This window comes from Streptacidiphilus sp. MAP12-20, assembly GCF_041262525.1.
Classification (GTDB): domain Bacteria; phylum Actinomycetota; class Actinomycetes; order Streptomycetales; family Streptomycetaceae; genus Streptacidiphilus.
This window is the reverse complement of record NZ_JBGCCK010000035.1, coordinates 1-56,288: the sequence shown is the minus strand read 5'-3', so window position 1 is coordinate 56,288 and position 56,288 is coordinate 1. Positions and strand designations below refer to the sequence as shown.

The 56,288-nt window shown below is 69.9% G+C and carries 51 protein-coding genes and 1 other RNA gene; 27 read left to right on the top strand and 25 right to left on the bottom strand.

The genetic code is table 11. The features are described from left to right. Nucleotides 1-512: 512 nt before the first annotated feature. Both tyrS and ABIA32_RS31720 read right to left on the bottom strand, forming a co-directional pair. Complete coding sequence (tyrS, locus tag ABIA32_RS31725; protein ID WP_370103005.1) at nucleotides 513-1,775, bottom strand: tyrosine--tRNA ligase; 1,263 nt, start codon at nucleotides 1,773-1,775, stop codon at nucleotides 513-515. Nucleotides 1,776-1,890: 115 nt separating this feature from the next. Further along, the gene (locus ABIA32_RS31720; RefSeq protein ID WP_370102999.1) at nucleotides 1,891-2,577 is read right to left on the bottom strand and encodes a hypothetical protein; all 687 of its coding nucleotides are present in this window, start codon (nucleotides 2,575-2,577) and stop codon (nucleotides 1,891-1,893) included. A gap of 343 nt (nucleotides 2,578-2,920) precedes the next feature. On the opposite strand from ABIA32_RS31720, the gene ABIA32_RS31715 reads away from it, so the two are divergent. After that, a complete protein-coding gene (locus ABIA32_RS31715) occupies nucleotides 2,921-3,523 on the top strand; it encodes an SHOCT domain-containing protein (protein WP_370102997.1) in 603 nt (200 codons plus the stop codon). Here ABIA32_RS31715 and ABIA32_RS31710 read toward each other — a convergent pair. Then, complete coding sequence (locus tag ABIA32_RS31710; protein WP_370103003.1) at nucleotides 3,518-4,150, bottom strand: DNA-3-methyladenine glycosylase; 633 nt, start codon at nucleotides 4,148-4,150, stop codon at nucleotides 3,518-3,520. The genes ABIA32_RS31715 and ABIA32_RS31710 overlap by 6 nt on opposite strands. Nucleotides 4,151-4,243: 93 nt before the next feature. Between ABIA32_RS31710 and ABIA32_RS31705 the strand changes: the two genes are divergently transcribed. Both ABIA32_RS31705 and ABIA32_RS31700 read left to right on the top strand, forming a co-directional pair. Beyond that, the gene (locus ABIA32_RS31705; RefSeq protein ID WP_370102995.1) at nucleotides 4,244-4,774 is read left to right on the top strand and encodes a YbhB/YbcL family Raf kinase inhibitor-like protein; all 531 of its coding nucleotides are present in this window, start codon (nucleotides 4,244-4,246) and stop codon (nucleotides 4,772-4,774) included. Nucleotides 4,775-4,938: 164 nt separating this feature from the next. Beyond that, nucleotides 4,939-5,463 carry an HNH endonuclease gene (locus ABIA32_RS31700; protein WP_370102993.1) on the top strand — a complete coding sequence of 175 codons (525 nt, stop codon included), beginning with the start codon at nucleotides 4,939-4,941 and terminating at the stop codon, nucleotides 5,461-5,463. Here ABIA32_RS31700 and ABIA32_RS31695 read toward each other — a convergent pair. From ABIA32_RS31695 to ABIA32_RS31675, 5 genes are all read right to left on the bottom strand, one after another. After that, the gene (locus tag ABIA32_RS31695) at nucleotides 5,438-7,453 is read right to left on the bottom strand and encodes a PQQ-binding-like beta-propeller repeat protein (RefSeq protein WP_370102991.1); all 2,016 of its coding nucleotides are present in this window, start codon (nucleotides 7,451-7,453) and stop codon (nucleotides 5,438-5,440) included. The two genes, ABIA32_RS31700 and ABIA32_RS31695, sit on opposite strands and share 26 nt — an antisense overlap. Nucleotides 7,454-7,497: 44 nt before the next feature. Next, nucleotides 7,498-7,797, bottom strand: coding sequence for a 4a-hydroxytetrahydrobiopterin dehydratase (locus ABIA32_RS31690; RefSeq protein ID WP_370102989.1), 300 nt, complete (start codon nucleotides 7,795-7,797; stop codon nucleotides 7,498-7,500). 84 nt (nucleotides 7,798-7,881) lie between these two features. After that, nucleotides 7,882-8,838: an SPFH domain-containing protein gene (locus ABIA32_RS31685; RefSeq protein ID WP_370102987.1), complete on the bottom strand. Its 957-nt coding sequence runs from the start codon at nucleotides 8,836-8,838 to the stop codon at nucleotides 7,882-7,884. Between the two features lie 70 nt (nucleotides 8,839-8,908). After that, the gene (locus ABIA32_RS31680; RefSeq protein ID WP_370102985.1) at nucleotides 8,909-9,340 is read right to left on the bottom strand and encodes an NfeD family protein; all 432 of its coding nucleotides are present in this window, start codon (nucleotides 9,338-9,340) and stop codon (nucleotides 8,909-8,911) included. 92 nt (nucleotides 9,341-9,432) lie between these two features. Next, on the bottom strand, nucleotides 9,433-10,224 hold the full coding sequence (locus ABIA32_RS31675) for an ABC transporter ATP-binding protein (protein ID WP_370102983.1): 792 nt from the start codon (nucleotides 10,222-10,224) through the stop codon (nucleotides 9,433-9,435). 114 nt (nucleotides 10,225-10,338) lie between these two features. Here ABIA32_RS31675 and ABIA32_RS31670 point away from each other — a divergent pair, with 114 nt between their 5' ends. After that, on the top strand, nucleotides 10,339-11,154 hold the full coding sequence (locus ABIA32_RS31670) for a hypothetical protein (protein ID WP_370102982.1): 816 nt from the start codon (nucleotides 10,339-10,341) through the stop codon (nucleotides 11,152-11,154). A 224-nt stretch (nucleotides 11,155-11,378) separates the two neighbouring features. On the opposite strand, the gene ABIA32_RS31665 is transcribed toward ABIA32_RS31670, so the two are convergent. Together ABIA32_RS31665 and ABIA32_RS31660 are read right to left on the bottom strand one after the other, a co-directional pair. Then, a complete protein-coding gene (locus ABIA32_RS31665) occupies nucleotides 11,379-12,026 on the bottom strand; it encodes a response regulator (protein ID WP_370102981.1) in 648 nt (215 codons plus the stop codon). Further along, a complete protein-coding gene (locus tag ABIA32_RS31660; RefSeq protein WP_370102979.1) occupies nucleotides 12,019-13,212 on the bottom strand; it encodes a GAF domain-containing sensor histidine kinase in 1,194 nt (397 codons plus the stop codon). The genes ABIA32_RS31665 and ABIA32_RS31660 overlap by 8 nt, the downstream gene beginning before the upstream one ends. Before the next feature lie 218 nt (nucleotides 13,213-13,430). On the opposite strand from ABIA32_RS31660, the gene ABIA32_RS31655 reads away from it, so the two are divergent. Together ABIA32_RS31655 and ABIA32_RS31650 are read left to right on the top strand one after the other, a co-directional pair. Next, nucleotides 13,431-14,183 (top strand): SDR family NAD(P)-dependent oxidoreductase, encoded by a 753-nt coding sequence (locus ABIA32_RS31655; RefSeq protein ID WP_370102977.1) that lies wholly within the window; start codon nucleotides 13,431-13,433, stop codon nucleotides 14,181-14,183. A 35-nt stretch (nucleotides 14,184-14,218) separates the two neighbouring features. Then, the gene (locus tag ABIA32_RS31650) at nucleotides 14,219-15,388 is read left to right on the top strand and encodes an S-adenosylmethionine:tRNA ribosyltransferase-isomerase (RefSeq protein WP_370102975.1); all 1,170 of its coding nucleotides are present in this window, start codon (nucleotides 14,219-14,221) and stop codon (nucleotides 15,386-15,388) included. A gap of 19 nt (nucleotides 15,389-15,407) precedes the next feature. Here ABIA32_RS31650 and ABIA32_RS31645 read toward each other — a convergent pair whose 3' ends face one another. Next, a complete protein-coding gene (locus tag ABIA32_RS31645; protein ID WP_370102974.1) occupies nucleotides 15,408-16,211 on the bottom strand; it encodes an MHYT domain-containing protein in 804 nt (267 codons plus the stop codon). Nucleotides 16,212-16,353: 142 nt separating this feature from the next. Next, the gene (locus tag ABIA32_RS31640; RefSeq protein WP_370103001.1) at nucleotides 16,354-18,942 is read right to left on the bottom strand and encodes an FHA domain-containing protein; all 2,589 of its coding nucleotides are present in this window, start codon (nucleotides 18,940-18,942) and stop codon (nucleotides 16,354-16,356) included. A gap of 213 nt (nucleotides 18,943-19,155) precedes the next feature. Here ABIA32_RS31640 and ABIA32_RS31635 point away from each other — a divergent pair, with 213 nt between their 5' ends. Then, the gene (locus tag ABIA32_RS31635; RefSeq protein ID WP_370102972.1) at nucleotides 19,156-20,745 is read left to right on the top strand and encodes a streptophobe family protein; all 1,590 of its coding nucleotides are present in this window, start codon (nucleotides 19,156-19,158) and stop codon (nucleotides 20,743-20,745) included. Nucleotides 20,746-20,774: 29 nt separating this feature from the next. Next, nucleotides 20,775-22,217 carry an RNB domain-containing ribonuclease gene (locus ABIA32_RS31630; RefSeq protein ID WP_370102970.1) on the top strand — a complete coding sequence of 481 codons (1,443 nt, stop codon included), beginning with the start codon at nucleotides 20,775-20,777 and terminating at the stop codon, nucleotides 22,215-22,217. Between the two features lie 9 nt (nucleotides 22,218-22,226). Here the strand turns inward: ABIA32_RS31630 and ABIA32_RS31625 are convergent, their stop codons facing one another. Further along, a complete protein-coding gene (locus ABIA32_RS31625) occupies nucleotides 22,227-22,793 on the bottom strand; it encodes a Uma2 family endonuclease (protein ID WP_370102968.1) in 567 nt (188 codons plus the stop codon). Nucleotides 22,794-22,905: 112 nt separating this feature from the next. On the opposite strand from ABIA32_RS31625, the gene rnpB reads away from it, so the two are divergent. Beyond that, nucleotides 22,906-23,307, top strand: an RNA gene (gene rnpB / locus ABIA32_RS31620) — RNase P RNA component class A. A gap of 190 nt (nucleotides 23,308-23,497) precedes the next feature. On the opposite strand, the gene ABIA32_RS31615 is transcribed toward rnpB, so the two are convergent. The 6 genes from ABIA32_RS31615 to ABIA32_RS31590 all read right to left on the bottom strand — a co-directional run bounded on the left by ABIA32_RS31615 (nucleotide 23,498) and on the right by ABIA32_RS31590 (nucleotide 30,497). Then, complete coding sequence (locus ABIA32_RS31615; protein WP_370102966.1) at nucleotides 23,498-24,808, bottom strand: tyrosine-type recombinase/integrase; 1,311 nt, start codon at nucleotides 24,806-24,808, stop codon at nucleotides 23,498-23,500. 938 nt (nucleotides 24,809-25,746) lie between these two features. Next, entirely contained in the window at nucleotides 25,747-26,226 is a 480-nt protein-coding gene (locus ABIA32_RS31610) for a hypothetical protein (RefSeq protein WP_370102964.1), read from the bottom strand. Nucleotides 26,227-26,503: 277 nt separating this feature from the next. Further along, nucleotides 26,504-27,712: a cytochrome P450 gene (locus ABIA32_RS31605; protein WP_370102962.1), complete on the bottom strand. Its 1,209-nt coding sequence runs from the start codon at nucleotides 27,710-27,712 to the stop codon at nucleotides 26,504-26,506. After that, nucleotides 27,709-29,055: an MAB_1171c family putative transporter gene (locus ABIA32_RS31600; RefSeq protein ID WP_370102960.1), complete on the bottom strand. Its 1,347-nt coding sequence runs from the start codon at nucleotides 29,053-29,055 to the stop codon at nucleotides 27,709-27,711. The genes ABIA32_RS31605 and ABIA32_RS31600 overlap by 4 nt, the downstream gene beginning before the upstream one ends. 3 nt (nucleotides 29,056-29,058) lie before the next feature. Continuing rightward, nucleotides 29,059-29,601, bottom strand: a complete 543-nt coding sequence (locus ABIA32_RS31595; protein ID WP_370102958.1) for a hypothetical protein — start codon at nucleotides 29,599-29,601, stop codon at nucleotides 29,059-29,061. Nucleotides 29,602-29,774: 173 nt separating this feature from the next. Next, on the bottom strand, nucleotides 29,775-30,497 hold the full coding sequence (locus ABIA32_RS31590) for a hypothetical protein (protein WP_370102956.1): 723 nt from the start codon (nucleotides 30,495-30,497) through the stop codon (nucleotides 29,775-29,777). A gap of 502 nt (nucleotides 30,498-30,999) precedes the next feature. On the opposite strand from ABIA32_RS31590, the gene ABIA32_RS31585 reads away from it, so the two are divergent. Continuing rightward, nucleotides 31,000-31,203 (top strand): hypothetical protein, encoded by a 204-nt coding sequence (locus ABIA32_RS31585; protein ID WP_370102954.1) that lies wholly within the window; start codon nucleotides 31,000-31,002, stop codon nucleotides 31,201-31,203. A 730-nt stretch (nucleotides 31,204-31,933) separates the two neighbouring features. Here ABIA32_RS31585 and ABIA32_RS31580 read toward each other — a convergent pair. Beyond that, a complete protein-coding gene (locus ABIA32_RS31580) occupies nucleotides 31,934-32,692 on the bottom strand; it encodes a hypothetical protein (protein WP_370102952.1) in 759 nt (252 codons plus the stop codon). Nucleotides 32,693-33,588: 896 nt separating this feature from the next. Here ABIA32_RS31580 and ABIA32_RS31575 point away from each other — a divergent pair. From ABIA32_RS31575 to ABIA32_RS31545, 7 genes are all read left to right on the top strand, one after another. Beyond that, on the top strand, nucleotides 33,589-34,848 hold the full coding sequence (locus ABIA32_RS31575; protein WP_370102950.1) for a hypothetical protein: 1,260 nt from the start codon (nucleotides 33,589-33,591) through the stop codon (nucleotides 34,846-34,848). A gap of 13 nt (nucleotides 34,849-34,861) precedes the next feature. Beyond that, a complete protein-coding gene (locus ABIA32_RS31570) occupies nucleotides 34,862-36,070 on the top strand; it encodes an MFS transporter (RefSeq protein WP_370102948.1) in 1,209 nt (402 codons plus the stop codon). Between the two features lie 9 nt (nucleotides 36,071-36,079). After that, nucleotides 36,080-37,357 carry a hypothetical protein gene (locus tag ABIA32_RS31565; protein ID WP_370102946.1) on the top strand — a complete coding sequence of 426 codons (1,278 nt, stop codon included), beginning with the start codon at nucleotides 36,080-36,082 and terminating at the stop codon, nucleotides 37,355-37,357. Between the two features lie 112 nt (nucleotides 37,358-37,469). Continuing rightward, nucleotides 37,470-37,622: a hypothetical protein gene (locus ABIA32_RS31560; protein ID WP_370102944.1), complete on the top strand. Its 153-nt coding sequence runs from the start codon at nucleotides 37,470-37,472 to the stop codon at nucleotides 37,620-37,622. 253 nt (nucleotides 37,623-37,875) lie between these two features. Then, nucleotides 37,876-38,307, top strand: coding sequence for a hypothetical protein (locus tag ABIA32_RS31555; RefSeq protein ID WP_370102942.1), 432 nt, complete (start codon nucleotides 37,876-37,878; stop codon nucleotides 38,305-38,307). A gap of 247 nt (nucleotides 38,308-38,554) precedes the next feature. Continuing rightward, a complete protein-coding gene (locus ABIA32_RS31550; protein WP_370102940.1) occupies nucleotides 38,555-38,686 on the top strand; it encodes a hypothetical protein in 132 nt (43 codons plus the stop codon). A 39-nt stretch (nucleotides 38,687-38,725) separates the two neighbouring features. Beyond that, on the top strand, nucleotides 38,726-39,631 hold the full coding sequence (locus ABIA32_RS31545) for a hypothetical protein (RefSeq protein WP_370102938.1): 906 nt from the start codon (nucleotides 38,726-38,728) through the stop codon (nucleotides 39,629-39,631). Nucleotides 39,632-39,657: 26 nt separating this feature from the next. Here ABIA32_RS31545 and ABIA32_RS31540 read toward each other — a convergent pair whose 3' ends face one another. Then, entirely contained in the window at nucleotides 39,658-39,900 is a 243-nt protein-coding gene (locus tag ABIA32_RS31540; RefSeq protein ID WP_370102936.1) for a hypothetical protein, read from the bottom strand. A 232-nt stretch (nucleotides 39,901-40,132) separates the two neighbouring features. Here ABIA32_RS31540 and ABIA32_RS31535 point away from each other — a divergent pair, with 232 nt between their 5' ends. Together ABIA32_RS31535 and ABIA32_RS31530 are read left to right on the top strand one after the other, a co-directional pair. Continuing rightward, entirely contained in the window at nucleotides 40,133-40,498 is a 366-nt protein-coding gene (locus ABIA32_RS31535) for a hypothetical protein (protein ID WP_370102935.1), read from the top strand. 77 nt (nucleotides 40,499-40,575) lie between these two features. Beyond that, nucleotides 40,576-41,169, top strand: a complete 594-nt coding sequence (locus ABIA32_RS31530) for an N-acetyltransferase family protein (protein WP_370102933.1) — start codon at nucleotides 40,576-40,578, stop codon at nucleotides 41,167-41,169. A 48-nt stretch (nucleotides 41,170-41,217) separates the two neighbouring features. On the opposite strand, the gene ABIA32_RS31525 is transcribed toward ABIA32_RS31530, so the two are convergent. The 4 genes from ABIA32_RS31525 to ABIA32_RS31510 form a co-directional block, all read right to left on the bottom strand. Beyond that, nucleotides 41,218-42,075 (bottom strand): phosphotransferase family protein, encoded by an 858-nt coding sequence (locus ABIA32_RS31525; RefSeq protein WP_370102932.1) that lies wholly within the window; start codon nucleotides 42,073-42,075, stop codon nucleotides 41,218-41,220. A gap of 78 nt (nucleotides 42,076-42,153) precedes the next feature. Then, on the bottom strand, nucleotides 42,154-43,554 hold the full coding sequence (locus ABIA32_RS31520; RefSeq protein ID WP_370102930.1) for a hypothetical protein: 1,401 nt from the start codon (nucleotides 43,552-43,554) through the stop codon (nucleotides 42,154-42,156). Nucleotides 43,555-43,919: 365 nt separating this feature from the next. Beyond that, nucleotides 43,920-45,065 carry a helix-turn-helix domain-containing protein gene (locus tag ABIA32_RS31515; RefSeq protein WP_370102928.1) on the bottom strand — a complete coding sequence of 382 codons (1,146 nt, stop codon included), beginning with the start codon at nucleotides 45,063-45,065 and terminating at the stop codon, nucleotides 43,920-43,922. A gap of 6 nt (nucleotides 45,066-45,071) precedes the next feature. Beyond that, nucleotides 45,072-45,497 carry an NUDIX domain-containing protein gene (locus tag ABIA32_RS31510; RefSeq protein ID WP_370102926.1) on the bottom strand — a complete coding sequence of 142 codons (426 nt, stop codon included), beginning with the start codon at nucleotides 45,495-45,497 and terminating at the stop codon, nucleotides 45,072-45,074. Between the two features lie 174 nt (nucleotides 45,498-45,671). Here ABIA32_RS31510 and ABIA32_RS31505 point away from each other — a divergent pair, with 174 nt between their 5' ends. The 8 genes from ABIA32_RS31505 (at nucleotide 45,672) to ABIA32_RS31470 (ending at nucleotide 55,837) form a co-directional block, all read left to right on the top strand. Beyond that, complete coding sequence (locus ABIA32_RS31505; protein WP_370102924.1) at nucleotides 45,672-46,454, top strand: TauD/TfdA family dioxygenase; 783 nt, start codon at nucleotides 45,672-45,674, stop codon at nucleotides 46,452-46,454. A gap of 47 nt (nucleotides 46,455-46,501) precedes the next feature. Further along, nucleotides 46,502-47,140, top strand: coding sequence for an HAD family hydrolase (locus tag ABIA32_RS31500; RefSeq protein ID WP_370102922.1), 639 nt, complete (start codon nucleotides 46,502-46,504; stop codon nucleotides 47,138-47,140). Further along, nucleotides 47,137-47,586 carry an ATP-binding protein gene (locus tag ABIA32_RS31495; RefSeq protein WP_370102921.1) on the top strand — a complete coding sequence of 150 codons (450 nt, stop codon included), beginning with the start codon at nucleotides 47,137-47,139 and terminating at the stop codon, nucleotides 47,584-47,586. The genes ABIA32_RS31500 and ABIA32_RS31495 overlap by 4 nt, the downstream gene beginning before the upstream one ends. A gap of 492 nt (nucleotides 47,587-48,078) precedes the next feature. Next, nucleotides 48,079-48,234 (top strand): FxLD family lanthipeptide, encoded by a 156-nt coding sequence (locus ABIA32_RS31490; RefSeq protein WP_370102919.1) that lies wholly within the window; start codon nucleotides 48,079-48,081, stop codon nucleotides 48,232-48,234. Between the two features lie 85 nt (nucleotides 48,235-48,319). After that, entirely contained in the window at nucleotides 48,320-51,397 is a 3,078-nt protein-coding gene (locus tag ABIA32_RS31485; protein WP_370102917.1) for a lantibiotic dehydratase, read from the top strand. After that, nucleotides 51,394-52,632 carry a lanthionine synthetase C family protein gene (locus ABIA32_RS31480; RefSeq protein WP_370102915.1) on the top strand — a complete coding sequence of 413 codons (1,239 nt, stop codon included), beginning with the start codon at nucleotides 51,394-51,396 and terminating at the stop codon, nucleotides 52,630-52,632. Before ABIA32_RS31485 ends, ABIA32_RS31480 begins: the two co-directional genes overlap by 4 nt. 8 nt (nucleotides 52,633-52,640) lie before the next feature. Continuing rightward, nucleotides 52,641-54,647 carry a methyltransferase, FxLD system gene (gene fxlM / locus ABIA32_RS31475; protein WP_370102913.1) on the top strand — a complete coding sequence of 669 codons (2,007 nt, stop codon included), beginning with the start codon at nucleotides 52,641-52,643 and terminating at the stop codon, nucleotides 54,645-54,647. Between the two features lie 80 nt (nucleotides 54,648-54,727). Beyond that, a complete protein-coding gene (locus ABIA32_RS31470) occupies nucleotides 54,728-55,837 on the top strand; it encodes a hypothetical protein (RefSeq protein WP_370102912.1) in 1,110 nt (369 codons plus the stop codon). The last annotated feature ends 451 nt before the right edge of the window (nucleotides 55,838-56,288 follow it).

The window sequence follows — 56,288 nt, the reverse complement described above, 5'->3', positions numbered from 1 at the left end:
AGCGTCCTCGCTGATAAATCTGTTCTCAAAAGTAACTGGCGTTGACTTTTGGCACGCTGTTGAGTTCTCAAGGAACGGACGCTTCCTTCAGCCCCGTTTCACCGGGCCCTCCGGGCGCTTCCTTCGGTTTCCAGCTTAGCAGATCCGCCACTCGGCTTTTTCCGCTTCCCCGCTAGAAAGTGGGGGCCGCTCGATTGCGACGTCCGCTACGTTAGCGCATTTCCCGGAGACCGTGAAATCCGCTTCCAAACGCTAATTCGCACGCCAAAAAGAGCTCGTTCCGGCACGGCAGACACCGATGCCACGAGATCGATCAAGAGAGTGAATCAGCTACGGGTGGTCACTTTGGACTGGTGCGGCGGAGCGACGCTCCGTACGACGTACCTGTCCGAATCAGGCGACTCGACCTACATTAGCCCCTGGTTCCGCCAACGTCAAACACGAAGGGCGGAGATCCTTAAGATTCTCCGCCCTTCGGGTGAACTTGCTGGTCAGTGGGGCGGGCAGCCCGGTCAGCCCACCAATTCGACGGCGGCGAGGTTCCGCTTGCCACGGCGCAGCACGAGCCAGCGACCGTGAAGCAGGTCCGCCGGCGCGGCGAGTGCCGCCTCGTCCTCGATCTTCGCGTTGTTGACGTACGCGCCGCCCTCGCCCACCGTTCGGCGGGCGGCCGAACGGCTGGCCGAGAGGCCCGTCGCGACGAACAGGTCGATGATTTCCCCGAGTTCGGTCACCTTCGCGCTCGGGAGCTCCGCCACGGCCGCGGCGAGCGTGCGCTCGTCGAGGTCGGCGAGTTCGCCCTGGCCGAAGAGGGCCTTCGAGGCGGCGATCGCGCGGTCGAGCTGGTCCTGCCCGTGGACCAGGACGGTCAGCTCCTCAGCGAGCGCACGCTGAGCGGCGCGCTTGAAGGGTGCCTCCTCCGTCTCCCGCTCCAGCGCCTCGATCTCCTCGTGCGACTTGAAGCTGAAGATGCGCAGGAACTTGGAGACGTCGCGGTCGTCCGCGTTCAGCCAGAACTGGTAGAAGGCGTACGGCGAGGTGAGGTCCGGGGCCAGCCAGATCGTGCCGGACTCGGTCTTGCCGAACTTCGTGCCGTCCGCCTTGGTGATCAGCGGCGTGGCCAGGGCGTGCGCGCTGGTGCCCTCCGCCTTGCGGATCAGATCCGTGCCGGCGGTGAGGTTGCCCCACTGGTCGCTGCCGCCGGTCTGCAGGGTGCAGCCGTAGCGGCGGTGCAGCTCCAGGAAGTCCATGCCCTGGAGGACCTGGTAGCTGAACTCGGTGTAACTGATGCCGGCGTCCGAGTTGAGGCGTCGGGCGACGGCCTCCTTGGCGATCATGTTGTTGACGCGGAAGTACTTGCCCACGTCACGCAGCAGGTTGATCGCCGACATCCCCGAGGTCCAGTCGAGGTTGTTGACCATGCGGGCGGCGTTCGGGCCCTCGAAGTCGAGGAAGCGCTCGATCTGGCCGCGCAGCCGGTTGACCCAGTCTGCGACGACCTCCGGGTCGTTCAGCACGCGCTCGGCGGTCGGCTTCGGGTCGCCGATGAGACCGGTGGCCCCGCCGACCAGGCCGAGCGGCTTGTTGCCGGCCAGCTGGATGCGCTTCATGGTCAGGATCTGCACGAGGTTTCCCAGGTGCAGGCTGATCGCCGTCGGGTCGAAGCCGCAATAGAAGGTGACCGGGCCGTCCGCGAAGGCCTTGCGCAAGGCGTCCTCGTCGGTGGACAGGGCGAGGAGCCCCCGCCACTTCAGCTCGTCGACGATGTCGATCACGGTCACTCGTCTCTTCCTTGGGGTCGGTTCGACTCACGGTCGTGCGCCTACAGCCTCCCCGAAAGCCCCTCGTCTTGGCCAATCCATTGGCGAGGGGCCTGGAGGTGGTGAGAGGTCAGAGTCCGCTCGGCCAGGTGTAGCTGCTGGGGACCTGGATGGAGGCGTCCTCGCTCGCGGTGCCGTAGACGATCGCGATCTCGTCGTGTGCGTGCAGGACCAGCTTCGACGGGTCGCCGGTCGTCTGCTTTCCGTTGACGTACACCTTGAGCGTGTGGGTGGCGTCCGTCTTGAGCGCGCCGATCTGGTCGGCGCTCAGGGGGACGTTCCACTCAGTGGTGAACTGGCCGAGGGTGAAGTCCTGGACCTTGGGCGACTCGATGTGGATCACGCCGCTGGTGTCGTGGGTGTGCAGCGGGCTGATCGTCTGCGCCGTCTCGTTGATCCCGACCAGGCCGGGGACGGTGATCTTCTGGCCGTCGGCCCAGACGTCGAGGTGCGCGTGGATGTGCATCGTCGTGCCCTCGGCGGTGAGCATCGAGAGGCCGGCTGCCTTGACCGCAGCGTCGGTGTTGCTGGGGACAGCCCAGTGCGCGTTACCGGTGGCGGACGGGTTGGCCGAGGCCGTCTTGTCGTTGCTCGACACTGCTACGACCACGCCGCCGATGACTCCGGCGGCGACCACTGCGGCGCCCACGCCCATGAGGATCTTGTTGCGGCGCTCCCTGGCGCGCTCGGCCGCCTGCTGCTCGGCTATGCGGGCGCGGCGGTCGGCTGCCGCGGGCTTCTTGGACTGACCGGCCATGGTGGGTGGGCTCCCGGTATTCGAAGGTCGTGGGGATCGAGGGGTCGTAAGGGTCGTTTGTCGTCGACCTTAAGCGAGCCTGCTGTTCACATGCGAACTACTGTGACGGACGCCTCGCGCCCGCTCTGACCTGGTCCGCACCGAAGTTGTCACAATGCCCAACTTCCCTCTGGTGCAGGCCCATGGGCTCCGGTAGACCGTACTCGGTTTCGGCCCGCGAGAAAGGCGAGCTCAGGTGACTCTGGGGAAATTGACACTGTTCTGCTGGGTCTGGTTCACATTGATGAGCGTCGGCTTCGTACCGCTGTGCCTGCTCGCCAGTCAGGTACCGGCACCTTCAGCCGTGCACATCGCTCTGTATGTCTTCATCATCGGCGTGCTGTGGTGGGGCTCCTTCGGCTACGGCATGTATCTGATTCAGGCCGGGATGGGCGGCGGCGACCGCCGGCTGCTCAAGCGCGGCCGACGCGGGACCGCCGTGGTGCTGAAGGCGACCGCGACCGGGACGACCATCGGCGGCCAGCCGGACTTCGGCTACTTCGGCCGTCGCGTCTACCGGTATCAGCTCCGCGTCTGCCCGCCCGAAGGCCGCCCGTACGAGACGTACTGCAGCGTGGCCGCCGGCGGGCTCAGCGAGGGCCAGAGCGTCAAGGTCGCCATCGCCCGGCACAACCGGAAGCGGGTCATGATCGATCTCGGTCAGGACAAGAAGACGCCCAAGGGGAAGAAGGTCCAGCCCGAGGTACCCCGCCAGGCCATGTACGCCCACTCGAAGCCAACGGTGCAGGACGCTGTCCCGCCCCGGCATCTGAACCCGAACGCGTCGAGCGAGGCGCACGACCGGCTGCGCCAGCTGAAGGAGCTGGGCCAGCTACACCAGGAGGGTGTACTCACCGACGAGGAGTTCTCGGCCGAGAAGGCGCGGATCCTCAAGCGCGAGTCATGACGCGGGCCGGCGCCGGGGCACGTGGCGGCGGTACGGACTGACGGTCGGCTCGCCGTCGATCCAGAAACGGAGCGGGGTGTCCGCGCCCTGGGCGACGCCGGTTCGCGGGCCCTGCCGGATCAGCTCGGGATCGGGCGGGGTGCCGGGCAGCAGTCGGAAGACCGTGCCGTCGAGCGGTTCGCCGTTCTGCTCGCGACCGACGCCGAGGGCCTGGGTGAGCCTTGCGGGGCCCTGCGCGAGCTCGGCGTCCTTGCGGGCAGCGGGGCGGCGGCGCCGGGCGAGGTCGAGTCCGTCGACAACCTCGCCGGCCCGCAGCAGCACCGCGCCCGCGGTGACGCCCGGACCGGCGACGAGGTTCATGCAGTAGTGCATCCCGTAGGTGAAGTAGACGTAGACGAATCCCGGCGGGCCGAACATCACCGCGTTGCGGGCCGTCCGGCCCCGGTAGGCGTGCGAGGCCGGGTCGTCCGGGCCGGTGTACGCCTCGACCTCGGTCAGCCGGACCGAGACGACGCCTTCGGGGCGCGCGCAGACGAGGACGCGCCCCAGCAGTGCGGGCGCCAACTGGGGAGCCGATCGATCGAAGAACACCGGTTCGAGTGGTTCCTGCGGCACGGCATCGGGAATCGGCACAGGCCGAGACTAGGCTGATCGCCGGTCCTCTGCAGACCCGATCCTGAGATCTTCCGCAGACCGCGCACCCCAAAGGAGGCTGACGACATGTCGGAGCCCAAGCGGCGCCCGCTCCCCCACGATTTCCACCCTCCCGTCACCGAGTTCAGCGTCACCAGTGACGACTTCACGCCCGGCGGCACGCTGCCCGACGCGCACGTGTACTCCCACGGGAACACCTCGCCGCAGCTCCGTTGGTCCGGCTTCCCGGCCGGGACGAAGAGCTTTGCGGTGACCTGCTTCGATCCGGACGCGCCGACGGGCAGCGGCTTCTGGCACTGGACCGTCTTCGACATCCCGGCCGACGTCACCGAGCTGCCCACGGGTGCGGGCTCGGGCGAGTTCAAGGGGCTGCCGGCCGGCGCCGTGCACGCCAGGAACGACTACGGCAGCCGCGACTTCGGCGGTGCCGCGCCGCCGCCCGGGGACGGGCCGCACCGCTACGTGTTCACCGTCTACGCGGTCGACCAGGAGAAGCTCGGCCCGGACGCGGACACCTCGCCGGCCGCCGTCGGCTTCAACCTCCGTTTCCACGCGCTGGGCAGGGCGCAGGTCATCGCCGAGTACGAACACCCGTGATTCCCGCCCGGTAACCCCGGCCGTAACCCCCGGCCGTAACCCCCAGCCGTAACCCCCAGCCGTAATCCCCAGGCCACCGAAATTACGTTGTCCCGGCATCCGCCCCGCCCGCACAGTGGACCCACCGTCCGCCTGGGCGGGCCGGGAGCCGGGAGGTGGCTGTGGTGCGCAAGACTCTGGTGCTGAATGCGACGTATGAGCCGCTGGCGGCGGTAACGCTGCAGCGAGCCGTGGTGCTGGTGCTGCAGGACAAGGCCGTCGTCGAGCATGCCCACCCGGAGCGCAGGGTGCGCGGCCGCACGGTGGAGATCCCGATGCCACGGGTCGTCCGGCTGAAACGGTACGTCAGGGTGCCGTTCCGACAACAGGCGGCCTGGTCCCGGCGCGGTGTGCTCGCCAGGGACAATTTCCGCTGTGCCTACTGCGGCCGACGCGCGACGACGGTCGACCACGTACTGCCCCGGTCCCGGGGCGGGGCGGACAGCTGGCTGAACACGGTCGCCGCCTGCGCGGCGGACAACCACCGCAAGGCCGACCGGACTCCGGAGCAGGCCGGCATGAAGCTGCTCCGCCGTCCGTTCGAGCCGACGCCCGACGCCGCGCTCGTGGCGGCGCTGGGTCTGGCGACCGCCGCAGAGGGCGAGGACGCCGACGGGGCGAGCGTCAGCTGGCTGCCTTCCATGCGGTGACCGAGGTGTTGTAGCTGCCGGTGTACTCCGGCAGCGCCACCACCAGGCTCGTACGGAAGAGCACCCGGCCGGAGCCCAGCAGCGAGCCGGTCCCCTGGGGGAAGGTCCCGCCGACGGTCTCCGTGCCCGAAGTCAGGTCGAAGTGGCTGAGCCGGGCCGGCTGGCCCACGCGCTCGTCGGTGGCGACGATCACCGCCGAGCCGTCGATGCCGACCGGCACGGCGACGCCCTTCTCCTGCGCCGTCGTCCGCCACAGCTCCTTGCCGTCGACGAGGCTGTAGGCGGCGATGACGGTCGGGCCGGCTGCGGCGGCGGCGGACTGGGCCGGCGGTTCGACGGCGGCGACGAGCGTCGTCCCGGAGAAGAAGAGTTCCGGGTCCGGGTCGAAGCTTCCGTGGGTCGAGTCCAGCGAGCCGCCGGTCTGGGCGACGGGGATGGTGGCCTGTTTGTCGCCCTTTTCGGTGAAGGACATCAGCGTGTCCTGGGTCGCGTCGTTCATGTGCACGCTGACGACGGCCGGGCTGGCGGAGAGAACGGTGTAGGAGGAGGCGTTCTGCGGCAGGCCGCGGTACCAGCGCAGCTTGCCGCTGCTCGGGTCGAGCGAGATCGCCTGCTGCTTGGGAGTGGTGTCGGCGCAGGTGCTCTGCAGCAGCAGCGCGGTGCCGTCGCCGTTGCCGGCCAGGGCGCAGTACTTGCCGGGGCCCGCGTAGCTCCACGCCTGCTTGCCGTTCAGGTCGTAGCCGACGGCGGCCGCGTCGCCGACGGCGATGACGCGGGTGTCGTTGACCATGGCGGAGGCGCCGAAGCTGGTGCCGCCGCTGGAGGACGGGAGCGTGGCGTTCCACTTGGCTTTGCCGGTGGCCGTGTCGACGGCGACGAGTGTGTCGCAGGCCTGGCCGCTGCCCGCCTTGGCCTGAAAGAGCACGGCGCCGAGGCCCGTGCTGTTGACGCCGGGAGACATCGCGCACGGCACGGCGCCGGAGGCGGGCGGCGCGACGCTCCAGAGCTTGTGCCCGTCCGCAGCCGCGTAGGCGGTGACGCCCACGCCGTCGCCACGGACGACGGAGTCGGCGAGCAGCCAGGAGCCGATCAGGCCGTCGTTGCTCGCGCTGCTCCCTGCGCTGCCGCCGCCGCTTCCGGTAGACGCGCCGACGGCGGCGGGGGCGGACCAGGCCTTGGTGTGGTTGACACCGATGTCGGCCTGATTCGGCTTGGCGGCGCCGCCACCGGACTGGTCGCTGCTGCCGCTGCTGCCGTTGCCGGCGACGAAGAAGGCCGCGCCCGCCAGGACAACCAGCGCGCCGCCGCCGATCGCGAGGCGCGTGACGTAACTCTTCCGGTCCACCCCTGGGCCCCGGCCCAACGCGGCGTCGGTCACGCGGGAGCGCAGCCCACCGGGCTGGTCGTCGGTCCCGTCGCGACCCGAACCGCCGTCCTTGTCGCCGCGGCCGACCGCGGTGGCGCCGACCGGGATCGACTCCATCTCCGGCGCGGGGGCCTGAGCCGGTATGGCCGCCTCGCCCGTCCAGTACGGCTGCCCGGCGCCGCCCTCCGGCTGCTGCTCCGACGGCGTCGGCTGCTGCTCGGGGTAGGCGTACTGCTGCGGGTCGTAGTACTGCTGCTGGTACTGCTGCGGGTCGTAGTACTGCTGCTCGTACCCCTGGCCCTGCTGCGCATAGCCCTGCGGCTGCTCGGCATAGGACGGGTAGGACGCGGCGTACTGCTGTTCGTACCCCTGGTACTGCTGCTGCTCGTACGCCTGCTGCTGGTAGGCCGCGGGGTCGTAAGCAGTGGAGTCGTAAACGGAGGAGTCGTAAGCGCCCTGCTCGGGCTGCTGCGGCCAGTACTGCTGCTGAGGCTCCGGCTGGGCATGCTGCTCCGTGCCGTAGCCGGAGTAGTCGTACTGCTGCTGTCCGTAGGTGTCGTACGGCTGCTGCCAGTACTGCGGTTGCTGCTCCTGCTGGCTACCGGTGTTCTCTTCTCGTTCCATGGCTGCCGTACCACTCCCGCCTGCCCGATGCGCGAGCCAGCATCTCATGCCTCCGCTTCGACCGAGGCATCGATGAGGGAGGCGAGCTTCAGATCGAGGGCGGTGATTCCGCCGGACGAGTGCGTGGAGAGCGTGAAGTGGAGGGTCCGCCAGCGGATGTCGATGTCGGGGTGGTGGTCCATCCCCTCGGCCTCTTCCGCGACGGCGACGACGATGCGGATCGCCGCCGGGAAGTTCTTGGCCTGCACGGTCCGGGTGAGCGAGCCGCCTTCTCGTCGCCACTCGGGCAGGGCGAGAAGGCCGGCCGTGATCTGTTCGTCGTTGAGGAGGTCGCGGATGCTCATACTGAGCACGCTAGTGGCTCGGCCCGCTGCCCGCCCCGGCTGTTCCGGCTGTTCCGACTGTTCCGGCTGTTCCGGCTGTTCCGCCTATTCCGGATCGAGTTCCGGGCGCTCCGTGCGCTTGTCCAGCTTGGGGGTGCCGTTGGCCACCGGCACGGGCGCGGCGTCCCTCGGGTTCATCCCCGCGAAGGCGCCGCCGACGCCCTTGAGCGCCTCGCCGACCTCGCTGGGGATGATCCACAGCTTGTTGGCGTCACCCTGGGCGATCTGCGGGAGCGTCTCCAGGTACTTGTAGGCGAGCAGCTTCTGGTCCGCGTCGCCGGAGTGGATCGCCTCGAAGACGGTACGGATCGCCGCCGCTTCACCGTCGGCGCGCAGCACGGCGGCCTGCGCCTCGCCCTCGGCCTCCAGCACCGCGGCGGCCTTCTGGCCCTCCGCCTTGAGGATCGCGGACTGCCGCTCACCCTCGGCCTGGAGGATCGCCGCGCGCTTGTCGCGGTCCGCGCGCATCTGCTTCTCCATCGAGTCCTGGATGGAGGTCGGCGGCTCGATCGCCTTCAGCTCGACGCGGTTGACGCGGATGCCCCACTTGCCGGTCGCCTCGTCCAGCACGCCGCGCAGGCCCGCGTTGATGGTCTCGCGGGAGGTGAGGGTGGACTCCAGGTCCATGGAGCCGATGATGTTGCGGAGCGTGGTGATGGTCAGCTGCTCGATCGCCTGGAGGTAGCTCTGCACCTCGTAGGTGGCCGCGCGCGGGTCGGTGACCTGGAAGTAGATGACGGTGTCGATGTGGACCACCAGGTTGTCCTGGGTGATCACGGGCTGCGGCGGGAAGGGCTGCACCTGCTCGCGCAGGTCGAGCCGGTTGCGCACGGTGTCGATGAACGGCACCACGATGTTGAGCCCCGCGTTGAGGGTGCGCGTGTAGCGGCCGAAGCGCTCGACGATCGCCGCCTGGGCCTGCGGGATCACCTGGATCGTCCGCAGCAGGACGAAGAACACGAACACCGCCACCAGGACCAGGACGATGATCACGGTTTCCACAGGGACTCCCTCGACGGACCCTCGATATGACGCTCTGTGAACTTCATTACCCCGGAAGGGTTCCGACGACTCAGAGGACCACGGCGGTGGCGCCGTCGATCTCGGCGACGCTGACCCGCTCCCCCGGCTCGAAGACCTGTCCGACCGCGAGTGCACGGGCCGACCAGACCTCCCCCTTGAGCTTGATCCGACCGTCGTGCTCGTCCACCCGCTCCAGGACCACGGCCTCAGCCCCCTTGAGCGCGTCGATACCGTGCCGAACCCCCGACCCGGCGCGCCCTTGGCGCTTGGCGATCGGACGGACGAACAGCAGCAGCGCGACGGTCGTGGCGAGGAACACGACGAACTGCAGCACGACTCCGCCGCCCAGTCCAGCGGCCAGCGCTGCTGCGCCGGCGCCGATCCTGAACATGACGAACTCGATCAGCGCGGTGTGCACCACGGGGGCGCACAGCAGCACTGCAGCCGCCAGCCACCATGCCCAACTCTCCACACCCGACATGGTAGTTCCGCGGCTGCCTCCCCGTCAGGAAACGGGGACAAAGATCATTACAACCCCATCACTCCGACCTGCACAGCAAGGAGACGGACGGCTCAGCGCAGCTCGAGGCCGCGGGCGGCCCACCGGCCGTCCTGGTGGTCGAGGGTGAGTGGGAGGCCGAAGCAGAGCGAGAGGTTCCGGGCGGTCAGCGTCTCCATCATCGGACCGGCGGCGAGCACCTTGCCCTGACGAATCATCAGCACGTGGGTGAAGCCGGGCGCGATCTCCTCGACGTGGTGCGTCACCATGATCATCGCGGGCGCGATCGGGTCCTGGGCGAGCGCGCCGAGGCGGCGGACCAGGTCCTCGCGGCCGCCGAGGTCGAGACCGGCGGCGGGCTCGTCGAGGAGCAGCAGCTCCGGGTCGGTCATCAGCGCGCGGGCGATCAGGGTGCGCTTGCGCTCGCCCTCGGAGAGAGTGCCGAACTTGCGGTCGGTGTACTCGGCCATGCCGAGCAGGTCCAGCAGGAGGCGGGCGCGGGCCTCGTCGGTCTGCTCGTAGGTCTCACGCCAGTGCGCGGTCATGCCGTAGGCGGCGGTGAGCACCGTCTCCAGCACGGTCTGCCGCTTGGGCAGCTTGTCGGCCATCGCCGCGCCGGCCAGGCCGATGCGCGGGCGCAGCTCGAACACGTCGACGGAGCCGAGCTTCTCACCCAGGATCGCGGCTGTGCCGGTACTGGGGAAGAGGTAGCTCGCGGCGACCTGGAGCAGCGTGGTCTTCCCGGCCCCGTTCGGACCGAGGACGACCCAGCGCTCACCCTCGGCGACGGCCCAGGACACCTGCTCCACCAGCGGGCGGCCGTCCCGGATCACGGAAACGTCCACCAGCTCCAGCACGTCGCTCATGCGTACGCCTTCCCCAATGAAATGAGAGTTCTTCCCGCTCAGGGCGGGCGGGCGGCCCGGGGCCGGTCCAAACCTACGCCACCGAGGCGACCGGCCGCTCCGTAGGCTTGGCCCATGCCGCAGACGGAAGCGCACGAAGCGTACGAAGAGCCCCGGTCCGCCCGACTTGTCGCCTGGGGAAACGCCTGGTTCGCCGGGCTCGCCTCCCCCGACGACGCCGCGACAGCGGTGCGCGGCGACGACGACGCGCACGTCGTGAGGGGTCTGCCGGGCGCGGACGGTGCCGGTCTGACGCTGGCCCTCGGGCGACTGCGCGCGCTGGGCGCGACGGGACTGCGGCTGGCGCTGCCGGCGCCGGGTCACCCGCTGGGTCTTACCGGCCCGGCGGAGTTCAACGCGCGGGCGCTGGAGACGGGCGAGGCGGTGCTGGCTGTCGGCGCGCCCTGGGGCCTGGTGCCGGAAGCCCTCTGGCACGGCGCGGACCACGCGGACGACGGCGTCCTCGCGGTGAGCTGGCACGCGTTGCCGGTGAATGTCGGCTTCCCCGCGGACGTCCCCGCGCTGCGGGACGCGGAGCGGGAACTCGTGGAGGGCATGCGGGAGGCGACGGAGTCGCTGGTCCGCCTCGACGTGGCGGGCTCCGGCCCCGCGGTCCAGCGCGCGCTGGGGCGCTTGCGCGCCCGGGAGGAGTCGGGAGCGGAGGAACTGCTCGCACCCGGCTACCCACCGCGCGCGGTGCGGGTCCTGCAGAGCGCGAGGCGCGTGGCCGCGCTGATCGCGGTGGCGGCGCTGAGCGAGGGCGCGGCGGTCAGCGCCGCCGAGATGTCCGCGCGCGCGGACGCGCTGCGCCCGCTTGAGCGCGCGGCGCGGCGTGCGCGGGTGGCGGCGTACAACTCGGCAGTCGACGAACCCGCCACTGAAGGCAGATGACCTGCGGTTGCGCTGCCGCAGGTAGTTGCACTCTTAGGTGCGCGAGGCCCTGCTTATGAACTGCGCGCGCGACAAGCCACCCACCCTCGTAGCGCGCCGAACCAGCAGGGCCATCCGCACGCCGGTGGTTTCTCGCGCAGTTCCCCGCGCCCCTGTGGGTGGTTGCTCGTTTGCCTCAGCCCCCGCGCCCTGATGGTGCAACTGAGTCGTCTGCTCCACGGCCCCTACCGGGTCATCCCGTTGCGGACCGCCCAGAGCGCAGCCTGCGTGCGGTCCTGGAGGTCCAGCTTCATCAGGATGTTGGAGACGTGCGTTTTGACCGTCTTCTCCGAGAGGGTCAACGCTCGGGCGATCTCGCGGTTGGAGCGCCCGTCAGCGATGTGGCCCAGGACCTCCTGCTCGCGTTCGGTCAGCGTGCCGCCGCGGCCCTGGGGGGAGCGACCCGCCGACTCCTCGGCCAACAGCGCTTCCGCCAGCTCCGGCTGGAGCAGCACGTGCCCCGCGTGCACCGAGCGGATCGCGCCGGCCAGGGCCTCGGGGTCCACGTCCTTGTAGACGTAGCCCGCCGCGCCCGCGCGCAGCGCCGGGACGACCGTGCGGTGCTCGGTGAAGCTCGTGACCACCAGGACCTTCGCCTCGCTGCCGCGCTCCTTCAGCAGGCGCAGGGCCTCGATCCCGTCGGTGCCGGGCATCTTGACGTCCATCAGCACCACGTCCGGGCGGAGCTCCTCCGCGCGGGCGACGCCCTCCGCGCCGTCCGACGCCTCGCCGACGACCTCGATGTCCGGCTGGATCTCCAGGAAGGTCCGCAGCCCGCGCCGGACGACCTGGTGGTCGTCGACGAGCAGGACCTTGATCGTCGCGTCACCCACCGGGGACCTCCAGTTCCACCACGGTCCCCGCACCCGGGGACGATTCGATACGCAGCGCGCCGCCGACGCCGGCGGCGCGGTCCCGCATGGAGACCAGCCCGAGGTGGCGGCCCGCGCGGCGGGTCTGCTCGGGGTCGAAGCCCTTGCCGTCGTCGCTGACCCGCAGCCGGGCGCCGCGTCCCGCGCCGGACGTGCCCGGTGCGGCGAGGAGTTCGACCGCCACGCTCGTCGCGCCCGAGTGCCGCAGCGCGTTGTGCAGGGCCTCCTGCGCGACGCGCAGCACGGCCTCCTCCTGGGCGGCCGGCAGCGCGGGGACGCGGTCGTGGGTGAAGCGGACGTCGGCGACGTGGGCCCGGTCCAGCACCTCGACCTGGGAGACGAGGGTCGGCAGCAGGCCGTCCTCGTCGAGCGCGGCCGGGCGCAGTTCGACGACGACGCTGCGCAGTTCGTCCGCCGCCTCCGCCGCGAGCCGGGAGACCTCCGCCAGCTCGGCCCGCGCCCGCGCCGGGTCGCGCTCGACCAGCGCCGAGGCGGCCTGCGCGGTCAGCCGCAGCGAGAAGAGCTTCTGCGAGACGGCGTCATGCAGCTCGTGCGCGATCCTGGCCCGCTCCCCGACCAGCGTGAGCTCACGGCTGCGCTCGTAGAGGCGGGCGTTGACCAGGGCCAGCGCCGCGTGCGCGGCAAGGATGCGGAGCAGCTCCTCGTCGTGCGGGGAGAAGCGGTCGCGCCCGTTCGGGTTGGCCAGGAAGAGCGCGCCGAGGATCTCGTCGCCGTCCTGGATCGGGACGCCGAGGAAGGCGTGCATGTCCGGGTGGGCCTTCGGCCAGCCGCCGAAGCGCGGGTCGTGGCGGACGTCGTCCAGGCGGGTCGGATCGGGCTCGTGGAGCATCGCGGCGAGGATGCCGTGCTGGCGCGGCAGCGGGCCGATGGCCCGCCACTGGGCCTCGGAGACGCCGTCCACGACGAACTGGGCGAAGCCGCCGTGGTCGTCGGGCACACCGAGCGCGGCGTACTCCGCGCCGACGAGCGTGCGCGCGGAGGTGACGATGCGCTGCAGCACCTCGCGCACCTCCAGGTGCCGGCTCATGGCCAGCACCGCGGAGCTGATCGCCTCGATGCCGCCGAGGCAGGGGTCGCCAGGCCCGGCTCCGGGCGAGGAACCGGGCGAGCACGCGTCAGTCGACATGCCGTCACCGTACCGCCGCGTGATCTCCCGGGCATCGGACGCCCGGCGGGTGGTTGCAGGTCTGCGGTCCTAGGTCCAAGGGACCCGGCGGGCGACGTCCCGCGGCCGAGGTGGAGGGGGCCTGTGCGGGCCTAGCTTCGGCGGTATCGGAACGGAACGCCGAACCAGGGCGCCGTGACAGGCAATCGCAGCAGCTAGCCGCAACAGGAGGAATCGCCATGGCAGTCGCCATTGTGACGGGGGCGTCGCGAGGACTGGGCCGGGCGCTGGCGCTCGCGCTGGCCGAGCGCGGCTGGGACGTGGTCGTGGGCGGACGCAGCGGGGGCGCGCTCGCCGAGCTGGCGGCCGGGCAGCCGCGGATCCGCGTCGTCGTCGGGGACGTGACGGACGCCTGGCACCGCACCGCGCTGCTCACCACCGCCTGGGACCTGGGCGGGCTGGACCTGGTGGTCAACAACGCCGGGGTGCTGGGCGGCGAGGGGCTGGCCACGACGGCGGAGCTGTCGCTGGACGAGCTGCGGCGCGCGTTCGAGGTCAACGTCATCGCGCCGTTGGGGCTCGCGCAGGAGGCGCTGCCGATGCTGCGGGCAGCGGGCGGCGCGCTGATCAACATCAGCTCGGACGCGGCGGTCGAGGCCTACCCGACCTGGGGCGGCTACGGCTCGACGAAGGCGGCGCTGGACCTGTGGTCGGCGGTGCTGGCGCACGAGGAGGAGTCGGTCCGGGTGTGGTGGGTCGACCCGGGCGAGATGAGGACGGCGATGTACGCGGCGGCGGACGCGGCCGCGGCGGCCGAGGCCCCTTTGCCGGAGCAGGAGGCGGTGCCGGGCCTGCTGGCGCTGCTCGACGCGCGGCCGCCGAGTGGCCGCTACCTCGCTGCCGCGCTGGCGGTGCGGGGGGACGACACGGCGGCGGGCACGGTGACGGACACGGTGGGAGCGGACGCGGCAGAGCGGGGGGTGGCGCGGTGATCGGGACACGGGGGCAGGGGCGGCCAAGTGAGGGCGTGCGCGTCAGCGAGGGCGAGGTGGACGACGCCGGGTTCGTGGACCGGCTGGGCGACTGGGAGCTGCCGTCCGAGCTGGAGGCCACGGCGCCGCCCGAGGAGCGCGGCGGCCGCGGCCGCGACGACGTGCGGCTGCTGGTCGCCCGACAGGAGGGACTGACGGTCACTCACCACGCCTTCCGCGAGCTGCCGGGCCTGCTGGAGCCGGGCGACGTGCTCGTCGTCAACACCTCCGCGACGCTGCCGGCGGCCGTGGACGGCCGGGTCACCGAGACCGGCGAGCCGGTGGTCGTGCACTTCTCGACCCGGCGCAGCGAGAGCGAATGGGTCGTCGAGCTCCGCTCTCCCGACGGCCGAGGCAGCACCCGGCAGCGGGTGCACGGCGGGGAGCTGGTGACCGTCAGGCTGACCGGCGGGGCGCGGTTGAGCCTGCTGGCGCCGCTCGGCCGGAGCTGTGACGCTGTCATGGCCGGGGACGGGGACGTGGCCGTGGACGGGGCCTCAGCATCGGCATCGGCATCAGCCTCGGTTCGGCTGTGGCGGGGCTGCTTCGGCGCGGCGGATCCGCTCGCCTACCTGGCCCGCTACGGGCGGCCGATCCGCTACGCCTACACGGACGCGGACCGCGCGCTCGCGGCGTACCAGACCGTCTTCGCCGCTCCCCCGACCACCGCCGGCTCGGCGGAAATGCCCAGCGCCGCCCGTCCGTTCACGGCGGAGCTGGTGACGCGGCTGGTCAGCAGCGGCGTGCAGATCGCCCCGTTGACCCTGCACGCCGGAGTGGCGTCGGTGGAGTCCCACGAGCCCCCGTACGCCGAGTGGTTCGAGGTGCCCGAGGCGACCGCGCGGCTGGTCAACACCGCGCGGGCGGCGGGCTCACGGGTGGTCGCGGTCGGGACGACGGCGGTGCGGGCGCTGGAGTCATCGGCCGGTCCGGACGGGGTGGTCCGTGCCCGCTCGGGCTGGACCGAGCTGGTGATCACGCCGGAGCGTGGCGTGCGTGCCGTGGACGGGCTGCTGACCGGCTTCCACGAGCCGCGCGCCTCTCACCTGCTGATGCTCGAGGCCGTGGCCGGACGCCGGTTGCTCGACCGCAGCTACGCGGAGGCGCTGCGGGAGGGCTACCTCTGGCACGAGTTCGGCGACCTGCACCTCATTCTGACGCGCTGACCACTCATGCTGCCCGGCGTCAGCGGCCGTCGAAGAGGTCGATGTGGATCCGGTCCGGGGTACGGGCCTCGGCGCGGGCGCGCGAGCGGGCGGACTCCGTCGGGGACATGGCCACCACGATCCCGCTCACGGTCAGGAAGACGATGATCCCCACCGCCACCGGCAGGATGAACTGCGCGGCGGGGACGCCGGGTCCGGGCGTCCGGCCGTCGAGCCGGACGGAGACCGCCAGCATCGCGGTGTAGTGCATGGCGACCACCGCGACCCCGGCGATCAGGGCGGCGGCGAGGGCGGCGGGCAGGCCCTTCACGTTGAGCGTCATCCACAGCGCCGCCGTCGCCGCGAAGACGGCGATGCCGACCGAGGCGGCCACCAGCAGCGGGCTGTAGGTCACGGCGCCATCGACCTGCATGGCGGCCATGCCGAGGTAATGCATGACCGCGACGCCGCAGCCCGTCAGAATTCCTCCGACAAGCAGCGATCCGGCGCCCTTGGGACGATATCCGACATAGAAGACACCGACACCGACGACGAAGATCGCGAGCAGAAGACTGAATACCGTGATCGGTATGTTGTAGACGAGGGTCGAGTCCGACACTGTGAATCCCAGCATGGCGATGAAATGCATGGTCCAGATTCCGCTACCGATCGCGGCGGCGGCCAGCAGCAGCCAGCCCCGGCGCTGCCCGGTCGGCAGAGCCAGTGCCCGCACCGTGCAGCGGAGCCCGAGAGCCGCGCCGATGCAGGCGATCGCGAAGGCCACGAGGGGATTCACCACGCCATACGTGAAACCGTCGATATGTGCCATGGTGCTGGGATTCATGATTCATCCGACCATAAAAGAAGCGGGGGTCGGCCGAGAGATTACCTCCCGGACGACCCCCGCTCCCGATAAAACTGGAAAAGCGGCCCAACAGTTATTCAGCTGCGCACCGTCAAAGTTGTTTTCACCGATGCCACGCAGGTCACCGGCTGCGCATGACCTCGGGCTCGTGCCGGCGCAGCAGGCGCGTCACCAGGACGCCGCAGACGACGGCCAGCAGCACCAGCACGCCGAAGTCGATCCCCCACTGCGAGACCGTGTGCGCCCAGAGCGGGTCGGTCTTGCCGCCGTCCTGGGTCGGGCCCTGGATCACCGGCAGGTTGATCGTCGCGGCCTGCGCCGCGACCGCCCAGCGGGACGGGACCAGCCAGGCCAGCTGCTCCAGGCCGGGCTTGCCGAAGACGGGGACGAGCGAGCCGCAGAAGACGACCTGGATGATCGCGATCAGGACCAGCAGCGGCATCGTCTTCTCGGCCGTCTTGACCAGCGCGGAGACGACCAGACCGAGTGTCATCGAGGTGATGCCCAGCATCATGACGACGAGGACCAGTTCGAGCAGCGGGGAGCCGGAGAGCAGCAGGCCGGAGCTGGGGAGCTTGCGCGGCAGCAGGCCGATCATCGCGACCAGGACGGACTGCAGCGCCGTGATGGCGCCCAGCACGATGACCTTCGACGCCACGTACGCGGACCGGGAGAGGCCGACGGCGCGTTCGCGCTCGTAGATCACCCGCTCCTTGATCAGCTCACGGACGGCGTTGGCCGCGCCGGTGAGCGAGGCGCTCACCGCGAGTAGCAACAGCACCGTAGCCGCGTCGTGGTTGCCCGCCTCCGGTGGCGTGGACGGGCCGAGACCGAACTTCGCCGGGATCACGGCGCTCATCGCGCCCATGATCAGCGGTAGCACGATCAGCAGCACGACGTAGCCGCGGTCCGCCGCGATGACCGAGACGTAGCGGCGGATCAGCGTGGACAGCTGCGAGCCCCAGCTCTGCTGCTTGGGCGGCTGCGTCTGGTGCTGCTGTATCTGCGCGGACTGGGCCTGCACCGCGTCCACGTCGGCGGAGTACATCTGGTAGTGGACCGAGCCGCGGAAGCGGCCGCCCCAGTCGTGCTCGGCGTGGTTCTCGAAGGCCTGGAAGACGTCGGCCCAGGTCTCGCACTGGAAGAAGTGCAGCGCCTCCTTGGGCGGGCCGAAGTAGGCGACGGAACCGCCGGGGGCCATCACCAGCAGCCGGTCGCAGAGGGCGAGTTCGGCCACCGAGTGGGTGACGACCAGGACCGTGCGGCCCTCGTCGGCGAGGTCGCGCAGCATCTTCATGACGTCGCGGTCCATGCCCGGGTCGAGGCCGGAGGTCGGCTCGTCCAGGAAGATCAGCGACGGCTTGGTGAGGAGCTCCAGGGCGACGGAGACGCGCTTGCGCTGGCCGCCGGAGAGGGCGGTGATGCGGTTGTCGGCGCGCTTCTCCAGGTGCAGCTCGACCAGCACCTCGTCGACACGGCGCTCGCGCTCGGCCGCCTCGGTGTCACCGGGGAAGCGGAGCTCGGCGGCGTACTTGAGCGCGGTGCGGACGGTCAGCTGCGAGTGCAGGATGTCGTCCTGCGGGACCAGGCCGATGCGCTGGCGCAGCTCGGCGAACTGCTTGTAGAGGTTGCGGCCGTCGTAGAGGACGTCGCCGCGGTTGGCCGGGCGGTAGCCGGTCAGGGCCCGGAGGAGGGTGGACTTACCGGAGCCGGAGGGTCCGATCACCCCGATGAGCGACTTCTCCGGGACGGCGAAGCTGACGTCGTTGAGCAGGATCTTCTTCTGGCCCTTGTGCTCGACCTCGACGGTGAGGTGGCGGGCGGAGAAGGAGACCTCACCGGTGTCGACGAACTCCTCGAGCCGGTCGCCGACCAGCCGGAAGGTGGAGTGGCCGACGCCGACGATGTCCTGCGCGCCCAGCACCTGACGGGAGATCGGCTGGCCGTTGAGGTAGGTGCCGTTGTGGCTCTCGAGGTCGACGATCTCGTAGCGGCCGTCGGTCATCTGGCGCAGCTCGGCGTGGTGGCGCGAGACGGAGAGGTCGGTGACGACGAGGTCGTTGTCGAGCCCGCGGCCGATCCGGATGGTCTTCAGTCCGGCCGTCAGATTACGGACCATGGTGGGGTTGCGGGAGCCGTAGACGGGCTCAGGGGCCGCCTGGCCGGCAGGGGAGGCGTAGCCGCCGCCGTAGCCGCCGCCCTGCTGGGGCGGGATGCCCGCGCCGACGGCCTGAGCCGGCTGGGGCTGGTGCTGAGCGGGTTGGGGCTGAGCGGGTTGGGGCTGAGCGGGCTGGGGCTGAGCGGGCTGGGCCTGCTGCGGGAAGCCCAGCTCCTGGCCGCCCGGCTGGTAGCGGGCGGTCTGCTGCTCGTACCAGCCCCCGCCGGACTGGTCCGGCTGCGCCGCAGGGACCGCGGTCGGCACGCCCGTGAAGCTCAGCAGCGGGCCGCTCTCGGCGTTGCCGAGCGCGACCTGCGTGCCGTCGCCCAGGTAGACCTGCGTGGTGCGCTGGCCGCCCGCGTAGGTGCCGTTCGTGCTGCCGAGGTCCTGGAGCAGCCAGGCGTTGCCCGCGAAGGAGATGGTGGCGTGCTGCCAGGAGACGCGCGCGTCGTCGATCGCGAAATCGGACTGCGGGTTGCGCCCGATGCTGTAACTGCGACCCGAATCCAGGGTCGACCGCTGTCCATTGAGTTCAAGTACCAACTGCGGCACTGTTGCCTGCCCCACGATGTAGTCCCCCGAGTGCGCCCCGCGCTTGTCAGGGGCAGTGTAGGGATGCCGAACGCCTGGGGGAATCATTCCAGCTCGGTCACCATGGGCAGAACCGGAACCTCCACCATGACGCCGGACCGTGACACTGTGGCAACCTGACGCCAGGGGGCGGACGTTGCGGTCGTTCGCGTGTGTCGGTCTGGAGAGTGAGCGATGACGGTGTACCAGCACGGGCGACCGGTGGACGGACCGCAGGGAGGCGGCGGTCCTGGAAGCGCTGGGGCTTCGCTCCTGCGGGGCGTCATCTTCTCCGCGATGGCGGTGGGTTGGGCCTTCGGGGCAATGGGCGCCGTGGGCGCGCTCGGCGTGCACCTGCTGGGCCTGGACAAGTACGCCAACCTGGGCGCGATGACGGCGGCGCTGGTCGCGATGGCGGTGGGCGGAAAGGTCAGCCCGACAGGTGATGTGTCGGTCTTCGGAGTTGACGCGGCGGCAGCGCAGGGGTCGATCGGGATCATGCCGCTGGGCCTGACGCTCGTCGGCGCGGTCGTGCTGGGCTGGCTCTTCACCGCGCAGCTCCGGCGGATCGCGGTGCTCACCGTCGCGGACCTGGTGGCGCGGGCGGCGGGCGCGGTGGCGGCGTTCCTGGTGCTGCTGGCCGTGGTCGGCTGGGCGGGGAGCGGCTCGGTGGCGGTCAACGTCAGCTCGCTGACGGGCGGCGGGTCCGGGGGCTCAGGTGGTTCCGGCAGCGATCCGCTCGGCGGGCTCGGCGGCCTGATCGGCGGGGCGCTGGGCGACAACACGAAGCCGACCGTCGGCTTCAAGGTCGACCTCGGACCGACGCTCGGCCTCGGACTGCTCTGGGTCGTGCTCGTGCTCGCCTTCTCGTTCCTCGCGGCGCGGCGCGCGCCCCTGCCGGCGGCCTGGCGGGTCCTGGAGCGGACCGTGCGGCCGGTCGCGTCCGCGATCACGACCGTGTACGTCGGCGCGGTCACCGTGGGCGCGCTCGCGGGCCTGGTCGTCGGCCTGACCGGCAACGGCGGCGCGAGAACGGTCGGCGGCGCGCTGCTGGGCACACCCAACGGCGTGTTCCTGGCGGTGCCGCTCGGCATGGGCGTCAGCCTGGACGGCAAGGCGTCCGGGCCGCTCGCGCACTTCCTGCCGTCCCCGATCAACACCTTCCTGGCGGGTGGGCAGGGCAAGACGATCACTGTCTCGTCGCTGGCTTCGCTCGATGGGCGGGTCTGGCTGCTGCCGGTCGCGGTGGTGCTGATGCTCGTCGCCGTGGGCGTGGTGGCGGCGGTGAGGACGCCGCGTCGGGTCACGTCGGAATCGGCTCTGCAGGAGATCGGCGGCGCGGCGTTCCGGCTGGGGCTGGCGCTGATGGTGGTCACCCCGGTGCTGCTGGCGCTCGCGGACGTGGACGTCAACGCGAACCTGTCCGTCTTCGGCTTCGACGCGGTCGGCGCGGGGCTGAGCGTGACGGGAAGCCTGCTGCCGGCGCTGGTGCTCGGCCTGATCGAGGGCGCGGTGTTCGGCGCGATCGGTGCGGCGCTCGTGCGCGCCTTCGCGGGCGCCAAGCGCGTCCCCGGTTCCCCGGCCACGCCGCCGTCCACTCCCCCGCCTGGGGTGTACGACGCGCTGCCACCGGTCCCGCCCACGCGCCCGGGACCGCCGCCCGCGCACAACCCCTACGCGGGCCCGCCGGCGGCCGACCCGTACGGGGGGCTCCCGCAGTCGCCCCAGCCGCCGCCTCCCGCCCCACGTCCGCAGGACCCACCGGGCGGCAACCCGTACCGCTAGACGGGCGACACCCGTCTACGCTGGAGCGCGTGCCACGTCGACTGTTGAGCGTTCGGACTGCCGGGACCGCCCGGATCGACACCGAGCTGGCCGCGCTCCGCGCCCGGCTGGAGATCCCCCCGGGCTGGCCCCCGGCCGTCCTCGCCGAGGTCGCCGCGGCCTCCGCCGCCCCCGTCCTGCCCTCGGACGACGCGACCGACCTGCCCCTGTTCACGATCGACCCGCCGGACTCCCGCGACCTCGACCAGGCCATGCACCTGGAGCGACTGCCCGGCGGCGGCTTCCGCGTCCACTACGCGATCGCCGACGTCAACGCCTTCGTGCTGCCGGGCGGGGCGATCGACAAGGAGGCGCGGCGGCGCGTCGAGACGCTCTACTTCCCCGACCGCCGGATCCCGCTGCATCCGCCACAGCTGTCGGAGGGCGCGGCCAGCCTGCTCCCGGGCCAGGACGCCCCGGCGCTGCTCTGGCAGCTCGACCTGGACGGGGACGGCGAGTTGCGGGAGACGCGGCTGCGGCGCGCGCTGGTCCGCAGCCGGGCGAAGCTGAACTACGCGGGCGTGCAGCAGGCCATCGACAACGGGACGGCCGAGCAGGCGCTTGCTTTGCTGGGGGTCATCGGCCCGCTGCGGGAGGAACGCGAGCGCGCGCGGGGCGGGATCAGCCTGCCGATCCCGGAGCAGGAGGTCGAGGAGATCCCCGGCGACGGCTACACCCTCGGCTACCGTGCGCCGCTTCCGGCGGATGGCTGGAACGCACAGATCTCACTGCTGACGGGCATGGCGGCGGCCCGGCTGATGCTCGACGGCGGCGTGGGCATCCTGCGCACCCTGCCGGGCGCCCCGCCGACGGCGTTCGAGAAGCTGCACCGCGTGGCGCTGGCGCTGCGCGTGGACTGGCCGATGGACCTGCCCTACCCGCAGCTGATCCGCTCTTTGGATCCGACTCTTCCGTCGCACGCGGCCTTCCTGAACGAGTGCACGAGCCTCCTGCGCGGCGCGGGCTACACCGCCTTCGACGGCACCCTCCCGAAGGATCCCGGCCACGCGGCGGTGGCTGCGCCCTACGCCCACTGCACGGCGCCACTGCGGCGCCTGGTGGATCGCTTCTCGGGCGAGGTCTGCCTGGCGCTGGCGAACGACCGACCGGTTCCGGAGTGGGCCCGCGCGGCGCTGCCGTCCCTCCCCGCGCTCATGGAGTCCGGCGACCGCCGCGCCCACGAGGTGGAACGCGCCTGCGTCGACCTGGTCGAGGCGGCCCTGCTGACGGGCCGGGAGGGCGAGCTCTTCGACGGCATCGTGATCGACGTGGATGAGCGCAAGCCGGGTCGCGGGACCGTCCAGCTCTCCGACCCGGCGGTCCGCGCCCCACTGACGAACGGCGGCGGGCCGCTGCCGCTGGGGGAAGCGGTGCGGGTCCGGCTGACCGAGGTGGACCTGTCGCTGCCTGCGGTGCGCTTCGCGACGGTGTGAGGGATCGGTTCAGGAGATCCGGGGCCAGTCGGAGGTGTCCAGCACGAACTCCGTCTCGTCGGCGACGAAACGGATGACGTCACCGAAGGCGAGGTCATCGACTGCCGTATAGATCCCGTCGACCGGCGAGGTGCACAGCTTGCAGGTGCCCCGGAGCGGGTCGGCAATCAGGTACGCGTCGATGCCGGCCTGCGCGTACTCCTCGACCTTCACGCCGTAGTCGGTCGCCCCACGGTCACCGGAGACAACCTCGACCACCCCGGCGAGATCCGCCGCCGGACGCGGCCTCGCACCACGTTGTGCGGAGCGCCGCAGTAGCGACACGTCCGGGCAGAACCCGTTAAGGCGCTCGGGGAACGGGGTCAGCACGTTCGACAGCGACCGCCAGCGCGGAAGGCCAGCAGCCCGCGCGGCCTCCCGCGCGGCGAGAATGATGTCGCTGTGCTCCTCGTCGCCCTGCGGCGACAGGACGATCTCCCCATGCAGCAGCTCGGACTTGAAACCGGGCGGGATCTCCAACCGCGCCAGAATGCCGAGCAGCTCCTCGTAGGTGAACACGCCGCCCGGAATCGCCATACGAGTGCCCTCCCGATCCAGCCGATCCCTGCGCCCGTTCAACGACGCTCCCCGACCGAGGTCACCGGGCAGGCCGACCCACCCGAGCCGCTACCATGGTCACCACGGCGGACGAGCCGGCCGGGCGGTCGCGTCGGGTCCCTCAGGGGACTCGCCGAGGAACGTCCGGGCTCCACAGGGCAGGGTGGTGGCTAACGGCCACCCGGGGTGACCCGCGGGACAGTGCCACAGAAAACAGACCGCCTGGCGCTTCGGCGCCCGGTAAGGGTGAAACGGTGGTGTAAGAGACCACCAGCGTCCAGGGTGACCTGGACGGCTAGGTAAACCCCACCTGGAGCAAGGTCAAGATGGGCATCGACTGATGCCCTGCGCTGACGCCTGAGGGCTGCTCGCCCGAGTCAGCGGGTAGACCGCTTGAGGCGGCCGGCAACGGTCGCCCTAGATGGATGACCGCCTCCCGGGGCCCCGCAAGGGTCCCCGGAGACAAAACCCGGCGTACAGGCCGACTCGTCCGCCCCACCCGCTCCGGCCCTGGTCAGAGCGGGTGTCCGCTCTGTCTTTCACTCACGGGGTCGAATCCGGGTCGAATTGAGGGTTGCAGGCCGTTCCACGGGTCTGCGACCGACGCGCCGCGAGGGCGACGTCTCAACTCATTTGGGAGTCTTGCACATCAAGGGCGGCCGGGGTCAAGTACCCGGCCGCGTTCACGCCGCCGCGCGCCGTCCACGCTTGGCGACGCCCGCGCGCTGCTGCGGGACGAGCGCGACCGGGGACGTCTCCGCGAACAGCGTGCGGAAGGCGTTCACCGTGACACCCTCCACCGCGATCGGCGGGTGCGCGTAGGTGTCCCAGGTCTCGGCGAAGTCCGCGTGCCGCGACAGGGCCTGCACGGTCTTCGGGTCGTGCTGCCCCGAGGCGCCGAGCTGCGTGGTGTAGAAGTGCTTGAGGTCGTGGAAGCGCGTCCCCTTGGGCAACCCCGCGAGCTGCACCGCCTTCGCCCACTTCTTGTTGAAGTCGCTGCGCTGCACCGGCCGGCCGAAGCGGTTGGTCACGATCAGCCCCTCGTCCTCCGGAGGGACGTAGCCGCGCCTGCGGCGGGCGGCCTCCGAGTGCGCGCTGACCGGATCGGCCTGGGGGAAGGTGCTGCAGTGGTCGACCAGCCGCTCGATCAGGAAGTGGTCGACCGGCAGCGTCGCCTTGCTGGTCTTCGTCTTGAGGTCCGCCACCTTGCCCCGCTGCCGCTGCTCGACCAGGTACAGCAGGTCGCTGTCCCACTCGACCGCGGTGGCCCGCAGACCGAACGCCTCGCCCTCGCGGAAGCCCGCGCAGGCCGCGATCCACACCAGCACCTCGTACCGGGGCTCCACGGACCGCACGGCCGCCGCGAGCGCCGCGACGTTCTGCGGCGAGAGCGGGACGGTGACGCGACTGTCAACCTCCGGGAGGTCGATCCGCGAGCAGATGTTGCCGGGGATGGGGACGTCCTCGTCGATCATGTAGTTCATGAGGATGCGCCAGGTCTTGAAAATCGCCACCACCGTGGACGCGGCGTCCGGCCCCGGCTTGTCGATCAGGTAGTCGACGAAATTCATCGTAACCTTCCGCTTGAGCGTCTTTGCCACGCGCCTGCCCGCGAAAGGGATGATGTGATTGCGGATGTGGCTCTCGTACGTTTCGGTGGTTCGGGGGTTCTTGTTTTTCTTCTTGCGGCGCTCGATGAACTGGTTGGCATAGAACTCGACCTTCTTCTTTCCGAGGTCCGGGTCCACCCATTCGTCGCCGCGCATGTCGACGCGCATCTTCTCCAGGGTGTCCCGGGCCTCCTCCCAGGTCGCGAACGCCGGTCGGCGCGGCTTGCCCTGCGGGTCCGTGTAGCGGGCCTGCCACTGCCCGCCGCGGCCGTGGTCGGCCGAGGGGTAGAGCGGCGTGCGCTTGGTGCCGCAGCGGCAGGGCATGTCCCCCGCCTTGGGGTACTTCTTGTGCCACCGGTCGAACGGTTCGTCGGACTCGGCCATGCATCCCCTCCCTGGGTCAAGGCGAACGTCTGCGGCCGGCCGCCGCTAGGGCTCCAGGGGCTTGGGCGAGCGGGCGAGTTCGCCCGCCAGGATGCGCGCGAAGAGCGCATTCACCTCAGCCTCGCTGTAGCGCACCCGACTGCCATTCCTATTGCCCTCCCGATTCTTGCTCGATCCGGGCCGGTAGTACGGGCCAAGGGGAATGGCATGCAGCAAGCCGCGATTTGTCCACCGACGTCGCGTCGCAGGCGAAATGCCAAGTCGGCTTTCAACCTCAGAAGGCATCATAGGACGATCGACGAGAGCATTCACGGGCAACTTGGAATCCTGCATTTCTTCCCCCCACCACCGCGTCGCGGCCGAAGTTCCCACACCTACGGATGGGAGCCGGGGAACCGCAAGCGGGGCGCAAAACGCACCCACGGTGCTCGCGAACCAGGTCTTCCGTCACCGCCTAGCGGGGATGGAAGACCTGCGCGCAGCGCGAAGCATGCTCGAAGGCCCGCCATCCATCAACGCATGTTTACGTCGATGCATGGACAGTAGCACCACCGTCCGAGGCAGTCACGGGCCGCCATCAACACTTGTTTATGAATACTGGGTGGCGTGGCGGGGTCCGCCAGTATGCAGGCCAAGTCCAAGGCGCGAGGCCTGCGCGGAGTTCTCGGGCCAGCAGCCACGACGACGGACTGGGCCGGAGTCGGGCGAGGCCCCGGGAGGGAATCTCCCCTTGCCCATCAACAACCCTGGAACGCGACGTGGAAGCGCACGGTTCCGGCGACGACATGCGGCGGCTCCACTGCCGGTGCTGGCGCTCAAGGGACGTCGCCCGTCGATGGCCGGACGCAGTCCTGCGGAGCAACGACCGCCGTCGAGATCGCTACACGCCCTGGCGTCCCGACCCAGGACGGGCGGAGTCCGCCCGTTTTGGACGACTCTCAGCCAGTCCAGCCCGCACTGCCGCCCGATGCCCGACTTCTTCGGCCACCTGAGACGGCATCTCTGTTCGCCGCCTCGGTGAAGACCCTCGCGACTGCGCGACTGCGGGGGTGGGCCCAGTGCCTCCCGGGTTCGGCGGCGCGGATCGGGGCGCAGCGTCCGCAGGTGAGCACCCGGCAGACCTGACGGTAGCCACGGGACTTCCAGCGGTCGATGTGGCAGTTCTGGTCGGGGCCGGGCTGGGGTACCACGCTCAGCATCGAACGCAGGAGCCTGCGGATCTGGACCAGCGCCGCGGGGGTACAGGGGCCTGCCACCAGCCGCTGGAGCTCGCCGATGACGGCCTGGCAGTGGAGCCAACCGTGCAGTTGGTCGGCCGGGTAGACCTCGCCGCGCTCACGGTCGACTTGATCAGCCTGCTCGCGCCAGATGGTGAACGCCTTGACCTGGTTGTCGCTGGCCAATCCGAACGGCAGCACAGCCGTCTCCTTCCCATTCGCCGGTTCCTTCGCCGAAGCAACGAGCGGCGGGCATCCCAGTCGCGCTGAGTCACCCGCCTGGCCGGACGCCTTCTCACCCGGGCGCCGTTCGCACCAGACAGCACCGGCCCCCGGAGGGTGTGTGAGCAGGGAACCGAGCCTTCCGAATTCGGTTGGCGAAGTGTCGTTCGAGGTGGACGCTGGTCTGCAGGAGCCCGCCGCCAGCCCTCGGGCCGCTTGACCGACCGTCGGCCAGACAGCCGCGGGCAGCCCGGCCTCACCAGGTAACCGGCAGCTCCACGAGGCCGCGCGAGCGATAGGAGTCGGTCCATTCCAGCGCCTCGGCCGGCCGTGCCAGCCCGATCCGCGGGAACCGGCCCAGGAGCGCCTCGATGGCGACATTCGCCTCCAGGCGCGCGAGGGCTGCCCCCAGGCAATAATGCAGTCCGTAGCCGAAGCTGAGGTGTCCGGAGCCATGGCGGTCGACGCGGAACTCCTGGGCCGCGGCGAAGTGGCGCTCGTCGCGGTTGGCAGAGGCCAGGGAGAGCCACACCCGGTCTCCCGCCGCGATGACCTGCCCGCCGAACTCCATGTCCTCGCGTGCGAAGCGACGGGAAGCGAGCATCGAGGGCCCCTGCCACCGCAGGGTCTCCTCAAGTACCTGGTCCATCGGCACGGAACCGTCGCGTAGGCCCTGCAGCACCTCCGGGTGAGTGAACAGGGCCAGCAGCGCGTTGCAGACCAGGTTCGCCGCGTTGTCGTAGCCGGCGAACAGGAGCAGGAATGCCATCGCGACGAGTTCGGCTTCCGTGAGCCGGTCCTGCTCGTCGCGCGCGGCGATCATCTGGGACAAGAGGTCGACGCCGAGAGTACCGGCGCGCTTTTGGGAGATGAGTTCGAGCAGGAAGGCGTACATCTGCTTCAGGGCCCGGCGCGAGGTCAATGCGGCGTCCGGCGCGGGAGAGCGCAGCGCGTTGGTCCACAGCCGGAAGTCGTGCCGGTCGCCCTCATCGATGCCCAGGACGTCGCAGATCACTGACAGCGCCAGCGGGGCGGCGACGGCCTGGAGCAGATCCGCGGACTCGTGTTCCTCCAACTGCGCGAGGAGATTCTGGACGTGGCGCTCGACCATGGGTCGCAGCCCGTCGATGCTGCGCGGGGTGAATGCCTTCGACACCAGCCGCCGCAGCCGTGTGTGGTCCGGCGGATCAGTGTTGAGCATGTGGGCGTCCAGCTCCGGCGGCATGGAAGCGCCGTGCTCGCCAGCCGCTGACGCCGTCTCCTTGTTCAACGACAGCCGTGGGTCCGAGAGCAGGGCCCGCACGTCCTCGTAGCGGGTGACCAGCCACACCGGGGCTCCGTCCGGAGTGGTCGAGCGCTGGATCGGCCCCCGGGCCCGTAGGCCGGCGTATCCGGCGTGCGGGTCCTTGAGCAGGGCCGGGGTGAACAGTGAGGGCTCCGAGAGCTGGTGCCCGGAGGCCTTCACGCGCCAATCCCCGTGCTGACCGTCTCGGCGTGTACCGTGCGGGCCAATGCGAGCGCGATGACCGGCGAGGTGCGGTAGGCGTCGGCGACCTTGATGAGCCAGGCGGCTTCGACGTCGTCGTCTCCTTCCGCCAGGTCAAGCAGCGGGCTCTCCTCTTCCCCGGGCACGTCCACGCCTGCGGCCCGCGCCTTGAGCGCGATGGCGAGCTGCGCGGCCTCGATGATTGCGTCGGCGGGCTCGCCGATCAGCCCGTGTTCAGCGGCGAGCTCGCGGGCGATCTCGGCGGTCTGCTCGGTGAAGGACAGACGAAGCTGCCACTGGGCGTCGCGGATCTCGGTGATCTGACGGCCGAGCAGCAGCTCGATGTCGTGGAGGGTGTACTCCACCTCCGGGTCGCCCTTCGGCCGCACGGCGAGCTTGCCGTCGCGAACCTCGATGACCTGGCGGCCGACCAGACGCCACAGGTTGCTCAGCGACCAGTGTGTGGTGCGCGGCGTGACAGGGAACAACACGATGCCCGGCAGGTGATCAGTGACGTCCTTCCACAAAGGGTAGATGCGTTGGTAGCGGCGGTACACGCTGGAAAGCTCGCGGACCCGGGCGACACCGGCGCCCCACGCCGGCATGGTGAACCCGACGGAGAAGAGTGCCGCGCAGACGCTCGCGCTCATCGGTGCCACCAGGCTGCTGACGGTGTGCAGCGGACTCTTCCCTACAAGGTCCCACACCATGTTCACGATTTTCGGAACCGAGTAGCCCAGACCGAACACCGCGCCGACCATCACCGTCCGAAGGCCGCGGTTCAGCCAGACCCGGTCTGCCACCACCTTGGCGTAGCGGTGACACAGGACGACGAGCAGCACCTTGCTGACTGTGAACTGGAGCTGGTAGGAGAGCAGGAACACCGAGATGTACGGGACGGCCTCGAAGCGAACGTCGAAGTCGATGGGATGCTCAACGCTGCCCGCGTTGCCCAGGAAAAAGTAGACCATCATCACGATGAGGGTCGCGACGGAGTAGCCGACGAGTAGCCGATGCCTCAGGCGGACTTTGTCCTGAGCTGACGACCAGGTCATGAGCAGCGCCACCCAGCCAGTCGTGCAGATGCAGACACTCATGTAGATGATCAGCGTGGCGATGTTCGGAACGCCGAGCACCCGGTCGATGCCCTCGTAGACCGCGGGTGAAGCCAACACGAACGGGGCCGCGAACGTCGCGATGGACAGACAGAGGATCTGAAGTTCGCGGTTGCGCCAGTCCCGTATCAGGTCGCGCAGCTTGTAGGCAAAGGCGCTCCAGCTGATCACTGACAGGAGGGCGTAGGTGATGGTGAGCAGCAACATGCGTCAGATCCTTCGGTCCGCATTGCGTTCAAGGGCGGCGCCCAGATGTCGGGCCAGGTTCGCCATGCCCTTCGACATGGTCGTGCTCGGCTGCGACGCGGCCGCCAGGCGTCCGGCGTGAAGCGGGAGCATCGTGGCCACCGTCTCGGCCTTGCGCTCCTCGCTGTCGTCGTAGACCGTCCGACCAAGCACGAGCCGAACGAGCCCCGGGTCGAGGGTCGGCATGAGAAGCCGGGACATCTCGTCCTCGTCGGTCTCGGTTGATTCGTGGCCGAGCAGGATGTGGGCCAGCTCGTGCAACTGGATGTGCTGCTGCTGGCGAAGGGTGGTCTGCTCGGAGTACATCACGATGTCGGTTTCATCAGTTGCGACCCACAGCCCGCACGGGGAATTCGGGCGCGGGGCCATCGGCATTGGCACCATCTCGATAGGTCGCCCGCGCTGGGCTGCGATGTTCTCTACCAGAGCTGGGATGGTGAAGGGCCGTGGGACGTCGAGCCTACTGACCAGGTCAGCGCACTCGCGCCTCAGTTCCCGGTCGTCCATCTCCCAACCCCCCACTCCGTCAGCCGGACTGTGCCAACGAACGAACACCACTTGCCCCCCGTTCGGCCCCGGCTGTCCGCGCGTCGCCCAGGATGTGGGCCGGAGCCTATATGAGCCAGCGTGACCGATTTCCGCTGTGTCTCGTCTGCCACCCGACATCTCATGGGGCGCGGCTAGGTCTTCTTCCGACTGCTCAGATGCTCGATCATCGGAGTGAGCGCCGAGAGAGCGTCCTCGTCGAGTTCCGCCACCCTGCGCATCGCGACCTGGCGGGCCCCGATGCCCTTCAGAGCGCTCAAGAGCTTCAGGTCGTCGGCGACCTTGGCGGCGACCTCGTCATCGAAGAAGAACGCAGGCGGCACGCCGATGGTGGTGGCGAAGGCCCCGAGCCGACTGAAGAGGTGGTCCTGCCAGTCGCCGCCACGCAGTCTGACGATGTCGTCCTCAGTGATGTGGCCCCCGCGCTCGCGGACCAGTCTCGCCAACTCCTGGTCCGTGTAGCTGCCGTCGAGGTCGCGGCGTTCCACGATGGAGACAAGCAGCATCAGTCGGGTGAGCACCGCTTCCGGATCGGGCGCGGGCTCGCTCCGCTTCGCGCCGTCTGGTGCTGCGTGCTTGGTCTGGTCCGGCTCGTCGAGGAAGTAGGTGACGGGCACCCCGTAGACGTGGCTCAACGCTTCGAGGGTGTTGACGCTCGGGTTGGCCGTCTTCTCGTTGCGCAGGTTGAAGACTCCCTGGTGGCTGATCGTCGGTCCACCGCCGTGCTCCTTGGCGTAGGCGTGGCTGGCCTCGGCCACGGCGGCGTAGTCCGTCGGTCCGGTCCCGTCGGGATGTCCGGTCCGCATCAGGTAGTCCAGCCGCTCTGCCACGCGGCGGGCGAGGGAGACGTCACCCACTGCATCACTCCTTCGGACTCCGGCAGACACTCGAATATCTACCGTACTTGATGAATGATCACCCAGGCTAGACCGGTCGTCTATCAGGGTTGACAAGGTGTGCGCCGAATCTGCACGATCTTAGGCGAGCCGACTACCTGACGTGACGACGGACGGCCGCCTACAGGGACGCTCCTGCTGGTGCGCCTCGGGATGGGACCACAGCGTGACGCGGATCGAGACGTGGCCAACCACGGCCGTGACCGGGGCAGTTGGCGAGTCTGGCCGCAGGCGGCTCGGAGTGCCTCTTCCGCCAGTGGTCGCCATAGACCTCGACGGGTCGGAGCTCTCTGTGTCGCTCCGCGACTTCGCGGTGGGTCCGGGGGTGCGGTCGGGGGGCCACGCCGCCGGACCCGCTGCGACGTTCCGTCGCTGGGGCCCGTGGCGTACCAGGCAGCTGCGACGCCGCCTTCAACGGCTGTCGTTCCCGGTCCCGTTCAGCATCGAGGGCCTCGCGGCGAATATGGCAGCGCGGTCCGGTCAGACCATCGAGCTGGTCGAGACCGACACCCCGACGGACGACCTGCGAACCGCCTGCGGGCTGCGGGTGCACTGGGGCCGCCGCCGGACCTGGGTCGTGTACCGGCATCGCCCGACGGTGAGTCAGATGCGGCACACGATCCTGCACGGGCATGCGCACGAGTGGCTCGGCCACGGAGACCCGTAGGTTGACGACCACCGATCGATACCTGGGGTCGCCGAGTTTGAGCCCCACCCTCACTCGGGGACAGGGAAGGGGCGGGGCCTGGGGGCACGTCGAGCGGCGCGACATTCGGGATTTCCCAGGTATTTCGCACAAAGAAGGGAAGGCGCTCGGGGCATCTCGCCCGAGCCTGCTATCGCTTTGGCCTTGGGAAAATCGCGGGGGATGGTACTGATGGGCATGCCGGACACGAGCCGGCCAGCAGAGGGAGCACAACCAATCGCGGAGGGGGAGGCGTCAGAACAGGGCGGCGATGCCGACCCATCGGCCTGCAGAGACGAGGCCCGCACCACGACCGCATTCGGGCGGGTGGCTGGCGGCGGGACCGTGTGGCTTGGAGCCAGAGCCGGAGGGCTGGCCGTTCCCCTTCCGGTTCGGGAATGGGACCATCCAGCATCGACTGAGCCCGAGCTCGACGAGGAGCAGGCCTCTGCCGACAAGGAGACGCTTGACGCCGCCGCGTGGCTGATGCCTGGTCTGCCCCGTGAGTTCATCGCCGAGGTTCTTGAGCTCGGCCCGCATCGCCCACTCGGCGGGATGCCTTAAAGAGGGGGCTGTCCTCGATGGCAGCCCTGTGCACGTTCCTTCGAAGCCTGCCCGCTGCGCAGTCCGATACCTTGCCCGGGGCGCTTCGTCGCCGCAATCCGGCTTGGCGTCCAAGGGCGGGGCATCGGTCGCGGGCGGCCGTGCTGCCCTAGTTACTACCGGTCTGCTCGACGTTCCGGAGCTGCTCGATCATGGTTACAACAGCGTGCTGGCTTGCCGGGGACAGACCTGCGGCCTTCCGGGCGATCTCCCGTACGCCGCTCTCGCTCAGAGCGTCTAGCAGAGCAACATCCTCAACTGCGGCTTGGGCTGCATCCAGGCGGTCAGGGCTCAAGCTGTTTGCGGAATGGACCAGTTGGCGAACCTCCTCAGTCTGCAGCGCGTCGAGGAGGGTTGAGTCCTTGAGGACCTTGCCGACGGCCTGGCGCTGCTGCTCGGGCAGCCCTCCTAGCTGAACGGCGGCCTCCTGAACGGCTGCGTCCCCGAATGCCTCCAGCAACTGCAGCCGGCCCACGAGTGCCTGTACGGCGTCCGCGTCCGCGCTGCCGCCGGCCACATCCTGGACCTTGATGTCCTTGACGCCTGCGCTCTTGAGATGGTGGAGCAGTTCCAGATCGGTCTCAAGTTGCTCGAACCCCGGTCCCCCGGTGAGGTAGACGAGCGGGATCTTGAACCACGCAGCAATGGCTTCCAGGTGCTCAAGACTGGGGTTGGTCGTCTTCCCCTTCGCGAGTTCCCAGATGTAGGCATGGGAGATGGAAACGCCGGTCTCCTCGGAGATCTGGGCTGCCATCTTCGCGTATGACGGCGGCTTCCCGCCCTCAGGGGTCTTCAACACGCGGAGCCACTGCAGCTTCTCAGCGAGAGTCCGCGGCTGTCGCTCCCCCTGCTCGGCAGTACCGGCCATCGTGAGGCCTTGCTCCTTCTCTCCCCGCAGGGCTCATCGCGTACGAGCTTGGCGCACCCTATCGCCATTCACGGGTGTAGATAGCACCGAATCAGGACGTTCGCTGGCTTGGAGCCAATACTTCGCCTCCTGGCGGCCAGCTTGGCCAAGAGCGCCTCTTCTGCCGGGTGCCGCCGAGACAGGAGAGCGGTCATGCCCTCAACGGATGTTTACGAAAAACTACCACAAATCGCCCATCCGCTGAGAGTCAGCTCAGTCGGAGGAATGCCCGCTTCGCAGAGAGCCACTTAAGCCCCTCCCTCCGCCGTCGACGGAATTGCCTCGGTCGCAGTGCGATATCGGTCGCACCCAGTGTTCGAGTGTGCCGACCTCGACACTCTCACGAATCACCACCCCCGGGAGCTCCATCCGCACCGCTGGCACATGCCTCCTTTGGGCATCGCGTGGACCACGTGCCGCCAACGGAGGTTGATGTCGAGGCGCCGAGCTGGCCTCACGCGCGCCATTCATACACGCTTGTTTATGATTTTTGGTATCAATCCACCCCAAGCCAGGCACATGCTCTCGCCAATCGCACAGAGCGGCGCTATCGTGATGGGTAGTCGTAAACGCATGTTTATGACTGGGGCATCAGCGGCTACCGCTGTCGATGCCTGAGGGGGTCGCCGACCGGCGGGCTCAACCCGGCGCGCGGTTCAGAGGAGGAAGGGGGCAGCGATCCGGTCGGCGAAGCGTGCTCGGCAGCCGGGGCGCAGCGCTGCCGACCACACCGGACCTGCCCCCCTCTTGGTCCCCCTCGCAATACGGCAGCAAAGAGATGCCCTCCGGTCCCCGGGCCCCGCTACCACCCCCCGGTGGCAGGGCCCGGTCCCTCTTCCATACCAGGAGACCCAGCCATGCACGTCATCCTCACCTCGAACTCCGCACCGCACGCTGAGATCCTGCGTGAGCGGGGCCAGGAGGTCCTGCTGGTCGTCCCGAGCAGCGCACCGATCGGCCACGACGCGCTCGCCGTGCGGCGGGTCAGCGCCTGGGATGCCTACGGCGAACTCGCACAACTCACGGTCGACCTCACAAACGCCGGTGTTGTGTCCGTGACCACGACCGACGAGAGGTGCCTTCCCCCAGCGGCTTGGCTGCGTTCCAAGCTCGGCTTGCCCGGACTGTCGTGGGAGAGCGCGGTAGCGGGGACCGACAAGCACCTGATGAAGCAGCGGCTGCATGCCGCGCAGATCCCGGTGGCTCGGCACCTGGCGGTGCCCGCCCTGGACCAGGTCCCCGCCGCGGCGGACGCACTGGGCTGGCCGGTCGTGGTGAAGCTGCGCGTCGGGGCCTCCATGCTCGGAACGGCCCGCCTGGACAGCGAACAGGATTTCTGGCTCGCCCGTTACAACAACGTCTTCGGCCCGCTGCAAGTCCCTTCCGGCTGGGACGCTGCCCACCTGGACGTGGGACTCACCGATGCCCCCGGCGGACTCATGGTGGAGGAGGCCCTCACGCTGGCCGCCGAATACCACGTCGAGGTGCTGCGATGGGCCGGCGAGGAGGTCTACGTCCTGCCCGGCCGCTACAACGCGCCACTGCTGGACACGCCCCACGTCGTCGGATCGGTCTTCCTGCCCACCGGAAGCGAGGAGGCCCGCGAGGTCGCCGCCCTGGCTCGCGCCACGGCCGACGCCCTGGGCCTCAAGACCGGCTTCGCGCACGTCGAGGTCATGCTCACCACGGACGGGGACTTCGTGGTGGGCGAGATCGGACTGCGGCCTGGCGGCGGCAAACTGCAGCGCCTGGTGGAGCATCAGCACGGTGTGCAGCCCTTCGCGCTGCAGGCCGATCTGGCGATGGGCCGCCGCCCGCTCGCGCGGCTCTTCCCCGAGCGCGACCCCATCGCCTGGGCCACGCCGTTCGCACCGCCCGGTCTGGTGACCGGCGTGACCCCGCTCGCCGACATCCTGGCAATGCCCGGCGTCGTCGAGGCCGAAGAGACGCTGTCCGTCGGCGACCTGAGCGTCGGACGCGTCGGCACCGCCGTCACCGCTGGTCACGTCTACGCGACCGGCCCCAACGCCGAGGTCGCAATGGCGCGGGCGGCGCAGGCCGCCCATGCATGGCAGGTGCAGACCGTGCAGTCCCCCAGCGTGCCCGCGCACGCCTGAGGAGGAGCCGATCGTGGTCCACCTCCTAAACCGTCCAGCAGCCGAGCCCGGAGCCTGCGCCACACAGATGAGCCCGCGCGCGCAGCTGACACGCAGCGTCCTGGTGCAGGCCGTCATGTCCCTCGGCCAGTGGTCAATGATGGTGGCCTGCCAGACGGACGCGGTTTACAAACTCCACGCCGGTGGCTGGTTCGTCGCGGCGCTAACGGCCGTCGCCGGCGCACCGATGCTCGCCAGCCGGCTGTTGGGGCGTCTGGCCGACGCGGTGGGCCCGCGTCCGGTCGGCCTCGTTGCCACCCTCGCCGCCTCGCTCGCGGCGGCAGCGGGCGCTTTGACAGCGTCCGGCCCGGCCTCCCTGCTGATCCTGCTCGGGGCGGTATCGGTTGCCCGCGCCGCCGCTCAGGCCTGCGCGGATGCCCTACCGAGCTGGCTGCCCGCGCGGCCTAAGCCGGCCCAGTCCAGTGTGTGGATCGGCATGGCGCAAGGCGCTCCGATAGTCGTGGGCCCGTCGCTCGCGGCGGCTCTGACTGTAGGGCTCGGGATCCGCGCCGCCTTCGCGGCCTGGGCGGTGATCGCATTGCTGGGCACCATAGTTCTGCTCGGCACGCCCACCAGCCGCCCCGAAGGCACCGGTCCGGTCGCCCCACTGCACGTCCGCCGCGACCCGGCGCTGCGGCGCGCGGTCCTCGTCTTGACGCTGACGCTTCTCAGCTACGGCGTCCTGGAGCCGATGCAGCCCTTGTACCTGTCACAGGTCGCGCATGCCCCGGCTGGCTGGCTGGCCTTCAACGACGCACTTTTCGGCGCCTTGGTGGTCGCGGCCGGAATTCTGCTCGCCCGGCGCCCCTGCCTGGTGACCAGTCAGGTGGCGATGACGTGCGGTGTCCTGGGTGTCGCCGGCGGCGAGGTCCTGGTCGTCGCCACTCACAGCGTGGTTGTCTCCGCAGCCGGCAACGCCCTCTTCGGGGCCTGGGTCGCACTGCTGGCTCCGGCTACCCGGGTCCGGCTCCTACACGTCGTGCCCGCCGTCCAGCACGGGCAGATCCTCGGCACCCAGCGCTCCATCACCGCCCTCGCGTCCCTCGCCTGCCTGGGCATCGGCCCGCTCACCGCCGTGACCGGACCCCAGATTCCCGTGCTGGCCGCCGCCGCTCTGCTGGCCTGCACCGCCTACGCCGCCCTCCCGGCGCGGTCTGCCTCAAACCACACCCTCGATCGCTAGGAGCACCGCATGTCCCACGTCCTGGTCGCCACCACCGGTAACCCGATCCTGGAGGACGGGCTTCTGGCCAACGGACACACCGTCACCCTGCTCGTCCCCGCCGACGCCGTGCCCCGCTTCCAACGCCGTCACCCGAAGCTGAGCGTCTTCGGCATACACGACTGGGACGACCTGGACGAGGTGGACTCGCTCGATCAGGTGCTTCCGGCCGTAGACGCTGCGGCCACCAACGACGAGCAAACCATCGTCGCAGCCGCGCGGCTGCGTGAGCTGCGCGGGCTGCCGGGCCTGTCGGTGGCCGACGCCCGGGCCTTCACCGACAAGCACGAGATGCTCGGCCGACTGCAGGCGGCGGGCATCCCCGTCGCACCGCACCGAGTGGTCCACCACGAAACGCAGATCGCCGACGCGGCCGAGGCAGTCGGCTGGCCGGTGGTCGTCAAGCCTCGCGCAGGCATGGCCACCGTGCACACCCACCTGGTGCACAACCACCGGCACTTGGACGAACTGCGCTACGCCGGGGCCTTCGAGGCAACCGTCGAGGACACCGCAGGGCGCTTCGGGGCCTCCCACCTCCTCGGCGGACTCAATCAGTCCCCAGGCGGCTTCCTCGTGCAGTCCTACATCGACGTCGCAGAGGAGCTCTTCACCGACCTCTACCTCTTGGAGGGAGAGCAGCTTCTCGCCGCGCCCGGCCGCTACAACCAGCCGGTCCTTCAGCAGCTGGGCGAACACCGGCACTGGACGGTACTAATCCCCGATCTGCCGGAGACGGTCGCCGTGGTCGATCTCGTCCACCGCGCGGTGACCGCGCTGGGCGGGTACACGGGCGTGCACCACGTCGAGGTACTGCGCGACCGCACCGGCCGACTCTGGCTCGGCGAGGCCGCCGCCCGCACTGGCGGAGGCATCTACCAGGCCTACGGCCTGCAGTACAGCTTTGACGTCGCGCGCATCCTGGCCCAGCTCGCCGTCGGGGAGCGCCCCGACATAGGCCGGCTCACCCCGACTTATCCGGCCCTGACCACCATCGCACTGGACCCGGTACCGGGAGTGGTGCGGCACATCGCCTCGCCGGACGAACTGCTGGCAATTCCCGGCGTCGTGGACGTCGACCTCACCCTCACCGTGGGCCAGCCCGTCCCGGCCGGGTTCGGCTCGATGGCAGGCGGCGGCCGCCTGGTCTTCGCGCCGCGCGCCACCGACGCGGACACCATTCAGGCCGACGTCCACGCGCTGCTCGCTGCCCTTGCCCTCGACGTCGCTCCCGCACTGGAGACGGCGTAGCCCCATTGAGGACGCCGCACCAGCCATGACCGGACCGGCGACCACGCGGGCCCCGCCCGGAGCCCCCAACGCCGCGCCCCCCAACGGACTTACCCCGACGGAAGGATCACTCATGCCGATCACCTCTCTGCTCCGCCGCGCGCTGGCCGCCGCCGCGCTGCTGACCGCACTCCTCGGCACGACCGTCCCCGCAGCCGCCCACGCCGACACCCGCTGGGAGCACGCCAACGCGGCCGCCCCGGCGGACACCCACTGGGGCGACTGACCCACTCCAGGCTGACCGCTTTTGACCACGGTCGAGCCCTCGGAACAGCTGAACTCCAAGCGCCGGTCCCCTCCCAACGACGGAAGGGAACCGGCTGCGCGGGCGGGATCCGACCCCCGACCGCGCGCGCCCTCCAACGACCCCGCCTCGCGCAAACGAACCGACATCACGGGAGCGACCCGTGCCTACCACCGGATGGCTCACCTGCCAATCCGGGAACGGCCGGGCTCCCCTGGACATGAGGAGCACGCCAATGCGCAAGATTCTTCGCCGCACCGCCATCACGGCCACCACCACCGCTCTCGCAGCCGGACTCGCCATCACCGGCGTCTCCCAGGCCCAGGCCCGCACCGATCGCCCGTACGACAAGTGGATCGGCAACAACTGCCGCGGGTCGCTGTGGGTCGAGGACCCGAACCAGGACTACGTGCAGGCCTTCATCGGCACCCTCACCCCGGACGAGGGCGGCAGCGCCAGCCCGTGGGTGCAGTGCTACGGCCAGCTCAAGATCAGCCATAACTACGGCAGAAGCTGGTCGACGGTCTGGGGCCACATGACCGACAGCAACATGCACTGGATCATCTCGCCCGTGCGCTGGGACGGTCCCGGCCTTCGCGCCGAGGTCTGCATCAGCGAGCGGGACTGGGGCTACACCACAGCCACGAAGTGCACCGCGATGTGGTGACGGTGACTCAAAGGTGAGGCCGTGTGGGCAACGTCCGCGCGACAACCACCTCGAAGGACACCCGCTGGGGCACTGAGCAGCATCGCCGCGCCGGTGCCCTCCTAGCGGCGGAGGGGACCGGCAGCGCGGGCAGGGACGGGTTCGCGCCCGCCGACCGCGCGAACTGGGCCGGTAGCCCCCTTTGTCTTGAGCATCCCCCCGCCCCCACTCAGCTGGTCCGCCGCCCTCTTCAATCGGAGGAACCACCTTGCAGCACCTCGCACTGCAGCTCGCTGTCGCCCACTCCCTGATCGAGGACCGGCGGCGCGCGGCCGAGCGCGCGGCCCTGGTCCGAGCACTGCGCGGCCCGCGCCGTCAGCGCCGACGCCAACAGGGCTGACGACTGCCCAAACCACTGACAACTCCGAGGACACCTCAGATGCGCTCTCTCACTCGCCCGATCCTCGCCGCCGCGGTGGCCCTGCTGGCTCTGGGAACCACGTCTTGCGGCTCCAGCGCACACACCGCCACCACCGGAGCCAGCAGCCCGGTCACCCACCCGGCCGCCGCACCCAGCCCACATCCGGTCGCCAACGTCAACCCGCTTACGCAGCACCAGCTGCAGAACGCGGCGTTGACCACCTCGGACGTCGCCGCCCAGCAGATGGGCGTCCTGCCGATGACCGACTCACCCATCGGCCAGAGCACTGTCCATGTCCGGCCCACCACCTGTGCAGCCCTCGCGTCCGCCTGGGAGGGCGGCGGCCCTGACTACCCGGCGACCGCGGGCGTGGACCTCAAGGTGCTGGAGGCAAACTCCGGTCAGAGTGGCACGGCCCACCTGATGCACCTGTCCAGCTACACCGGCGCCACCGCAGCGAAGCTCCTCAACGCTGTCGCCACGGCGGCCGGCTCATGCACCAGCTACACGCTCCCGGACCCCTCCGGCCCGATCCACGAGGTCATCACCCCCATCGCGAGCCCGCAGTACGGGGACCAGGCCGTCGCCTGGCACGCGGTCCTGACCGGCACGAGCGGCCAGCGGTACTTCGCCACCGTCACCGTCGTCCGCGTCGGCGGCACCGTCATCAACGCGGTCGAGCTGTCCAACTCCGTGACAACAGCCGATCAGCTGCCCGCCGCGAACGCCGCTGGGCACCGGCAGCCCCGACACCGTCGACGCGCGGCCGAGCGGGCGCTCCGGCGGGACGCGACACCGCACCCGTCCGCTCCTTCACCCCACCCGTCTGACCACTTCGAGGACTCCACGATGGCTACCCCTGCCTGCGCCTCCGAGCCCGTCGGCCTGGCCCAGCGGCCTCCCGCGATCCGGGCGGCCAGATGAGCGTGGCGACTGCCCGTCGTCCCGCACTACGCGCCAGGGGCGACCAGATCGGTGTTCGGGCCGTGCTCGGCACCCCGCGAGTCGCGCGGCTGCTGGCAGGAACCCTCGTCGGCCGGCTGCCCAGCGCTATGGTGCCGGTGCTGGTCCTGCTCGCACAAACCCGTGCCAGGTCCGGCTTCGCCACCGCCGCTGGCCTCGCAGCAGGGCAGGCCCTGGCGGCGTCGCTCGGGCAGCCGCTGCAGGCCCGCCTGGCGGACCGTCACGGTCACCGTCTGGTCCTCGCCCTCTCCACCGCGGCGACCACGCTGGTCCTGGTTGCGCTCGCCGTGCTGCCCGGACCGCTCCCGGTCATCACGCTGCTGATCGTGCTCTCGGGGCTGGCAGCGCCACCGCCGTCGCCCTTTCGACTCCCGTCTGAGGGGCGCCTACGCCCCGGACCCAACGGGGTGGCAACACAACGCGCCCACCCTCGGGCTCGCGCACCACGCGAAAGGGGAGCCGATGACCACCGTGGACCTCACCCGCCCCAACGAGAGGCTGATGCTGGTGCGCATCTACTGCGCTGAGGCACAGACCCTGCTCGTCCCCGCACGGGTGTGGCTGCCCGCCGACCTCGCCGATGGCCTGCAGCAGGCCCTCGCCGCCGGTCGCGCGGACGACTTCGACGGGGACATGCACCCCGCCGTCGCCGAGTTGCTGGACTGGCTGGAGGACAACCGCGAGACCTGGGAGCGGCAGATCGACTACGGCCTGCACTGCCAGGACGCGGAGGATCTTGAGATCCGTTGGGTGGAGGTCTCCGGCGAACCGCCCGAAGACGAGCCGCTCCCGCCGCCGCCCGAGGGCGGGGTTCCCCTGCCCCGCTGACCCACGGTACGGCGGGCGTCCGCGCCTGCAGCACCGCCCGCACCCCCGTCCAGCAATGACCTAGGAAGGCACAGGCCTTGTCCAGACAGCCCGTCGCCACAGGCACCACGGTGGCGCAGACGATTGCCGCCGACCCGCTCGCTCCGCCCCGCCTCCCGCCCGCTGGGCGGGAGGCGGCATTGATCCCGACGCCCGTCGGCACCGTGACCCGGCGAGCCGCCGCAGGGGACCTTGACGCCGTCCAGGACCTGCACGGACGCTGCTCAATCGCGTCACGCGCCGCCCGCTACATGGCTGGCAAGCGCGAGTTGACCTGGGCGGACTGGCGGCATTTCACCCATCCGACAAAGGCTACGACCTGGCTGACCAGCCCCGCAGACGCCCCGGACCGCATCGTGGCGATGACGAATCTGGTCGCCCACCGCGCCGACCCCAGCGCGCTCGACCTCGGGCTACTAATCGAGGACGGGTTCCAGGACCAGGGCCTGGGCACCGCCCTGGCCCGCCTCGCCCTCAGCCACGCGAAGCACCGGGGTTGCCAGCGGCTCACCGCCAGCACCGAGGCCGACAACCGCAGGATGCTCGCCATTCTGCGAAGGCTCGGCGCCACCGGATGGCAGTGCAGCGGGTGGGAGATGGACGCCCACGTGCTGCTGGACGGATCACGCTGATGGCCAAGTCCCGCCGCACGACCGACCACGGACCGGCGCTCGCAGCCCCTACATGATGTTCCACAGTCGGGTGTGATCTTGTTGGCGCAGCCCGTCGATTCGCCGGGCGAGCTCAGCCATCTTGTCGGGCTCGCGCGCCGACTTACGCGCGTTCGTCGTGATCATCCGGAGTTCCCGGAGGTCACTCAAGACCTGGTATCCGGCCCAAGCCCGCACGTCACAGCCATACTTTTCGGCGAAGTCGGTGTAGCTGATGATCCCGTGGCCGAACCGCCTGACGTGAATCTCGACGGTCACCAGATCCCACTCGCGCGGGCCGACGACGGCGCTGTCCCAGTCACTGAGAACGACGTCAGCGTCATCGTAGAGAGCGTTGCCATGCTGCGGATCTCCGTGAAGCACCGTAGGCGGCAAGCTGTACGGGAGGTCCCGGACCTCGTCGGCGAGTTGCTCGATCCGCTTGCTGAGGAAGCGGTGGTCAGTAGGGGCGAGCGTTGGCGCAGAGGACAGCGAGTGGTGGATCGCGGTGACCGCGTCGAGTTGCGGCAGCGAAACGGGCGGATACCCGAGGTGGTGCAGGCTCCGAAGGGGACCGGCGAGGGAGGCCGTGGGCACCTGTTCGACCGGTTGAGGCAGATAGGTGTAGACGGAGCCGACATACGGTTCGGCCACCACCGGCTGCGGGACCGGATGCAGCGCGACGGTAGGGATGTTGTTGAGCGCCAGCCACTTCACCAAGGCGACGGTCTGTCCGACGCGGTGAGCTGGTGTTCCCTTGCGGGCGATCTTGAGAACTACCGACTCGACGGGCAGGAGAACCACGGCGTTGGTCTGCCCGCGCAACAGCGTCGCGCCGCTCGGGTTGAGGTGGGCTGCAGTGCACAGGCGGCGCAGGGCGTCGTGCATCTCGGGCTCGCTGTAGCCGCCCGGGGTCCGTACGGGTGCAGTCATGCACACCACCCTTCCGGACCGCAGGCGGCTTTGTCACACGGAGGCCGTCGGCAGCATGAGAACGTCTCCCAGTTCACGGACCTCGCGGGTCCGACGCTGTGAGGGCGGTAGGGCCTCGATCACCTGCTGGGCGCGGTGGCTGAGAATCCGGGTGCGCTGGTTCTCCGGGACTTGGAGAAGAGTGCGCGCGGCGAGCTGGCAGGCCTCACCGGCGGAGCGCTCGGCCACCAGGCACAGGGCAGCTTCTAGGTGCAGGAGGGCGGGGTCGATGCCGTCGTGGTCGGGGTACAGCTTCAATGCCTCATCCTGCGCTTTGCGTGCCTCGCGCACTTCGCCGAGTGCCGTGTGGGCCCCGCTGAGGTAGAGGTACATGCGACGGACGGGGAACGCCCAGGCATCGTCTTGGCGGTCGTCAGGATCGCAGTAGTCGAGCAGTCGGCAGGCGAGGTGGATCGCCTGACGGGCCCCGGCTTTGTCCTCCCGTCTGGCCAGGGCGCGTGCTTCTGCTGCGCTTGCGAAGGCTGCGGTGGGCGAGGGGCTCTGCCGGCTGAGATAGCGTGCTTCCCGAGCGAGTGACACGGCGTGGCTGAGCGGGCCGTAGTAGTAGGGCAGCATGGCGGCTTGCACCCGGACCCGGGCGCGCAAGGTCTTGTTGTCTGTCTCGTCGGCCGCTGTCTGGGCGGTCGCGTACCAGCCGCGCGCGTCCCGCAGTCGCCCGAGTTTCATGAGCGCGTCGGCGATCAGGGTGGAGACGATCGCGGTCATCTCCGACAGCCTAAGTTGGGACCGCGGTGGCTGGCGTTGCGAGTGGAGCCGCTCGACCTCGGCGAGGTCGGCGAAGAGCAGCTTCAACATCGGCATGGGGGCGGTGCTCATGTAGGCCTGGCGATCGAACCGGAGCCGCTGCTCAAGGTCGTCAAGCTGAGCCTCCGAGACCGTGGCGGAGGCGAGTGTCTGGTCGACGGTCCTTCGCGCAGTGTTGAGGAACTGGTCGAAGTCGTCCCCTGTGAGGATCCCGACCCGGACCTCGGGCAACGTCACCAACGACACCGTTGACACCTCACGCGCGGTGTCGGCTGGCGCGGTGAAGCCGTCGGCCTGACCGGTGAGGCCGAGCTGGGTGGGTGAGGAGTCGTAGAGGCAGCAAAGCAGCTCCACGGTGCGAAGACGCGGCTTGCGCGAAGGGTGCGTCTCCCAGTCGCGTAACGCCTTAGCATCGAAGCTGGGGGGGCTCGGCAGACTCCTCGCGAGCGCTCTCAGCCTCTCAACCGCCTCATCCAGCGTCCACCCTCGGGCCAGACGATGTGCGCGCAGCAAACTGACGCCGCAGCAGTCCACGAAAGCTGCCACAGTCTGCGCCGTGGTCCAGCCAGCCTGATGTGCGAGGTGGCAGATGTGGTTCAGGTGCGTGGGCCGCTGGTGGTCGGACGGCATAAGTTCCCCCCGCTTTTGTCGTCGGGTCAACTCGATCGTAGACAGCTCCAACGCTGCTTGCAGGGGAGATCGAGTGACTTGTTCCGAGCACGGCGTGCCGAGGGGGAACTTCTGCCCCTTCGCAGCGTCAGGGGGAACTTTTCCCCTTTGTGGCGCAGTCCTGGGGACGAGCAATCTGACACCCCGTCGAACAAGCGAGTAGTTGAGAGGAGGATCCAGTGCGTGTCATCCCCATGGCACAACCGCTGCCAGGTAGCTACCCAGCTACAGGCCCTACGGTTGGCCAACCAGTCGCGCTGTGCCCCCTCCCGCCAGAGATCGACAAGTCAAGCGGTCAAACTCCCATGCCCATGCGACCTGCCCTCCTACACCGCCATCTGCTCGCGCAGCAACGCGAGAGCCCCAGCAGCCTTGTCGCGAACATCGGGGAGCCCGGCAGCATCCCGGAGCACCCGTTGGAGCTGATGGGGAAGACGATGGCCCGACGCCTCCTCGATCGCTCGACAGAAGCGCTCGGCCGAGGAGGTACGGTCGCCCGCCAGGAGCAGCACGCGACCAGCCGTGACGTGGCTGATCACCGCCCACTGCGGCGTGACGCGCACCCCCGGGGCTGGGGAGCCGTCCAACAGCTTGATGGCCTGCTGCACCCGACCGGTCGCGACGAGCCCGCGCAGGCGGATCTCGTGGAGCGAGTATGGGTTGAACAGGGAGGTGTGGGCGACTCCCTTATCGAGCAGGGCCTGGGCGTCGCGGAAGGCCTGGTCGAACAGCTCGCCGGACCCGCACTCTCCAGCCGCCCGCGCGAGGAGAGGTATCGCTGCTGCGCGTTGTTCAGCGGTGGTGGCGATCTCCACCGCGTGCTGGAGGCGGTCGACGGCCGCGTTCAGCAGCCCGGCTTTGCGCAGCTCATTGCCGTGCATCCGCAGGGCCGTGGTGTGTGTGCTGGGGTCGTCAAGGTGCTTGGTGAGGTGGACTGCTTTTCCGGTCCAGCGGGCAGCTGTGGCCATGCGCTCTTCGGGCAAGATGTGGCCCAGGGCGACGCCGAGGCTGGTGCGGGCCTTGGCCAGGAGTTCCAGCACTTCACGTTCGGAGTGGCCGTCCTCGACTCGCGCTTCCAGGCGGGCCACGAGCGGCCACAGTTCGTCGATGGCTGCAGAGGCGAGGCCGCTCTGCCGGGAGATGTCCGCGAGATGGATCGTGGAGTGTCCGAACTGGAGCATCGCGGCGACGTCGGTGTCTCCCGCGTCCGTGACGCCGAGGGTGTGGGGCGGGAGTCGCAGGGTGCCGGCGATCTGGCGCAGCGCGTTGACGTCGTCGATGGTGCGTCGGCCGGTTTCCAGGAGCGAGATGTACGTCTTCTCGTATCCGAGCTGCTGGCCCAACTCGGTCTGCGTGAGGCTGTTCTGCAGACGGTAGTGGCGAAGGATGGAGCCGAGGTTCCGGGTGGCCAGCACGTCCTGTGCGGCTGGGGTGGCCCAGCGCCACATGCTCGCCGGGCCTGCTGCGGCCACGGTCGGTCACCCGACTCGGTTGTTGAACCAAGCCTCGATCGAGTCCTTGTAGCCCTGTGGCATGACCAGGCCGGGGATCTCTTCGCGGCTGAACAGTCCGATTTGCTTGTGCTCGTGACTGACGGCCGGCGGGATGTCCTCCTCGGGGCCGGTGCAGCCGTAGGTGACGATCAGGACGTGCCTGCCGGGGATGGGCGAGTACATCCAGACGTCGAGGACCGGGCCCGCCTTAACCTTCCAGCCGCTCTCTTCCTCGACTTCGCGGACCACGCAGTCCTCAGGATCTTCGGCGATCTCCAGTCGACCGCCGGGCAGTTCCCATTCCGCGCGTTCGTTCTTGAGCAGCAGCACCTTGTCGCGGCCGTCGACGACGACGCCTTTGACGGACACCGGGTGCACGGGCGGGACGTAAGCCGAAGTCTGGTTGCTCATAACGACCTTCGCTCGATCACGGGCAGCGCTTCCCGGAACGTAGCACGTGGCGAGGCGACGACGGTGCGTGCTGCCCGTACCCGGCGGTTGACAGATTGTCACTCGCCTAGAGCGCGGATGGTTGGCCACGCTTGGGCTTCCGACACCAACACCAAGCCTCGTGGGAGGAGTTCGATGGCCTCGGTCGCCTCGTTCCGTGACGCCTTCGCGGAGCAATATGAGCACGAGGGTTCCCTGTTGACCGCCCGGGTGGGGTTGCGGCTGCGCACTGACGGCCTGGTGACCTTCGACGGGCTGCGGACACGCGCCGAGGTCGTGACTGCGAGCCGGATGCTCCTGCGTGTGTTCGCGCACCCGGACAGCGAGGGCGACGGGCTGACTGCGATCCGCAACTTGGGCGCGGACAGGCGCGGCCGGGCCGGCCTCGGCAACGGCGCCGTCTTCGCACACACCGACCAGGCCCAGAATCCCGTGCCGCCGCGGCTGCTATTCATCGCCTGCATCACGCCTGCCGCCGCGGGCGGAGCGTCGATGCTGACGGACGGCCGGGCTGTCTACGAGACGCTGGCCAGCGAAGACCCTGAGGCATTGGAGGCGCTGGGCTCCGCACGGGCGGCGTTCTTCGGTGCCGGTGCGGGGCACTTCTCGGCGATCTTCCGGCGCAACGGTGATCGCGTGACCCTGCGCCTTCGCCAGGACGAGCTCGCACGTTTCGCCCCCGCAGTCGAACCGCACCTGCCAGCCCTCCGGGCCGCGATCCAGGCCCACACGTTGAGCCTCACCCTGCGCCCCGGCCAGGCGTACCTCCTCGACAACCACCGGTGGCTGCACGCCCGCACCGCCTTCACCGGGAACCGCGAACTTCTGCGCGCTCTCGGCGACCCGATTTCCCTCATGGCCCTTCCGGACGGCTTTCCGGCCGCACGCGCCGAAGCGGCCTGCAGCCGCCTGAATTGATCCGCGACCGACCCGCAACACCACCGCTCCCAGCAAAGGGATATGTCATGTCCACATCTATGATGCGCACGGGCTCCGGCCTGATCCTCGACTTCGGCGGCGTCCTCACCACCCCCATTGCCCACTCCATCACCGCGTTCGAGGAGTCCGAAGGACTCACCCCCGGCCTGTACGAGCGCCTGGTCCACGGCACCGCACCCGGCCGCGACCTCCACTACGCCCTGGAGCGCGGAGAGGTCTCGCAGGCGGACTGGAACGCCACCATCGCCCAGCTCCTCGGCGTCGAACCGGAGAACCTGATGGGCCGCACCATGGCGGCGCTCAAGCCCAGCCAGCCGGTCATCGATGCCGCCCAGTTCCTCCGCGCCCGAGGCGTGCGCGTCGGTATCCTCACCAACTCCACCGGCCTCGCTCCGTACAACCCCTACGACGGCTATGAGCTGGAGACCCGCTACGACGCCCTCGTGGTCTCCGAGCGCGAGGGGCTGCGCAAGCCGGACCCGGAGATCTACGAGGTCATGTTGGACCGCCTCGGCCTGCCGGCCGCCTCCTGCGTGTTTGTCGACGACATCGACACGAACCTCGACCCCGCGCGCACGCTCGGGATGACCACGGTCCTCGCCCGGGACGCGCGGCAGGTCGTCTACGACCTCGAAAGCCTCTTCGACATCCCTCTCCAGTCATGAACCGGGAACCGTTGCAGGTCCGCTGGGACCTTCCCCCGAGCGAGAAGGCTGTCCACGACACCCGCCACAGCGCGGAGGCGGTTCTGGCCGCCTGGCAGGTCGACGAGGACCAGGCCGACGCCGCTCTCCTGGTCATGGCCGAGCTTGCCGCGAACGCCCTGCGCCATGGCAAAGGCACCGACATCGGCGTCACCATCAGCCTCGTCGACCAGACCGTCATGGTCGACGTGACCGACGGCGACTACCGCATCGGCGCCGTCCAGCCCACCCGGCACCACGGCTGGGGCCACACGAACGGCCGGGGTCTGCAACTCGTCACCCTGCTCGCGGGCGCCTGGGGCTCGTACCCGACGCCCGAAGGCAAGGGCGTCTGGGCCACCGTGCCCCCGCCCAAGGCTGACCAAGCCGACCACCCGCCGCATCAGCTCGCCCTCGCCGCTAGCTGATCCCCTGCCAACACCCTGGAGCCGATCGTGAGCAACATTGCACGCCTACCCAAGCGTGTCCCGGGCGAGACACCACGGGTGATCCCGACCACGTCCGTCCGGAACCCCAACGGCTCCCCCACCGTGCACCGCACGGACCTGGTGGCCGCCGGCCTGTCGCTCGAATCCGCCCTCGCACTCATCGCACGCGTGCGTCGTAACGAAGAGGAAGCCGACGAACCAGCCTCAAAAGACGGAGGGGGTCTCGTGATCTATCCCCCGTCGCTCAGATCCTCCCCTCAGCCGTGACCGATCAGACGAAGCGCCAGGAGGAGCCGCCGGGTTGCCACCCGATCGGGCTTGGCATCGGCTTCTTCGCACTCATGTGGGCGCTGCTCTGCCTGGTCATGAGCGTGCGCTGGTAACCACCACGACTCCCCGCACCCCAGCGTGCGGGGCGCACCACCCTCCGACGCCAAGCCGACGCGGAGGGAACCGAGATAGGAGGTCCCCATGGCCACCAACGTGAACGAGCCCGCGGCCGCCACCGAGCAGGCCTTCGACCTGGACGTGACGCAGGTGGAGATCGCCGACCCGGCCGGCCTCGTCAACGTGACCGACGACGGCTGCGGCTCGACCTGCGGCGCCTGCAACAGCACCGTCGCCTGACCATCGGTCGCAACAACATGCACGGTGCCGTCACGACGGTCAGACCGTCGTGACGGCACCACCCCATCCGCCAGAGGAGGCGACCATGAAGGCGGCACAGGCACGCGGATTCCGTGCTGGAACCGTTGCACTCGTCCGAGCGGTGACCGCGTTGTCCGGACTGGACCAGGAGTGGCCCGACCTCGGCGACCTCTCACCGTCGGGGACGGCTGCGCAGGTCGCCTGGCTGCGCGCCTTGTTGGCCAACCCTGCGCTGCAGGAAGCGCTGGAGCACGCGAGCGGCGACCTCACCGCCGCGCTGAGGCAGATTTGCGCGAGCGCCGCGCCCCGGCCGCGGGACGTACGGCGAGCGGCCGAGTCGGTAGCCCGCTATCTGCTGCGGGCCAAGAACCGACCGACGCCGTTCGGATGGTTCGCGGGCGCAGGCCTGGCGCGCCTCGGAGCGCCCGCTCGCGCCGAGTGGCGGGGCGAGATTGTCCAGATCAGCGCCTCCGCGGCCTGGCTGAACGCCCTCACCCAGCGCCTCGAACGCGCGGAGCAGTTGTTCCCGCTTCTGCCGGTCGTCGCCAACAGCACGCTCAGCACGTGCGGAGAACAGCTCGTGGTCCCGTACCAGCTGAGCGAGGGCGGTACCGGGCGAGCGGCAGAGACACGGTTGCGGAACTCAGGTCCGGTTCGGCTCGTGGTCGATGCTTCCCGCCGCCCCGTGCCCGTGGGCGAGTTACTGGCCAAGCTGCGAGCGGATTTCCCGGAGGCTGGAGATGAAGCGCGGCGACTGTTGCGGCAGCTGATCGACTACCGCGTCTTGATCACCGCCTTGGAGGCGCCGAGCACGGTCACCGATCCCCTGGGCCACCTTCTCACGCAGCTTGATGCGCTGGGCGCCGACGCCGTGGCGTCCACAGCCGATCTGGTCGCGGAGCTGCGCGCAGTGCACAACGAGATCGCGGACTCCAGCAGTACCGACAGCGATCCGGTCCGCCGGAACCTCCTCGCCCGGCGGATGCGCCACCTGGTGCCCGCACCGCGCGTCCACCCGCTCGCGGTGGACGTCCGTCTCGACGCAGACGTGGCGCTGCCGACGGTCGTCGGTCGGGAAGTGGAAAGGGCCGCACTGGCCCTGGCCCAACTCAGCACTGCCCCGTACGGGGCACCCGAGATGAAGGCCTATCACCAGTGCTTCTACGAGCGCTACGGCATCGGCTCCCTGGTCCCGCTCCTGGATGTGGTCGCTGACAGCGGCATCGGATTCCCGGAGGGCTACCTTGGTGCCCTCGCCGATCCGCACCGGCCACGGACGAGTCAACGCGACGACATCCTGATGGGACTCGCCCAGCGCGCGGCGATGGACGGCCACGAGGAGATCCGTCTCGATGACCGGCTCATCGACGAGCTTCGCCTGGGCCGCGAGCCCGACCGGCTCCCACCGCATCTCGAACTGACCGCCCAGGTGCACGCGGCCAGCATCGGACACCTGGACCGAGGGGACTTCTCCTTGTCCGTGGTCAGCGTGTCACGCGGCGCCGGCGTGACCATCGGACGGTTCCTTCCCCTTCTCGACGAGCCTGATCGCCAGGATCTCGCGTCGGAGTTGGCGGACCTTCCCACATCCGACGCGGTCACGATCGCCGTCCAGCTCTCCTTTCCCCCGCTCGTGCCCAGCAACGCGCACATCGCGCGCAGCCCCCAGACGCTCCCGGTCCTGCTCACCCTGGACGAACACCGCGGCGCAGACGACCAGGTGCTCACCCTCGCGGACGTGACCGTGGGCTGTGACGGCCGCCGCCTGTACCTCGCCGTCCCCAAATGGGGCAAGCGCATCGAGGTCGTGGCGATGAACGCTCTGACTCTGCGTACCCACACGCCACCCCTGGCCAGGCTGCTGATCGAACTGAGCCGTGCCGCCTGCGCGCAGGTCACCGTCTTCGACTGGGGCGCGGCCCGGCGGATGCCGTTCCTCCCACAGGTGCGTTACGGTCGCACGGTGCTCGCCCCCGCCCGTTGGCGACTCGACGCGTCCGAACTCCCCGCCCCGAAAGCTCCCTTGGACTGGTGGGAGGCGGAATTCGCCGATTGGAAGGCGCGACGCCTCCTGCCGGACCGGGTTCACCTCACATACGGGGACCAGCTCCTGACCCTCGACCTCACCCAGCCCGGCCATAGGCACCTCCTACGCTCGCAGCTGGGCCGCACTGGCACCGCGCTGCTGACCGAGGCGCTGCAGGACTTCGGCTGGTGCCACGGCCGGGCCCACCAGGTCGTGATCCCGCTGAAGGCCGAGGCCCCACCCCCGTGGCCGCGGCTGCCCGCCCCCGCGCCAGCAAGGCTCGTCCACGAGGACCAGGTTCAGACCCCGGGCGCCTCCCAGGTGCTGCTCGCCAGCCTGTACGGGGACCAGCGGCGGCAAAGCCTCGTCCTGGCCGACTATCTACCCGACCTGCTGGACCGCCTCGGCCACCCGCGCTGGTGGTACATCCGCTACCGCGACCCGGCCGACCATCTGCGGCTGCGCATCGCCGTGGAAGAGCAGCACGGGCTCTGCGAGGTCGCGGCAGCCGTCAGCGCGTGGGCGGACGGGTTACGGCGTGCCGGGCTGCTCAGCGACCTGCGCTACCTCAGTTCCTATCCGGAGCACGGCCGCTGGGGCTCCGGAGCGGCCTACGCCGCGGTGGAAGAGGTCTTCCGGGCCGACTCCCGCGCGCTGCTCGCGCAGCTTCGGGAACGGCACCGCCCAGAGGAGCGCGCGCTGGTCGCCGCGCACACGATCGCCATCGCGTCCAGCTTCCTGGGCGGCACCGCGGCCGGAACAAGATGGCTGATCGACAACCTGCCCGCGGCCCCGGTTCCAGTCCCCCGTCCCGAGTTCACCCACGTGGTGCGGCTGGCGGATCCCTCGCGGGACTGGGCCGCGCTGCGGGCTGTGCCCGGTGGCGGCGTGGTCGTGGACGCATGGCGTGCGCGGGACCTCGCCCTGGCCTCCTACCGACGGCACCTGCTAGGCCGGGACGCCGAGGGAGTAGACCCGGACGACGTCCTCGCCTCGCTCCTGCACACGCACTTCGTACGCCATGTCGGCGTCGACTTCGACGAAGAGGCCGCATGCCGCCACCTCGCCCGCGCCGCCGCACAAGCGTGGACCGCAACGAACGGAGTCCCATCTTGAACAGCCCCCTCGTCTTCGCGGACACCGCCGGCGACCTGCTCGCCCTCCCCGAGAAGCCCGCCCAGGTGGCCGAACCGGTGTGGTGCCAGTCCCTGGCGCACGGCATCCCCGGCATCGTCCTGCTCCACACCGAGCTCGCTGCCGCCGACCGCGCACCGTGGCAGCGCGTCCAAGACTGGCTCTCAGCCGCCACCACAGGAGTCGTCACCGGAGGCGAGAGCAGCCACCCCTTCCACGGCACACCCGCCCTGGCCGCGGCACTCGCCCACGCAGCCGACCACCTCCCCGGCTCCTACGCGCGGGCCCTGGACCAGCTCAACTCCACCATCGACTCCGATGTCCTGCGCCGTGTAGATGCAGCCCACGCGCGGATCGACTCCGGACGGACCCCCGACTTGGCCGAGTTCGATGCCATCCGGGGGCTCGCCGGATACGGCGCCTACCTGCTGCGACACCACCGGGCCAGCACTGCTCTCCCGGCGGTCCTGTCCTACCTGGTACGGCTGACCGAACCGCTCACCGTCAACGGACAGACCATCCCTGGCTGGTGGACCTGGACCGGACCGTCCGGCACCAGCGACGACCGCTTCCCCCACGGCCACGCGAACACGGGCGTCGCACACGGCATCGGCGGCCCCCTCGCCTTGCTGGGGCTCGCTGCCCGAGCCGACGTCTGCGTGCCCGGCCAGCGCGCCGCCATCACCACCATCCTGGCCTGGCTGGACCGCTGGCAGACCGATACACCCGGCGGCGTCGTGTGGCCCTACTGGATCACCATGAAGCACCTTCGGGCCGGACAGTGGGAACCGGACGGTCCTATGCGGCCTTCCTGGTGCTACGGAGCCGCCGGACTCGCCCGGGTCCAGCAGCTCGCCGCAATCGCCACCGGCGACTTCACCCGGCAGCACGCCGCCGAGAGAGCCCTCGTCCGCGCGGTCAGCGACCCGGCACGCCTCGCCGTCACCAGCGGCGGATCCCTATGCCACGGCTTCGCCGGCCTTGCCCACCTGGCCCGCCGCGCCGCAGCCGACGCCCACCGGGGCAACCGCATCCGGCTGGAGGCCGCCGCCCCAGGCCTGCTCGCGTGCGCCCTTCAGCCCTCCCGCGAGCCGAAAGAGGTCGTCAAGACGATCACAGCCGACACGGGCCTCGGGCTGCTCGAAGGCGTCGCCGGAGTCGCACTCGCCGCATTGACCACGAATCCCGGCTGGGACACCAGCCTCCTGACGGCGTGAGGGCCGCGATGACCTGGCAGCAGCACAACGTGTTCTTCCGCGACCGTCGTACCGCCGACCAGCTGCTCACCCGCGAAATCGGCCCGGTCCTCGCCGCCGCAGAGGCGCAGGGCCTGTTGGACGGGTGGTGGTTCATGCGCAAGCAACCGCTGCCCATCCGCTACCGGGCCCCGGCCCCGGTCGCGGCGGTCACCGAGCTCCTCGACCAGGCGGTCGCCGAGGGCCGGGCCACCTGGTGGGCGAACGCGATCTACGAGCCCGAGACCGAAGCCTTCGGCGGCAAGGAGGCCAGGGACGCTGTCCACGCCCTCTTCCACGCCGACAGCCAGAACCTGCTCACCTACGGTCCCGCTCAGCGGGGACGACTGGGCCGAAGGGAGACTGCGCTGCTGCTGTGCAGCGCGCTCATGCGCGGCGCCGGAAGGGACCGCTTCGAGCAAGGCGACGTGTGGGCCAAGGTGAGCGACCTGCGCCCGCTGACCACCGCGATACCCAGCGGCCAGTACCAACGGCTTCTCGGGTCCGTGAACACCCTGATCACCGCTGACGCCCAAACCCTGGCCCGACCCGGCAAGGCACTGGACGGTCACGACTCTTGGGTGCACGCCTTCGAGGAAACCGGCCGGGTGCTGGCCGACCTCGCGCAGCGCGGGCGGCTGACCCGCGGCCTTCGAGCCGTGCTCGCCCACCTCACGATCTTCCACACCAACCGCGCCGGCCTCTCCCTGGAGAGCCAGGCCGCGCTATCCGCACTCGCACGAGAGGCAGTCATGGGAACCACAACCACCCCGGCCGCAACCACCCCGGCCGCCAAGCTCCGCAACGCCCTGGTGGATCAGCTCACCGCCGACGGCCACGTCCGCACGAGCCGCGTCAAGGCCGCCATGCGTGCCGTGCCGCGCCACCTGTTCGTTCCCGACGCTCCCCTGTCGGACGCCTACGCCAACGCGACGGTCAACATCAAGAGCGACGACACCGGAGCCTCCATCAGCTGCGCCTCGCAGCCCTCAATCGTCGCCCTCATGCTCGAACAGCTCGACGTCCAGCACGGCCACCGCGTCCTGGAGCTCGGTGCGGGAACCGGCTACAACGCCGCCCTCCTCGCCCACATGGCGGCGCCGGGAGCGGTGGTCACCCTGGACGTCGACGACGACCTCGTCGACGGAGCCACCGCCCACCTCGCCGCCGCCGAAATCCACAACGCCAAGGCTGTACTCCGCGACGGCGCGCTCGGGTACGCGGAGGGCGGCCCCTACGACCGCATCGTGGCCACCGTCGGCGCACACGGCATCCCCACCGCGTGGCTCGCCCAACTCGCCCCGGGCGGGCGCCTGGTCGTTCCCCAGCGCCTGCGCGGCAGCGTCTCGCGCTCCATCGCCTGGGAACTGTGCGACGGACGCTGGCTATCGGTCGGCAGCGAAATGAACACCTTCATGCCACTGCGGCGCGGCGTCGCCGACGACGTGCGCTGCCTCGTCCCCCTGAACGCGAACGGCACGGTCCGACTGCAGACCAGCGCCGAGCAACAGGTCGACGCCGACGCCCTCGCCGACGCCCTGGAACAGCCCCGCACCGTCACCTGGACCGACGTCACCTTCCAGGCGATGGAATCCCCGGAGTGGATGGAACTCTGGCTCACCCTAGACCTGCCCAGCGGCGCCAACCGGATGCTCTTCCCCGCCGACGCCGTCGGCACCCTCCTGCCCGAGGGCACCTACCCGAGCTCGGGCGCCTTCTTCGACAAGGGCGCGCTGGCCTTCCTGACCCGGCGCCTGTCCCACAACGTCACCCCCGCAGGCGACAAACTCTGGGACTTCGGCATCGCCGGCCACGGCCCCGCCGCCGACGACCTGGTCCAACGCATCGCCGAGTCCCTGCGCACGTGGGACCGCGACTGGCGATCCACCACGGCCCGCTTCGAACTGAAGCCCCTCGACGCCCCGGCTGGCCGCACCGTCCCAGGCCAGTTCAGCTTCACCACCTCGCTCAACCGCGTCGACGTCATCTGGCAGTAGCCCGAAGTAACTACCCAACAGATACCCGGCCGCAGCACACGCGGCCGGGCACCCCACCCGTGCACGGCAAGGAGGCCCGCATGGACCCGCTCAGCCCGGCACTGGCACGCTTCCCCCTGATCGCCCGCATCCGGCCCGCGTGCCCGCCCCTGCCCGACCGCGTCGCCCGACTGGTCACGCGCGCCGAGGAGGCAGCCGCCACAGGTGACCTGCGCAGCGCCTCCGTCGTCTTGAACCAGGCCGCGCTCCTGGCCTCCGACGTGGGGGTTCCCGACCTCGCCCGCAGGCTGTGCATCGATCACGCCACGGCCTTCCTGGACGCCTGCCCGCTCCCAGGGCGCGAAGCCATGTACGGGCTGGAACCCATGGTCAACCTGGCCCGACTGCGCATTCGAGACCAACGTCCCGACGAAGGCCGCACCTACCTCCTCGCCATGTACGCCGCCGTCACCGACAACACCCCGGCGACCCTCGACGGCGTCACCTTGCCCGCCGAACTCACCACCAGAGACGAGGAACGGCAAGAAATACGGAAATGGCTGTGGAGCGTCCTCCTCGCCGATGGCACACGGACGCTGACCGAAAACGGCCGGTGGAAGGACGCCCTCGCCCACATCGAGGAACACCACGGCGTCTGCAGCCGCATGCTCGACGGGCGTCAAGTGGCGGTCATCGCGGCGATCACCAGGGGCGACGTCCGAACCGCCCACGAACTGCTGCAGACCACGGCGCCGGGTGAGGACTGGGAACAGGTGGTCACCGCGGTACTCGAACTCGTGGCCCTCAACGTGGAAGGAGGGCACCACCCCAGTCAGCGCGCCGAGTTGGTCGAGGCCTTCCTCGACTATCCCTTGGCGGACGGCCTCACGGTGCCCCGCACCAGGTTGGGCCTGACGATCGTGGACGCCATCGCAGAAGCAGACCCGCCTGCTGCTGTCCGAATCGCATCCGACCTGTTCGCCACCACCGCCCCGCTGCGCGACGGTTACGCCGCCCGCGAGATCCTCGCGCACCCCGACCGGAACGGGGTGCTCACTCCCCGGCAGATCGACGAGCTCTCCGCCAACCTTGCGGCTAGCGGACTCGACGCCGGCCACATAGCTCCAGCACTGCACACGGCGCTCACCGGGGCCGCCCTGAACAGCCGCGAGGTCATCTCCGTCACTCTCGCCCGACCTGTATCTCTCTGAGTGGCGCATCGGCCAAAGGTGTCTGCGAGTACCTCTGCAGTATCGACCGTTATCTGGGGATGTCAACCCTCTGCAGCAGCTCACAGGGCAAGTGATGGCTTCTGGCAGATAAGGCACACGGCTTCAGATGCCGTCACACGGGCGCGGTGCCTGACACCGAGTAACCGACCGGGAGCGGCCGGAAGTTGGGACACTACCGCGGGATTCAATAGGGGATGGCCCTGAGCGTGGTCGATTGTTCCGAAGAACACGTTGCCGATTGCCGTGACCCTGCGTTGATTCTCGTCCCGCCCGGGACCCGGCCCGGGGCCTCCGCTGGATGTAGCGGTTGACGCCGGCGTGCTGCTGCTGGTGGAAGCCTCGCCTGCGCACATGTCGAGGCAGTACTGCATCAGCCCCGAGGGATCGCTGCTGGTGGAGGGGTTGTCTCCGGCGTAGGTGTAGCCGCCCA

Bases quoted from the DNA above. Each gene is read 5' to 3' on its own strand.
- ABIA32_RS31720 (WP_370102999.1), bottom strand. From the start codon at position 2,577: ATGGCCGGTCAGTCCAAGAAGCCCGCGGCAGCCGACCGCCGCGCCCGC.
- ABIA32_RS31705 (WP_370102995.1), top strand. From the start codon at position 4,244: ATGTCGGAGCCCAAGCGGCGCCCGCTCCCCCACGATTTCCACCCTCCC.
- ABIA32_RS31695 (WP_370102991.1), bottom strand. From the start codon at position 7,453: ATGGAACGAGAAGAGAACACCGGTAGCCAGCAGGAGCAGCAACCGCAG.
- ABIA32_RS31690 (WP_370102989.1), bottom strand. From the start codon at position 7,797: ATGAGCATCCGCGACCTCCTCAACGACGAACAGATCACGGCCGGCCTT.
- ABIA32_RS31680 (WP_370102985.1), bottom strand. From the start codon at position 9,340: ATGTCGGGTGTGGAGAGTTGGGCATGGTGGCTGGCGGCTGCAGTGCTG.
- ABIA32_RS31675 (WP_370102983.1), bottom strand. From the start codon at position 10,224: ATGAGCGACGTGCTGGAGCTGGTGGACGTTTCCGTGATCCGGGACGGC.
- ABIA32_RS31670 (WP_370102982.1), top strand. From the start codon at position 10,339: ATGCCGCAGACGGAAGCGCACGAAGCGTACGAAGAGCCCCGGTCCGCC.
- ABIA32_RS31660 (WP_370102979.1), bottom strand. From the start codon at position 13,212: ATGTCGACTGACGCGTGCTCGCCCGGTTCCTCGCCCGGAGCCGGGCCT.
- ABIA32_RS31655 (WP_370102977.1), top strand. From the start codon at position 13,431: ATGGCAGTCGCCATTGTGACGGGGGCGTCGCGAGGACTGGGCCGGGCG.
- ABIA32_RS31645 (WP_370102974.1), bottom strand. From the start codon at position 16,211: ATGAATCCCAGCACCATGGCACATATCGACGGTTTCACGTATGGCGTG.
- ABIA32_RS31635 (WP_370102972.1), top strand. From the start codon at position 19,156: ATGACGGTGTACCAGCACGGGCGACCGGTGGACGGACCGCAGGGAGGC.
- ABIA32_RS31625 (WP_370102968.1), bottom strand. From the start codon at position 22,793: ATGGCGATTCCGGGCGGCGTGTTCACCTACGAGGAGCTGCTCGGCATT.
- ABIA32_RS31615 (WP_370102966.1), bottom strand. From the start codon at position 24,808: ATGGCCGAGTCCGACGAACCGTTCGACCGGTGGCACAAGAAGTACCCC.
- ABIA32_RS31600 (WP_370102960.1), bottom strand. From the start codon at position 29,055: ATGTTGCTGCTCACCATCACCTACGCCCTCCTGTCAGTGATCAGCTGG.
- ABIA32_RS31595 (WP_370102958.1), bottom strand. From the start codon at position 29,601: ATGGACGACCGGGAACTGAGGCGCGAGTGCGCTGACCTGGTCAGTAGG.
- ABIA32_RS31585 (WP_370102954.1), top strand. From the start codon at position 31,000: ATGGCAGCGCGGTCCGGTCAGACCATCGAGCTGGTCGAGACCGACACC.
- ABIA32_RS31580 (WP_370102952.1), bottom strand. From the start codon at position 32,692: ATGGCCGGTACTGCCGAGCAGGGGGAGCGACAGCCGCGGACTCTCGCT.
- ABIA32_RS31575 (WP_370102950.1), top strand. From the start codon at position 33,589: ATGCACGTCATCCTCACCTCGAACTCCGCACCGCACGCTGAGATCCTG.
- ABIA32_RS31565 (WP_370102946.1), top strand. From the start codon at position 36,080: ATGTCCCACGTCCTGGTCGCCACCACCGGTAACCCGATCCTGGAGGAC.
- ABIA32_RS31560 (WP_370102944.1), top strand. From the start codon at position 37,470: ATGCCGATCACCTCTCTGCTCCGCCGCGCGCTGGCCGCCGCCGCGCTG.
- ABIA32_RS31555 (WP_370102942.1), top strand. From the start codon at position 37,876: ATGCGCAAGATTCTTCGCCGCACCGCCATCACGGCCACCACCACCGCT.
- ABIA32_RS31545 (WP_370102938.1), top strand. From the start codon at position 38,726: ATGCGCTCTCTCACTCGCCCGATCCTCGCCGCCGCGGTGGCCCTGCTG.
- ABIA32_RS31535 (WP_370102935.1), top strand. From the start codon at position 40,133: ATGACCACCGTGGACCTCACCCGCCCCAACGAGAGGCTGATGCTGGTG.
- ABIA32_RS31525 (WP_370102932.1), bottom strand. From the start codon at position 42,075: ATGCACGACGCCCTGCGCCGCCTGTGCACTGCAGCCCACCTCAACCCG.
- ABIA32_RS31520 (WP_370102930.1), bottom strand. From the start codon at position 43,554: ATGCCGTCCGACCACCAGCGGCCCACGCACCTGAACCACATCTGCCAC.
- ABIA32_RS31510 (WP_370102926.1), bottom strand. From the start codon at position 45,497: ATGAGCAACCAGACTTCGGCTTACGTCCCGCCCGTGCACCCGGTGTCC.
- ABIA32_RS31505 (WP_370102924.1), top strand. From the start codon at position 45,672: ATGGCCTCGGTCGCCTCGTTCCGTGACGCCTTCGCGGAGCAATATGAG.
- ABIA32_RS31500 (WP_370102922.1), top strand. From the start codon at position 46,502: ATGTCCACATCTATGATGCGCACGGGCTCCGGCCTGATCCTCGACTTC.
- ABIA32_RS31495 (WP_370102921.1), top strand. From the start codon at position 47,137: ATGAACCGGGAACCGTTGCAGGTCCGCTGGGACCTTCCCCCGAGCGAG.
- ABIA32_RS31490 (WP_370102919.1), top strand. From the start codon at position 48,079: ATGGCCACCAACGTGAACGAGCCCGCGGCCGCCACCGAGCAGGCCTTC.
- ABIA32_RS31485 (WP_370102917.1), top strand. From the start codon at position 48,320: ATGAAGGCGGCACAGGCACGCGGATTCCGTGCTGGAACCGTTGCACTC.
- fxlM (WP_370102913.1), top strand. From the start codon at position 52,641: ATGACCTGGCAGCAGCACAACGTGTTCTTCCGCGACCGTCGTACCGCC.
- ABIA32_RS31470 (WP_370102912.1), top strand. From the start codon at position 54,728: ATGGACCCGCTCAGCCCGGCACTGGCACGCTTCCCCCTGATCGCCCGC.